At 44.6% G+C, this 57,671-nt stretch carries 63 protein-coding genes and 1 tRNA gene (1 of these 64 running past the window's edge); 26 read left to right on the top strand and 38 right to left on the bottom strand.

The window, feature by feature from the left end; genetic code table 11:
• The 3 genes from K0A89_01225 to K0A89_01215 form a co-directional block, all read right to left on the bottom strand.
• Positions 1–107: the 5' portion of a type II toxin-antitoxin system RelE/ParE family toxin gene (locus K0A89_01225; GenBank protein ID MBW6517112.1), read on the bottom strand. Its footprint begins 160 nt before the window's first position; 107 of the gene's 267 nt are visible here — the first part of the coding sequence; its start codon is at positions 105–107; its stop codon lies off the left edge, out of view.
• The gene (locus K0A89_01220; GenBank protein MBW6517111.1) at positions 104–340 is read right to left on the bottom strand and encodes a hypothetical protein; all 237 of its coding nucleotides are present in this window, start codon (positions 338–340) and stop codon (positions 104–106) included. The genes K0A89_01225 and K0A89_01220 overlap by 4 nt, the downstream gene beginning before the upstream one ends.
• Positions 341–438: 98 nt before the next feature.
• Positions 439–618, bottom strand: coding sequence for a hypothetical protein (locus tag K0A89_01215; protein MBW6517110.1), 180 nt, complete (start codon positions 616–618; stop codon positions 439–441).
• A 474-nt stretch (positions 619–1,092) separates the two neighbouring features.
• Here K0A89_01215 and K0A89_01210 point away from each other — a divergent pair, with 474 nt between their 5' ends.
• Positions 1,093–1,803 carry a hypothetical protein gene (locus K0A89_01210; protein MBW6517109.1) on the top strand — a complete coding sequence of 237 codons (711 nt, stop codon included), beginning with the start codon at positions 1,093–1,095 and terminating at the stop codon, positions 1,801–1,803.
• A gap of 103 nt (positions 1,804–1,906) precedes the next feature.
• On the opposite strand, the gene K0A89_01205 is transcribed toward K0A89_01210, so the two are convergent.
• Positions 1,907–3,490, bottom strand: a complete 1,584-nt coding sequence (locus K0A89_01205) for a cytochrome c family protein (GenBank protein ID MBW6517108.1) — start codon at positions 3,488–3,490, stop codon at positions 1,907–1,909.
• A gap of 349 nt (positions 3,491–3,839) precedes the next feature.
• On the opposite strand from K0A89_01205, the gene K0A89_01200 reads away from it, so the two are divergent.
• Positions 3,840–4,972, top strand: a protein-coding gene (locus K0A89_01200; GenBank protein ID MBW6517107.1) for an IS630 family transposase whose coding sequence is annotated in 2 segments (ribosomal slippage) — positions 3,840–4,269 and positions 4,269–4,972 — 1,134 coding nt in all. Because the reading frame shifts where the segments join, the coding sequence is not laid out codon by codon here.
• Between the two features lie 254 nt (positions 4,973–5,226).
• Positions 5,227–6,345: a DUF362 domain-containing protein gene (locus K0A89_01195; GenBank protein MBW6517106.1), complete on the top strand. Its 1,119-nt coding sequence runs from the start codon at positions 5,227–5,229 to the stop codon at positions 6,343–6,345.
• A gap of 40 nt (positions 6,346–6,385) precedes the next feature.
• Here the strand turns inward: K0A89_01195 and K0A89_01190 are convergent, their stop codons facing one another.
• The 8 genes from K0A89_01190 to K0A89_01155 form a co-directional block, all read right to left on the bottom strand.
• Positions 6,386–7,729 (bottom strand): ATP-binding cassette domain-containing protein, encoded by a 1,344-nt coding sequence (locus tag K0A89_01190; GenBank protein MBW6517105.1) that lies wholly within the window; start codon positions 7,727–7,729, stop codon positions 6,386–6,388.
• 9 nt (positions 7,730–7,738) lie between these two features.
• Complete coding sequence (gene cbiQ, locus K0A89_01185; protein ID MBW6517104.1) at positions 7,739–8,521, bottom strand: cobalt ECF transporter T component CbiQ; 783 nt, start codon at positions 8,519–8,521, stop codon at positions 7,739–7,741.
• A gap of 2 nt (positions 8,522–8,523) precedes the next feature.
• Positions 8,524–8,859: an energy-coupling factor ABC transporter substrate-binding protein gene (locus tag K0A89_01180; protein ID MBW6517103.1), complete on the bottom strand. Its 336-nt coding sequence runs from the start codon at positions 8,857–8,859 to the stop codon at positions 8,524–8,526.
• Positions 8,856–9,551: an energy-coupling factor ABC transporter permease gene (locus tag K0A89_01175; protein MBW6517102.1), complete on the bottom strand. Its 696-nt coding sequence runs from the start codon at positions 9,549–9,551 to the stop codon at positions 8,856–8,858. Before K0A89_01175 ends, K0A89_01180 begins: the two co-directional genes overlap by 4 nt.
• Before the next feature lie 187 nt (positions 9,552–9,738).
• Positions 9,739–10,371 carry a MarC family protein gene (locus K0A89_01170; GenBank protein ID MBW6517101.1) on the bottom strand — a complete coding sequence of 211 codons (633 nt, stop codon included), beginning with the start codon at positions 10,369–10,371 and terminating at the stop codon, positions 9,739–9,741.
• 32 nt (positions 10,372–10,403) lie between these two features.
• On the bottom strand, positions 10,404–12,143 hold the full coding sequence (gene mutL / locus K0A89_01165) for a DNA mismatch repair endonuclease MutL (GenBank protein MBW6517100.1): 1,740 nt from the start codon (positions 12,141–12,143) through the stop codon (positions 10,404–10,406).
• The gene (gene mutS, locus K0A89_01160) at positions 12,130–14,775 is read right to left on the bottom strand and encodes a DNA mismatch repair protein MutS (GenBank protein ID MBW6517099.1); all 2,646 of its coding nucleotides are present in this window, start codon (positions 14,773–14,775) and stop codon (positions 12,130–12,132) included. The genes mutL and mutS overlap by 14 nt, the downstream gene beginning before the upstream one ends.
• 111 nt (positions 14,776–14,886) lie before the next feature.
• On the bottom strand, positions 14,887–15,522 hold the full coding sequence (locus K0A89_01155) for a helix-turn-helix domain-containing protein (protein MBW6517098.1): 636 nt from the start codon (positions 15,520–15,522) through the stop codon (positions 14,887–14,889).
• Positions 15,523–15,605: 83 nt separating this feature from the next.
• On the opposite strand from K0A89_01155, the gene K0A89_01150 reads away from it, so the two are divergent.
• A complete protein-coding gene (locus K0A89_01150) occupies positions 15,606–16,304 on the top strand; it encodes a methyltransferase domain-containing protein (GenBank protein ID MBW6517097.1) in 699 nt (232 codons plus the stop codon).
• Between the two features lie 153 nt (positions 16,305–16,457).
• Here K0A89_01150 and K0A89_01145 read toward each other — a convergent pair whose 3' ends face one another.
• A complete protein-coding gene (locus K0A89_01145) occupies positions 16,458–17,237 on the bottom strand; it encodes an SIMPL domain-containing protein (protein MBW6517096.1) in 780 nt (259 codons plus the stop codon).
• A gap of 175 nt (positions 17,238–17,412) precedes the next feature.
• Between K0A89_01145 and K0A89_01140 the strand changes: the two genes are divergently transcribed.
• A tRNA-Gly gene (locus K0A89_01140) sits at positions 17,413–17,484 on the top strand.
• A gap of 253 nt (positions 17,485–17,737) precedes the next feature.
• On the opposite strand, the gene K0A89_01135 is transcribed toward K0A89_01140, so the two are convergent.
• The gene (locus tag K0A89_01135) at positions 17,738–18,367 is read right to left on the bottom strand and encodes a DNA integrity scanning protein DisA nucleotide-binding domain protein (protein MBW6517095.1); all 630 of its coding nucleotides are present in this window, start codon (positions 18,365–18,367) and stop codon (positions 17,738–17,740) included.
• A gap of 416 nt (positions 18,368–18,783) precedes the next feature.
• Between K0A89_01135 and K0A89_01130 the strand changes: the two genes are divergently transcribed.
• Genes K0A89_01130 through K0A89_01110 form a run of 5 tightly spaced genes read left to right on the top strand, consistent with a single transcriptional unit; the run spans position 18,784 to position 21,726 of the window.
• Positions 18,784–19,230, top strand: a complete 447-nt coding sequence (locus tag K0A89_01130; protein MBW6517094.1) for a hypothetical protein — start codon at positions 18,784–18,786, stop codon at positions 19,228–19,230.
• Positions 19,227–19,985 (top strand): DUF1673 domain-containing protein, encoded by a 759-nt coding sequence (locus K0A89_01125; GenBank protein MBW6517093.1) that lies wholly within the window; start codon positions 19,227–19,229, stop codon positions 19,983–19,985. The genes K0A89_01130 and K0A89_01125 overlap by 4 nt, the downstream gene beginning before the upstream one ends.
• Positions 19,982–20,686 (top strand): DUF1673 domain-containing protein, encoded by a 705-nt coding sequence (locus tag K0A89_01120; GenBank protein MBW6517092.1) that lies wholly within the window; start codon positions 19,982–19,984, stop codon positions 20,684–20,686. The genes K0A89_01125 and K0A89_01120 overlap by 4 nt, the downstream gene beginning before the upstream one ends.
• A gap of 1 nt (position 20,687) precedes the next feature.
• Positions 20,688–21,341 carry a hypothetical protein gene (locus K0A89_01115; GenBank protein MBW6517091.1) on the top strand — a complete coding sequence of 218 codons (654 nt, stop codon included), beginning with the start codon at positions 20,688–20,690 and terminating at the stop codon, positions 21,339–21,341.
• Between the two features lie 13 nt (positions 21,342–21,354).
• On the top strand, positions 21,355–21,726 hold the full coding sequence (locus K0A89_01110; protein ID MBW6517090.1) for a hypothetical protein: 372 nt from the start codon (positions 21,355–21,357) through the stop codon (positions 21,724–21,726).
• Between the two features lie 75 nt (positions 21,727–21,801).
• Here K0A89_01110 and K0A89_01105 read toward each other — a convergent pair whose 3' ends face one another.
• The 14 genes from K0A89_01105 to K0A89_01040 form a co-directional block, all read right to left on the bottom strand.
• The gene (locus K0A89_01105; protein MBW6517089.1) at positions 21,802–22,998 is read right to left on the bottom strand and encodes a hypothetical protein; all 1,197 of its coding nucleotides are present in this window, start codon (positions 22,996–22,998) and stop codon (positions 21,802–21,804) included.
• A gap of 55 nt (positions 22,999–23,053) precedes the next feature.
• Positions 23,054–23,308, bottom strand: a complete 255-nt coding sequence (locus K0A89_01100; protein MBW6517088.1) for a PLDc N-terminal domain-containing protein — start codon at positions 23,306–23,308, stop codon at positions 23,054–23,056.
• Positions 23,305–23,667 carry a hypothetical protein gene (locus tag K0A89_01095; protein ID MBW6517087.1) on the bottom strand — a complete coding sequence of 121 codons (363 nt, stop codon included), beginning with the start codon at positions 23,665–23,667 and terminating at the stop codon, positions 23,305–23,307. The genes K0A89_01100 and K0A89_01095 overlap by 4 nt, the downstream gene beginning before the upstream one ends.
• Positions 23,668–23,826: 159 nt before the next feature.
• Positions 23,827–24,411, bottom strand: coding sequence for a hypothetical protein (locus K0A89_01090; protein ID MBW6517086.1), 585 nt, complete (start codon positions 24,409–24,411; stop codon positions 23,827–23,829).
• Positions 24,412–24,462: 51 nt separating this feature from the next.
• Complete coding sequence (locus K0A89_01085; protein ID MBW6517085.1) at positions 24,463–25,530, bottom strand: hypothetical protein; 1,068 nt, start codon at positions 25,528–25,530, stop codon at positions 24,463–24,465.
• Between the two features lie 42 nt (positions 25,531–25,572).
• Positions 25,573–25,755 (bottom strand): hypothetical protein, encoded by a 183-nt coding sequence (locus K0A89_01080; GenBank protein ID MBW6517084.1) that lies wholly within the window; start codon positions 25,753–25,755, stop codon positions 25,573–25,575.
• 96 nt (positions 25,756–25,851) lie between these two features.
• On the bottom strand, positions 25,852–26,913 hold the full coding sequence (locus K0A89_01075; GenBank protein MBW6517083.1) for a DUF4367 domain-containing protein: 1,062 nt from the start codon (positions 26,911–26,913) through the stop codon (positions 25,852–25,854).
• Between the two features lie 394 nt (positions 26,914–27,307).
• Positions 27,308–28,357: a YbhN family protein gene (locus K0A89_01070; GenBank protein MBW6517082.1), complete on the bottom strand. Its 1,050-nt coding sequence runs from the start codon at positions 28,355–28,357 to the stop codon at positions 27,308–27,310.
• Positions 28,358–28,761: 404 nt separating this feature from the next.
• Positions 28,762–29,523 (bottom strand): formylmethanofuran dehydrogenase subunit C, encoded by a 762-nt coding sequence (locus K0A89_01065; protein ID MBW6517081.1) that lies wholly within the window; start codon positions 29,521–29,523, stop codon positions 28,762–28,764.
• A 14-nt stretch (positions 29,524–29,537) separates the two neighbouring features.
• Positions 29,538–31,241, bottom strand: coding sequence for a formylmethanofuran dehydrogenase subunit A (locus K0A89_01060; GenBank protein MBW6517080.1), 1,704 nt, complete (start codon positions 31,239–31,241; stop codon positions 29,538–29,540).
• Entirely contained in the window at positions 31,238–32,539 is a 1,302-nt protein-coding gene (locus K0A89_01055) for a formylmethanofuran dehydrogenase subunit B (protein MBW6517079.1), read from the bottom strand. The genes K0A89_01060 and K0A89_01055 overlap by 4 nt, the downstream gene beginning before the upstream one ends.
• Positions 32,540–32,552: 13 nt before the next feature.
• A complete protein-coding gene (locus tag K0A89_01050; protein ID MBW6517078.1) occupies positions 32,553–32,930 on the bottom strand; it encodes a tRNA CCA-pyrophosphorylase in 378 nt (125 codons plus the stop codon).
• 151 nt (positions 32,931–33,081) lie between these two features.
• The gene (gene ala / locus K0A89_01045; protein ID MBW6517077.1) at positions 33,082–34,068 is read right to left on the bottom strand and encodes an alanine dehydrogenase; all 987 of its coding nucleotides are present in this window, start codon (positions 34,066–34,068) and stop codon (positions 33,082–33,084) included.
• Between the two features lie 61 nt (positions 34,069–34,129).
• Positions 34,130–34,477, bottom strand: a complete 348-nt coding sequence (locus tag K0A89_01040) for a DUF192 domain-containing protein (GenBank protein MBW6517076.1) — start codon at positions 34,475–34,477, stop codon at positions 34,130–34,132.
• A gap of 76 nt (positions 34,478–34,553) precedes the next feature.
• Between K0A89_01040 and yciH the strand changes: the two genes are divergently transcribed.
• From yciH to K0A89_01020, 4 genes are all read left to right on the top strand, one after another.
• Positions 34,554–34,862 (top strand): stress response translation initiation inhibitor YciH, encoded by a 309-nt coding sequence (gene yciH, locus K0A89_01035; GenBank protein MBW6517075.1) that lies wholly within the window; start codon positions 34,554–34,556, stop codon positions 34,860–34,862.
• 121 nt (positions 34,863–34,983) lie between these two features.
• Entirely contained in the window at positions 34,984–36,132 is a 1,149-nt protein-coding gene (nifS, locus tag K0A89_01030) for a cysteine desulfurase NifS (protein MBW6517074.1), read from the top strand.
• A 42-nt stretch (positions 36,133–36,174) separates the two neighbouring features.
• Positions 36,175–36,549, top strand: coding sequence for a Fe-S cluster assembly scaffold protein NifU (gene nifU / locus K0A89_01025; GenBank protein ID MBW6517073.1), 375 nt, complete (start codon positions 36,175–36,177; stop codon positions 36,547–36,549).
• A gap of 80 nt (positions 36,550–36,629) precedes the next feature.
• Positions 36,630–37,007, top strand: a complete 378-nt coding sequence (locus tag K0A89_01020) for a transcriptional regulator (protein ID MBW6517072.1) — start codon at positions 36,630–36,632, stop codon at positions 37,005–37,007.
• Between the two features lie 42 nt (positions 37,008–37,049).
• Here the strand turns inward: K0A89_01020 and K0A89_01015 are convergent, their stop codons facing one another.
• The 3 genes from K0A89_01015 to K0A89_01005 form a co-directional block, all read right to left on the bottom strand.
• Positions 37,050–37,571 carry a CDP-alcohol phosphatidyltransferase family protein gene (locus K0A89_01015; GenBank protein ID MBW6517071.1) on the bottom strand — a complete coding sequence of 174 codons (522 nt, stop codon included), beginning with the start codon at positions 37,569–37,571 and terminating at the stop codon, positions 37,050–37,052.
• Positions 37,572–37,667: 96 nt separating this feature from the next.
• A complete protein-coding gene (locus tag K0A89_01010) occupies positions 37,668–39,116 on the bottom strand; it encodes a hypothetical protein (protein ID MBW6517070.1) in 1,449 nt (482 codons plus the stop codon).
• 10 nt (positions 39,117–39,126) lie between these two features.
• Positions 39,127–39,882, bottom strand: a complete 756-nt coding sequence (locus K0A89_01005; protein ID MBW6517069.1) for an ABC transporter ATP-binding protein — start codon at positions 39,880–39,882, stop codon at positions 39,127–39,129.
• Positions 39,883–40,679: 797 nt separating this feature from the next.
• On the opposite strand from K0A89_01005, the gene K0A89_01000 reads away from it, so the two are divergent.
• The 3 genes from K0A89_01000 (at position 40,680) to K0A89_00990 (ending at position 43,878) form a co-directional block, all read left to right on the top strand.
• Entirely contained in the window at positions 40,680–40,904 is a 225-nt protein-coding gene (locus K0A89_01000; protein MBW6517068.1) for a hypothetical protein, read from the top strand.
• Positions 40,905–41,078: 174 nt separating this feature from the next.
• Positions 41,079–43,052, top strand: a complete 1,974-nt coding sequence (locus tag K0A89_00995; protein MBW6517067.1) for a DUF460 domain-containing protein — start codon at positions 41,079–41,081, stop codon at positions 43,050–43,052.
• Positions 43,053–43,131: 79 nt separating this feature from the next.
• Positions 43,132–43,878, top strand: coding sequence for an ArsR family transcriptional regulator (locus tag K0A89_00990; GenBank protein MBW6517066.1), 747 nt, complete (start codon positions 43,132–43,134; stop codon positions 43,876–43,878).
• A gap of 21 nt (positions 43,879–43,899) precedes the next feature.
• Here K0A89_00990 and K0A89_00985 read toward each other — a convergent pair whose 3' ends face one another.
• From K0A89_00985 to K0A89_00965, 5 genes are all read right to left on the bottom strand, one after another.
• Positions 43,900–44,805, bottom strand: a complete 906-nt coding sequence (locus tag K0A89_00985) for a pyruvate ferredoxin oxidoreductase (protein ID MBW6517065.1) — start codon at positions 44,803–44,805, stop codon at positions 43,900–43,902.
• Complete coding sequence (porA, locus tag K0A89_00980) at positions 44,805–45,992, bottom strand: pyruvate ferredoxin oxidoreductase (GenBank protein ID MBW6517064.1); 1,188 nt, start codon at positions 45,990–45,992, stop codon at positions 44,805–44,807. The genes K0A89_00985 and porA overlap by 1 nt, the downstream gene beginning before the upstream one ends.
• Positions 45,989–46,273: a 4Fe-4S binding protein gene (locus tag K0A89_00975; protein MBW6517063.1), complete on the bottom strand. Its 285-nt coding sequence runs from the start codon at positions 46,271–46,273 to the stop codon at positions 45,989–45,991. Before K0A89_00975 ends, porA begins: the two co-directional genes overlap by 4 nt.
• Positions 46,270–46,806, bottom strand: coding sequence for a 2-oxoacid:acceptor oxidoreductase family protein (locus K0A89_00970; protein ID MBW6517062.1), 537 nt, complete (start codon positions 46,804–46,806; stop codon positions 46,270–46,272). The genes K0A89_00975 and K0A89_00970 overlap by 4 nt, the downstream gene beginning before the upstream one ends.
• A 234-nt stretch (positions 46,807–47,040) precedes the next feature.
• Entirely contained in the window at positions 47,041–48,696 is a 1,656-nt protein-coding gene (locus tag K0A89_00965) for a TCP-1/cpn60 chaperonin family protein (protein ID MBW6517061.1), read from the bottom strand.
• A 221-nt stretch (positions 48,697–48,917) separates the two neighbouring features.
• Here K0A89_00965 and K0A89_00960 point away from each other — a divergent pair, with 221 nt between their 5' ends.
• The 3 genes from K0A89_00960 to K0A89_00950 are packed head-to-tail and all read left to right on the top strand — an operon-like array spanning position 48,918 to position 51,982.
• Positions 48,918–50,075 carry a hypothetical protein gene (locus K0A89_00960; protein MBW6517060.1) on the top strand — a complete coding sequence of 386 codons (1,158 nt, stop codon included), beginning with the start codon at positions 48,918–48,920 and terminating at the stop codon, positions 50,073–50,075.
• Between the two features lie 44 nt (positions 50,076–50,119).
• Entirely contained in the window at positions 50,120–50,995 is an 876-nt protein-coding gene (locus K0A89_00955) for an AAA family ATPase (protein MBW6517059.1), read from the top strand.
• A 6-nt stretch (positions 50,996–51,001) separates the two neighbouring features.
• Complete coding sequence (locus K0A89_00950; GenBank protein MBW6517058.1) at positions 51,002–51,982, top strand: hypothetical protein; 981 nt, start codon at positions 51,002–51,004, stop codon at positions 51,980–51,982.
• Here K0A89_00950 and K0A89_00945 read toward each other — a convergent pair.
• Both K0A89_00945 and K0A89_00940 read right to left on the bottom strand, forming a co-directional pair.
• Positions 51,966–52,025, bottom strand: a complete 60-nt coding sequence (locus tag K0A89_00945) for a photosystem II reaction center protein Ycf12 (protein ID MBW6517057.1) — start codon at positions 52,023–52,025, stop codon at positions 51,966–51,968. The two genes, K0A89_00950 and K0A89_00945, sit on opposite strands and share 17 nt — an antisense overlap.
• Positions 52,022–52,351 (bottom strand): divalent-cation tolerance protein CutA, encoded by a 330-nt coding sequence (locus K0A89_00940; protein ID MBW6517056.1) that lies wholly within the window; start codon positions 52,349–52,351, stop codon positions 52,022–52,024. The genes K0A89_00945 and K0A89_00940 overlap by 4 nt, the downstream gene beginning before the upstream one ends.
• 249 nt (positions 52,352–52,600) lie before the next feature.
• On the opposite strand from K0A89_00940, the gene K0A89_00935 reads away from it, so the two are divergent.
• The 6 genes from K0A89_00935 to K0A89_00910 all read left to right on the top strand — a co-directional run.
• The gene (locus K0A89_00935; protein MBW6517055.1) at positions 52,601–54,160 is read left to right on the top strand and encodes a site-2 protease family protein; all 1,560 of its coding nucleotides are present in this window, start codon (positions 52,601–52,603) and stop codon (positions 54,158–54,160) included.
• A gap of 72 nt (positions 54,161–54,232) precedes the next feature.
• On the top strand, positions 54,233–54,997 hold the full coding sequence (locus K0A89_00930) for an RAD55 family ATPase (protein ID MBW6517054.1): 765 nt from the start codon (positions 54,233–54,235) through the stop codon (positions 54,995–54,997).
• 41 nt (positions 54,998–55,038) lie between these two features.
• The gene (locus tag K0A89_00925; GenBank protein MBW6517053.1) at positions 55,039–55,569 is read left to right on the top strand and encodes a hypothetical protein; all 531 of its coding nucleotides are present in this window, start codon (positions 55,039–55,041) and stop codon (positions 55,567–55,569) included.
• 149 nt (positions 55,570–55,718) lie between these two features.
• Positions 55,719–56,243: a hypothetical protein gene (locus K0A89_00920; protein MBW6517052.1), complete on the top strand. Its 525-nt coding sequence runs from the start codon at positions 55,719–55,721 to the stop codon at positions 56,241–56,243.
• A complete protein-coding gene (locus tag K0A89_00915; protein MBW6517051.1) occupies positions 56,240–57,172 on the top strand; it encodes a hypothetical protein in 933 nt (310 codons plus the stop codon). Before K0A89_00920 ends, K0A89_00915 begins: the two co-directional genes overlap by 4 nt.
• A 267-nt stretch (positions 57,173–57,439) precedes the next feature.
• On the top strand, positions 57,440–57,671 hold a 232-nt coding region (locus K0A89_00910; protein MBW6517050.1), incomplete at its 3' end, for an AAA family ATPase.

Below are 57,671 nucleotides of genomic sequence, written 5' to 3'. Positions count from 1 at the left end.
TCATTCTTAATATCATGAATCGATAGAATTATGCTCTGTGCAATATCCAGGGGGAGCTTTTGAAGATCCCTTTTCGCTTTGGATGTATACTTGACCTTATAGCTCATGACAGGTCAAACTCTTTTAGAATTTCTTCTTCGGAGTGCAATCGCCCCTGTTTGATATCTTCTAATGCTTCTTCTATACCATTTATTGCTTCGTCGCTGAGTGATTCTTTATCAATCGCCATATTTGCCAATCTCTTCACAACGGAGCTATATGATTCACGAGGATAATGTTTTAGAGATGTTAACATATCCTTAACTTTAGGGTCCAGACAGATTGTTGTTGAAGAATTCATATAGTCACCTATAGGTTATTATATATTAAATATATTTTGATATATGCAGTCCTTTTCCCCTCCATTCTTCCGCTTTCCTGCCACCATTTTTGGTACACTTATGCAGGGTGCACCTGTTGGTATGCTCTGGCTGCCATTATGGTATGGGGGGTTGGCAAGTACTTTTCGAGTCTTCCTGAAAGGAGAATAAATATGAATACATTTCCATCAATAAATAGGAAATTGTTTTTCATATTGGTAACAGCAAGCATTTTGAGCGTTATCGCAGCCCTATGCATTTACCCTTCAGGGTGACATTCTGAAAAGCATTCCTCTACCATTGCCGCGATTAGTGCTTCTATCAATCATTCAAAGCGGGATCGTATTCGCAATTAGTATTTTTTTTGGTTTATCCCTATCACAAAAAAGTGAATTTGAGCCCCCGGTCATGGATAATTGTGAAATGACAAAAATACGCATTTAATCTATTTTAGGAATCCCAGTATCATTTGGCGTGCTTTCCGGAATTATCATTCTCGGATTGGAGTTCTTTTTTTCTTAACTGGGGTCCTCTCTTTCTCCAGGTCAAATACAACTCCGGTTTGGATGAATTTATTAGCATCATTTTATGGAGGAATTGGCGAAGAAGTCCAATTAAGATTATTCCTGATGACTTGCACTCCATGTTTCTATAAAACAACGAACCGCAGATTAACACATGCTTTACAATGCGTTAAATTTATATTTACTGAAAATAAGAGAAATCATTACTGATGATCAATAAGAGCCGTAATGCACCCAGATATGATATGCTGTTCGATGGCGGTACACTTAATGCCACCCTTCTGATAGGGCCTGACCCGTGGGGTGCTTATTACGACTATAGTGTATTTCTGGGAGCCCGGCTCAGGCTCAGGAACATCGGATTCGGGATGACTGAACACCGTAGCGGGTATGACGAATTAAAGACCACGTTCACCTATGAGGATAATGATATCACTGCGCGCATACGCCTTGTCCATGGCAGGGATTATGATAATGACCTTCAGGAACTCTGGCAGGAATCTCTCATAAACGAGGATGTCATATACCTGAAATCCCATGCTGGATATGGTAAACATATCAGCCTGAGCGACGATGTGACTATCTTTACTGAAGCAATGAAAGCAGGATTTGAACATCCAGATAAAAAACCGTATCAATTATATTACCTTGACTGCTGCAAGAGCGAAATGTATTACAAAGATGCGTTCAGGGACTTTGTGGGATATGAAGGGGTAGACCTTATCCTGCACCAGTGGTTCTGCGATTACAAGAAGGTCGGGCAAATGGCTGTGCTTTTCCGGGAATTGATGGCAGGGTCGGATTTTGAAAGGATTGTTGCTGAAATGAACGATGAATACGGAATCCCTCATTTTGATGTGGAGGATGACCCTGCTGATATGAGACTTGAACGCAAGATGGTAACATTTTCTTTAGGCTAACGACTGCATTATAGACTAACCATCATGATGCAATAGATATGGGGAAAAATTAGGAGATTTAACCTGATGCAGGAGAAAATCAGGTCATGATCAACGTGATGCCTTAACATTTAAGTGAAATATTTACCGTATTCGAATTTCCATCATCAATATCCACCCTTATCTGCCAGGTTGCACTTGACATATTTTTAGTTGCGAGATTATACTTATACATATTGCTCGTGTTGCTAAATATGAAAACATCCCCTGTTGTTTCATTTTCTATCAAAAAAGGTTCTAAATATGTCCCTGTAGCGGTTGAGATTATCTTAGTGAAATTTAATCTTACATCTGCACTTTTGATATCGTTACCATTAGCGTCGCGTAATTGAAACTTTATTGGGACTATACTTCCCAGCTTGAAGATACTTCTTCCATCAGTTTTTATGGGCGACAGGAAACCACTGAAATAGTACATTACTTTCCATGTCCAGGTGCACATTACACTTCCGTTGGCATTTGTCGCTATTGCACTCACGTTCCACGTTCCCACAGCTGAACTGTTATTAGTATATCGTGCTTCTGAAATACTTCCATTGGATTGGACCAGGATTCCGTTGATATACCAGGATACGTCAGCAGGCTGATCTATCGTGATGTTAAAGGTCCTTGAAGCTCCCACAATATCATTTACTAACGGATTGGGTGCAAAATTACTGATGACCGGGGGAACAGGGAGAGGTGCCACGTTCCAGGTCCAAGTATGCGATGCACGTCCGTTGGCATTTGTCGCTATTGCACTCACGTTCCAGATTCCAATGGTCGTACTCGAATTATTATAACTCGCACCCATGACACTGACATTAGACTGGACAGGATTACCATTAATATACCAGACAATGTTAGCAATCTGGTCAATTGTTATCCCGAATTTCCTTGAAGTTCCAACAATATCGTTTATTGATGAGGTTGGAAAAGAGATGGTTATGACTGGTGGAGGAGGTATTGATGACACGTTCCATGTCCAGATGTACATAATATTTCCATCGACATTAGAAGCCTTTACACTAATGTTCCATACTCCCAAGGCTGCGCCTGTATTGGTATAACCTGCATAAAGAACACTTTCATTTGACTGAACCGGATTATTGTCAAGATACCAGGTAAAATCTACTATCTGATCAACTGTAATAGTGAATTCCCTTGAAGCCCCAATAATATCTTTTGCAGGAGATGTCGGAGAAAGGTTGGAAATTGTTGGTGGGTTTACTGGAGTTGGCGTAGGTGTAGGAACGGGGGTACCTGGAATCAATACGGTCGAATGGCATATAGTACAATCCCATATTATTTCAGGATAATAAGTTTGATTTTGCGTATCATATTTCATTGCATGGCAATCAGTACATACAAATAAACCTTGCTGTACAAGGAGATGATGTGCATCCGTATGTTCTTTTCCAACATGGCAGGTCAGACAATTCCTAATTACTTCAGGATAATAGATCTGATTTTGTGTGTCATATTTCATTGCATGGCAATCTGTACATTGATACGTTCCATTTGGTATCAGAAGATGATGCCGGTCTACTGTAATACCATGACAGCTTCTGCAATCTTCCTCTGTATTATATGAAGGATATGATGAGGCACCATAGCTAATAACAATCATTAATAAGACCGCATAGATCAAAACCCACCTTATTTTCATAAGTTCTTTGCCTCCTTTAATAGTTCGTTCTTCTTGACAATTCCGGGTCAGATCGTCTTAATGATGAGGTTCGATTTTCGTTTCATTTCATTATTTTGTTCCCCTTTCTATTGAGCAGAACTATGACAATCCAGACAATTGTCACCTCCAACAGGTCTGATTGCCTTATCATGGAAGTCTACATTAGCCAGGGTCAAAATTGTTCCATCATTATGACATCTATCACATTCAGCATTCGATGTAGCAACCGGATGATTCGGGTTAAGAATTATACTAATGTCAAGTCAACCATATAATGTCGTAAAGTATATAATATATGTTCTTCATAATCAACTTGAGGGAATTGAAAATGAAGAAATACATCGTGACGCTTACTAAAGATGAACGCGAAACTCTTAGAGCACTTATTTCCAAGGGTACACATAAATCACAGAAAATTCTCAACGCTCTGATTCTACTTGGATGCGATGAAGGTGAGTATCAGATAAAACGTTCGACCAACGAAGAAATTGCCCACATCCTGAACATAAGTATGAGAAAGATCGACCGAGTGAAGGAGCGTTTTGTCTCGGAAGGTATCGAAGTTGCCCTCAACGGAAGAAAGAGAGACCGCATCTACGATAAAAAAGCTGACGGGGACTTTGAAGCTCATTTGGTTGCAGTGAGTTGCGGTGAGCCACCCGAAGGTTTTGCGAGATGGTCTCTTAGGTTGTTAGCCGACAAGGTTGTCGAACTCGAATATATTGATAGCATCTCCCATGAAACGGTACGTCGTATCCTAAAAAAAACGAGATCAAGCCTTGGAAGCAAAAAGGTTGGGTAATTCCTCCAGAGCAAAACGGTAACTTTGTTGCAAATATGGAAATAGTGTTGGATGTTTACAAACGTCCGTTTGATCCACGATATCCTGTTGTATGCATGGACGAATCCCCAAAGCAGCTAATTGCAGAGACAAGAACTCCAATCTCTGCTTCGCCAGGGCATCCGACCATGTATGATTATGAATACAGGCGTTGCGGTATGTGCAATGTTTTTATCGTCTGTGAACCATTGGCAGGAAAGCGCATGGTGAAGGTCACTGAAAGAAGAACCAAGCAGGATTGGGCTTATTTTTTGGAGGAGATTGAGGATCAATACGAAACAGCAGAAAAAATAATATTGGTGATGGACAATCTGAACACACACGTTCCAGGATCGCTCTATGAAACGTTTCAGCCTGAGAAGGCAAAGGCAATATTGGACAGATTCGAGTTTGTGTATACTCCAAAGCATGGGAGTTGGTTGAATATGGCTGAGATAAAATTAAACGTGCTCACAGGGCAGTGTTTAAACAGAAGAATCGATGACATTGCGGTTGTCAGTGATGAAGTACTGGCATGGCAAAAATACAGAAACAATAAAAATGCGAAAGTTAATTGGCAATTTACAACTGAGGATGCAAGGATTAAGTTATCTCGGCTTTATCCGACACTTGAGGATTGACTTGACAGTAGTATTGTATCTGTTCGAGAACAAAAAGCTGAGAAAGATAATTTTCATGAACATTATGACAATTATAATTGTTGTCAAGTTAGTGCCGCTGTATTTTCCTCAATTTATTCCAGGACTTGCATCGTATATGTTCCCATAATCAATATTCAGAATAATATACATGCATTCCAGATACACATGAATATTCTCTTCTCAATCAATCTAAGACAAGGAGTAGAGCTAGTATGCGAAAACCAGAAAACCAGATGACTTCCGTTTCCATTGTGCATTGTAGTGATTACGCCAGTGTGAAAAAAGCCGTCACCCATTCATTGGAACTTATCGGGGGCCTTGATAACATCATACATCCGGGCGACAGAGTGTTGTTGAAGGTAAACCTGCTGTCTGCCAGGCCACCTGAGGATGCTGTGACAACCCATCCCTCAGTGGTATCGGCAGTAATCGAACTGGTACAGGATGCTGGGGGCATTCCCATTGTCGGGGATGGTGCCGGTATGGTACACCCCGGTGCAACCGCAGAGGCCCTGGAAGTCTCAGGAATAAAAACGGCAGCTGAAGAACTGGGGGTTGAAATCGCTAATTTTGATGTGTGTGGATATGAGAAGGTCGATGTCCCGAATGGAAAGCAGTTAGATACGATATATGTGGCAAAACCCGTGCTTGATGCCGATGTGATAATAACACTGCCAAAACTCAAGACCCACGAACTTACCCTGTTCACAGGAGCCATCAAGAACATGTTCGGGACCGTACCTGCTAAGATAAGGAAAAAAGCGCATGCACTGGGCAAGAATGATATTTTCAGCCAGGCAGTGGTGGATATATTCTCCGTACGCCCGCCTGCTCTTGCAATCATGGACGGGGTGGTAGGGATGGAAGGGGCCGGACCATCCCGGGGCGACCCGGTGAATGTGGGAGTGATAATGGCATCTAAAAACTGCGTGGCACTTGATATGATCGCCTCCAGGCTAATTGGTTTTGACCCCGATGACATCGTGACAACTACAGATGCCGCAGCGAGAGGTCTGGGGCCAGCTACTCCTGAAGAGGTCATGCTCCTTGGCGACCCGGCTGATGAGGTGTGTATCCAATTTAAACGGCCGGGTCAGGCACCCTATGCTGCTATACCTGCATTCCTCATCAGGTATCTTGGCAGGTTCTATTCAATGAAACCCAGGATTGACCAGGATACATGCCAGGAATGCGGTGCATGTATTCAGAACTGCCCTACAGCTGCTATTGAACTGCCGTACCCGGTCAAAATCGATGATGAGAAGTGTGTACAGTGCTATACCTGTTTTGAACTCTGTCCCCATAATTCCATATCCATACAAAAATCACTGCTTGCAAGGATTGTTAAGTGAAAGGTAAGAGTATCGATATTATAAGAAATAAATTTTATTGTTATATCTTTTCAAAGGTACACTGGATATGTCGATGTCCTTTGTTGTTGCGCCCATCTACCCGCTTTTTTACCAGGTCGGCCATCCCGCCGCTGGCAAGAACGAAACAATCCAGGCCCCGCAGCGCAAAGAGCATGGCCGACTGGATGACATCGACCTCAAAATCCGGATGTATCCCTGCTTTTTCTGCAGTCACCCTGGCGGAAGTGCCCATGACACCCACCCTGTCAAACGTATTCCTCTCCAGCAATGCCCTGACCCCTTCAATATCCACATTCTTTGAACCGCCTTCGATCACCCTTGGTATCCTGACCACATGAATGCAACCGGTCTTAGACGAAAGTGAACCCCTGACATCTTCGACCATTACTTCATCACCGGAGGCAGCATCAGATAGAGCCCTGCCAGTTGCTTCCTGCTCTAAATGTGGAACTGCTATTATGGTGCCTTCCCGCATGAACAGTCCAACCTGCGCCCCCTTCTGGATATCATGGTCTGCCACCGCACACCTGACCCCGATATAGGAACGCTCCATTGAATCCATAAGGTCAAGGAGTGTCATGGGAACATGCCCTTCGGCAATGCCCCTTGCTTCAAATTCCCTGAAGGTTTCAACAATGGCCGGAAGTTTTAGTTTCGCGTGTTCCATAAGGGCCAGGTCTGAAAAAATGCTGCTTGGGTGACCAGAACGGTATATTTTCCCCTCTTTCATGACATACACCACATCAGCCCATCTGGATGCCAGGTCCACGTCATGAGTTGAAACGATTAAGGTCTTACCAAGAGTTTTCAGTTCATTGAGCAGTTCCATAATTTCGCCGGCCCCGGCCGGGTCAAGGTTGGACAGAGGTTCATCAAGGATAATAACATCCGGCTCCATGGCGACCACACCCGCGATCGCAACCATTTTCTTCTGTCCGCTGCTCAGGTGATGGGGCGGCTTGTCCCTGAGTTGCGTGAGACCTAAGGTTTCAAGCGTGCTATTGACACAGCTTTCGACCTTATCTTGGGCATATCCCAGGTTGACAGGACCAAAAGCCACATCATGGTATACGCTCGGAGCAAATAACTGGTCGTTCGAGTTCTGGAACACAATCCCTATCTGTTTCCTTACCTCATTCAGGGATCTTGAATTATATTTCAACGGTCTGTCATGAAATAATATCTGACCATGTTGGGGTTTCAGGGTACCGTTCAATAGCAGGAACAGTGTTGATTTTCCAGAACCGTTCGGGCCAACAAAGGCTATCTTCTCCCCTTTTTCAATCTTGATATCAATCCCGTTTATTGCAGGTGTCCCGTCAGGATATATATATTTCAGGTCTCGTGTTTCAATTATGACCATGATTCTTCCTCATACCGCAGGTATATGATCCGTTGTAATGAAAATGGCGATGATGGATAGTATGTACAGGGAAGTGATGAACAATTCGGGAGTACTGATGGGATATTTAGGGCAGAACATGGCCAGTTTCCCGTCATAACACCTGGAGTTCATGGCAAGGTACAGCTTTTCTCCCTGTTCCCATGACCTGATGAACAGGGTACCTGCCAGCATGGCAGTGGAACGTAGCGAACTCAGTATATCTTTGTACCCCAGTCGAACCGTCTGGGCGAATTTTATGCTCGCAGCTACTTCAAGGAGTACAAAGATGTAGCGGTATACAAGCATGGATAATTCGATAATGACTGCTGGCACCCTGGATGATTTGAGCACGGAAAACAGTTCGACCATTGGTGTTGTAAGTGCCAGGAAGAACAGGCAGAACATTCCGCTAAGGGTCCGCGCCATCACCAGAACCGCCATGTCCAGCCCCTGGCTTCCAATTGCAAGGTGGTGGCCGGCAATGTCCATTGCTGCCATTTCAATACCCGTACCAAAAAAGAACAGGATAATAATGGACCCCGTAGCTGCAAATCCCAGTGGCAAGGTTATGAGTTGTACGTAGAACGTAACCGGTACTTTTGCGAAAACAATTATTGCAAAGCTCATGCACAAAGCTATGAACAGGGGTGTCACTGGTGAAGTGGCCGATACACCAAAAAGCAATCCTGCAGTCACAACGGTGAGCTTGAGATAGTTATTGCTGTGCCGCAGCGGGCTTATCAGTGCATAGTCGTCCAGCATGTTGTTCATGTTCAAGTCCCGGGCTTCAATGTGTCTGAGTGAGGGGACTGAATAGATTGACCTGATCGAGCGGGCTGGTTCTTACCCCTGTAATATCCGAAAAAGTAACCTATGACCAGGGCACCGAGCGCAGCCTGGAGAGCAAAGAGGAGACTTTCTATCTCACCGCTGGGAGGTTCCCAGAATGGTTTTGTAGTGGGTTCGTACGTGCCACCTGACAATTCTTCTATCACGCCCCCGCTCCGGGCGTCTGTACCACCAAACTCGGCATTCGTAGTAGATGAGATGTAGAGGAACTGGGCCGTAAAGAGCAGGACTATGGCAGCCACGATGATTTCTAATTTCATGTTGTTAATTCCTTTATCTTTTTCAATCCCGCCTCACCAATCACATCAAGTTTTACCAGTACATCACCCTTGACCTGTATAACGTACTTGAAGATGAGTGCGGTTATGGCACCTTCCATGACAGCCAGGGGAAGCTGGGTAAGGGCGAAGATAGCTGCAAACGCTTTAAAGGATGCCATTATGCCGCCGGTCTGTGCCGGAAATGCCAGGGCAAGTTCCATTGAAGTGACCATGTAGGTGGCCATGTCTGCCATTGCTGTTGCCAGGAACACAGTAAGATAGAAATTCAGGCCTGCTTTCATACCGGTCCTGTAAACCACAAATGCGATGACAGGGCCTGCTATACCCATGGAAAACACATTGGCGCCCAGTGTGGTCAGGCCGCCATGGGCTAAGAACAGGGCCTGGTAGAGCAGCACTATCATGCTGAGAACGGCTGAGATCGCTGGCCCGAAAAGGATTGCTGCCATGCCGGTGCCAGTTGGATGGGAGCAGCTTCCGGTCACGGACGGGAGTTTCAGGGAGGACAGGACGAATATATAGGCTCCGGCTACGGCGAGCAGTGGTAAAAGGTCGCGTTTTTCGTCCATTATCCGGTTCAGTTTGCGAATACCGTATAGAATGACAGGTAGGGAAAAGACAAACCATAACTGCCACCAGGGGCCGGGTAAAAAACCTTCCATAATATGCATACGTGTCACCGGTTTGATATGTAGGATAAATCAAATAAATTGATGTTATAACAAGTTTACTTGAATTAATCAGGGTATATATAAGAGTAACGAAAAGATTTCGGGACAGCACAATGCTGAAAGTATTGAAATACCCTTCCCGTTCTGCACCCTGGTATAGGAGAATGACCTGCCTCACAAATTTTCATCACAGGAAGGTCTGGTAGATGTTCCAGATGCCGGTAGTGACGAAACCCACGGCGAGGGCAGCCAGGAATAACCCCATGATACGGGTAAATACCAGCATTCCCGTGTAACCTATCCATTTATTGATCCGGCGGGAGAACATGAACACGATAAGGGATAATAAAAAGGTCAGCAGGATAGCCAGAATTACTATTAATTTATGTTCCACCACATCGTTTGAGCCTATCAGCACGATGATCGTTGTAATAGTACCGGGTCCGGTCAGGATAGGCATGGCAATAGGAAATATCCAGACATTATCACGGTTCTGTGACTCCTGGATCTCTTTTGTGGTCACACTTTCCTGTGAAATCCTGGCATGCATCATATCAAATGCAATGGTGAATAACAGGATTCCTCCTGCTACCCTTAACAGGTCAACATTGATACCGAAAACCTTCAATAACAGATCCCCGGTAATGGCAAAAAAGAGTGCAATGATACAGGCAAGGACCACAGACCGCTTTGCCATTGCATTCTTGTCCTCAAAATCCATCTGTGCAGTCAGGGAAATGAAGGTAAGTACTCCACTTACCGGGTTAACGATAACGAATATTGATACGAACGAAAAAATAAAGAATGCTATTGCGTCCATGATAGCCTCATGATATTCCTTAAGAAGTAACGTTATATCCTCTTAAATAACTTGTCCAGGTCCTGCCTGCTAAAAGTAACCACAGTAGGTCTGCCATGGGGACATGTATACGGCTTTCTGGTGCGGTACAGCTGGAATACAAGATTCTTCATCTGCTCTGGTGTCAATTTTGCCCCTGCCTTGATAGCCCCTCTGCAGGCGGTGCTATTCCGCACACGCTCAGAAATCCCTGTCCTGTCCTTTACCCTGCCGCCTGATAGAATGTCACTTATGATGTCATGTACCACTGAAGGGTCTTCAAGTCTGCCCAGTATGTTGGGTACTGCACGCACAGCAAAGGAATCCGGACCGAATTCGATTATTCCGAGTCCCGATTCTTCCAGATGAGGCATATACTCCTTTATCAACACACGTTCCTTTGAACTCAATTGAAGATTTATCGGGGTTATGAGTTCCTGCGACCCCTTGATACCCGATTTGCTCACCTGTTCGTAGAGAACACGCTCATGAGCCGCATGCTGGTCGATCAATATTAGTCCGTTCAGAGTCCGGGCTACGATATACGTGTTGTCCACCTGACCCAGTATCTCAATGTCAAACGGTAGTTCAGATTCCCCGGATACCAGTGCCAGATATCTGTCTGTGCGAGTAAGCCTGCGCTGTGTATCCTTGACTGGTACTTGAAATTCGGTTTGTGTCTCGCGGATGACGGGGACATCAATTCTGTCAGTTGACAATCTCGTCTGTGTACCTTTATACTCCTTTTCCTGCAATAGTTCCTGTTGTGCCAGTGCAAAACCTATGGCTTCAGCAACTGCATCCATCAGTGCCAGTTCATGGCTGAACCTGACATGCTGCTTGGTTGGATGTACATTCACGTCCACCTCTGACGTATCCAGGGTAAAATTGAGTATAGCCACAGGATACCGACCCTTCGGGAGCATGGTGTAATATCCCAGTTTGATGGCATCGCTTATGGACTTTGACCTTACACTCCGACCGTTTATGAAAAATGCCTGGTAGTCCTTATCACCTCTGGTGAATCCCGGTCTTGATATGAACCCGGATATCCGTATCAGGTTGTTTGAAAAATCAACAGCTATCAATTCCCTGGCAATCTCAGGCCCGTAGATGTGTACGATAGTGTCGAACAGGTCTCCCGATGAAGGGGAGCGGAATAGTTCCCTGTCATCATGAGATAAATAGAATGAGATGTCGTCGTGCCCCAGTGCGTTCCTGGTAACAACTTCTACGATATTTGCCAGTTCGGTCCTGCCTTTTTTGAGGAATTTCCTGCGGGCAGGTGTATTGTAGAACAGGTCTTCAACTATAACGGACGTACCTTTTGGGGTACCCGCATCACCGATACTTACAACCTCTCCTCCATGCACCACCAGCCGGGTCCCTTCCAGGTCACCTTCCCGTTTTGTCACTATCTCGACCTTTGCCACCGCCGTAATAGATGACAGCGCCTCTCCCCTGAATCCCAGGGTCATAACACTCTCAATGTCAGTAACGTCTGTTATCTTGCTTGTGGCATGTTTTAAAAAAGCGAGGGATACATCATCCCTGTTCATACCGCTGCCGTTGTCAGTGACCCTGATACTCCGGGTGCCTCCACCTATGACCTCGATCCTGATATCAGTAGCTCCTGCATCTATGGAATTCTCTAGAAGTTCCTTGATGACCGATGCCGGTCGCTCAATAACCTCGCCGGCTGCTATCTTGTTGATGGTAGCCTCGTCCAGAAGATGTATCTTATTCATTGTCATGATGTTCAGTAACCTGTTTTTTCAGCCCGGATAGTGTGTTAAGTGCATCCAGTGGGGTCATAGTGTCCACATCCAGCTTTTTGAGGGTCTCGATCACCGGATGGTGTGGTCGCAGCGACGGAGTTTCTCTGCTGCCAGGGTCGTACAGCATTAACTGGGTATAGGTTGCGCTGCGTTTTCCTTTGCGTCCCAGGCTCTCACTCTCTACTTCCGTTAATACCTCTTTTGCCCTCTGGGTCACTTTCAGCGGTACACCGGCCAGCCTTGCAACATGGATGCCGTAACTCTTGTCAGTAGCTCCCGGGACGATCTTGCGCAGGAACACCAGGTCATGCCCTTCTTCCTTTACCGCAATGTGGTAATTACGGACCCGCTTGAGACTGCCCTCAAGGTTGGTCAGCTGATGGTAGTGGGTGGCAAACAATGACCTCACCCCTACCCGGCCCCTGTTGTGGATGAACTCCACCACGGCACGGGCTATGCTGTAACCGTCAAAGGTGCTGGTTCCCCTGCCAATCTCATCGAGTAAAATGAGACTTTTTGGGGTGGCATTGTTCAGGATATTTGCCAGTTCCACCATCTCTATCATGAACGTGCTCTGCCCGCTTGCCAGGTCATCAAAAGCCCCAACCCTGGTGAACACCCGGTCCACAATGCCGATTGAGGCGTATGATGCCGGCACAAAGCATCCGATCTGAGCCATGATAACGATAAGTGCAGTCTGGCGCATGTAGGTGGATTTTCCCGCCATGTTCGGGCCGGTGAGGAGCAGGAACTGTTCATTGTTGCAGTCCATGTGGGTATCGTTTGGTACGAACCCGCCCGGAACCGAATATTCTACTACCGGGTGGCGGCCGTCCCGTATTAAGATGTCGCAGCCATCGTGTATTTCAGGCCTGACATAATTGTTGTTCACTGCCATTTCTGCCAGGTTTGTGAGAACATCCAGTTTACCGATGAGCCCTGCTGTTTCCTGGAGTGCAGATGCCTGTCCTGTGATGAGCCCGGTTATCTCGATGAACAGGTCGTATTCCAGTGCTACCCGCCTGTCATTGGCAGAGAGTATCATTGCCTCCTTTTCCTTTAATTCGGGAGTGTAGAAGCGCTCGGCATTCGCTGTGGTCTGCTTTCGGATATATTCGTCCGGAACCTGGGACAGGTTGGATCTTGTTACTTCAATGAAGTATCCGAACACTCTATTATATGCAATTTTCAGGGATTTGATACCGGTTCGCTCCCGCTCCTGCTGCTGCAGTTTTGCCACCCATTCCTTACCGTGGGCAGCCATGTCGTTCAACTCGTCAAGCTGGGTATTGTATCCGGGTTTTATTATCCTGCCTTCCCGAAGCGATACCGGCGGTTCGTCTACGATGGAATTATCAAGCAGGCTTGAAAGGTCAGCAAAATCGTTGAGGTCCTGCTGGATGGATGTGAGCAGGTCTGACCTGACATTGTCTCCCTGCAGTGCTGATTTAAGTTGGGGCAGGGCAAAAAGTGATGTCCTCAAAGCCACCAGGTCGCGGGCATTGGCGTTGCCATAGACGATGCGCCCGGTAAGACGTTCCATGTCCCTGATACCTTTGAGAAGCGAGCGGAGGTCATAGCGCAGCAGGGTGTTGTGTGAAAGTTCTTCCACGCTGTCCAGACGCAGGTTGATGTCACGTACGGAGATTAGGGGCTGGAGCAGCCATTTTACCAGCAACCGGGAGCCCATGGGTGTGCTGGTATGGTTTAACACCCTGAGCAATGAGGAATCGGCAGAGCCATCACGCACGTTCTTGACCAGTTCCAGGTTGCGAAGGGTGATGGAGTCCAGTACCATGAACTGGTTCTCGAAATACGTTTGGGGAGTCTGGATGTGGTCCAGTCCCCTCATCTGGGTCTCTTCCACATAGGCCAGTGCGGCACCTGCGGCTGAAGTGGCGGCGGGCAGGTCTTCCAGTCCCATGCCCTCCAGGGTGGTGGTACCGAAATGGTCAAGCAGTCGGTGCCTGGCGATACCTGGTCCAAATGCGTCTGCTTCATACTGGTGGATAATGATCTTCATGTTCTCTTTCAGTCTGCCGGTCAGGATATTATTATTGTACAGGTCTGGCGGCATGATGCATTCGGCGGGGCGCATCCTGGCTGCTTCACTCACAATAGCATCAAAGGTTTCCACGTCATTTACCTGGGTGGTGATGAACTCGCCAGTAGAGATGTCAATGAACGAGATGCCGAATTGTTTGTCCAGACGGGCCACAGCCATCAGGTAATTGCTGCCAGAATCCGGGAACATGGACGAGTCCATGGCAGTACCGGGAGTGACCACCCTGACCACGCCCCGTTTGACAATGCCTTTTGCCATCTTCGGGTCTTCAAGTTGCTCGCAGATGGCCACTTTGTAGCCTTTTTTTATCAGGCGGGGCAGGTATGAATCAAGAGCGTGGTAGGGTATGCCTGCCAGGGGCATCTTCTCGCCTTCTTTGTCCTTACCCCTGGTTGTGAGAGTGATATCCAGTTCCCGGGCCATGGTGGCTGCATCCTCGCCAAAGGATTCGTAGAAGTCCCCCATCCTGAACATGATGAGGGCATCGGGGTGCTGTTGTTTGGCGTCGTAATACTGGCGCATGGCAGGGGTGAGTTTTTCCATTGAGGGGGCTCCGGTTGGATGTATTTATGTGAGGGGTATGTATTGGTGGGGGGAGTATTTTTGTTTTGGGGTTTTATGACAAAACGATTATTGGCTTTCAGACATCGCAAATTAACCAGACTGTTCGATCACATTCCCAATAACACGCTTCTGCGCCTTGTGCAGGTGCTCAAGCAGGGTCGACTTGTGCAGCCCCACCTTCCTTGCAAGTTTTTCTGCAGTAATTTTCCTGGGGCGGTCGAAATATCCGGACCTGTAGGCTAACTGAAGGATCGCGGACTGCTTTTCAGTGAGCATATTCAGTGCACTGCTGATATGCGGGTCGTATTGTTCAACAGACAATATCTTTAATGTCCAACCATTTTCCTTCGCAGCCATGATGATATTTTGCATTTCGTCCGGGGTCCCTACAAGACTGAGCTTACACTTATCCCCATCAAAAATAATGGGGAACTCCAGTTTAAGGTCAAACTGCCCCACGAACCGGGAAACTTCATCTGATATGTTCCCCTGTATCAGGCAGGTATAGTCCTGTCCGTCATTTCGCAACACCATCAATCCATCCGGGACATCCTTTTGTACATCTTCTATACATTTTCCTTCGACCAACCTGAGTTTACAGACCTCGGAATGGAACGCGGGTGTGAAGTGGAAGATAGAAATGACCTCCAGGTATTCCAGGGTATCAATGAACGGAAAACAACTACCGAATAAGTTGCCCAAAACACAGACGGTCATTTTCTTCATAACTATAATTTGCACCATTAAACCATAAATACCCCTCTATGTATGGGTGCAAATCTATCAGTTCGAAAAACATTTTCTTAACCATGGAGCAGACCGATATTTCACCACAAACTGGAAAAACTGGCACTATCAGCAGGGTCACAAGGTCGAAGGCAGAGTCTAAAGCAGCCTATGACAGGATGAGCACATGGTATGACCTGTTGACCGGGAGCAGTGAGAAGAAGTTCAGGGAAGCCGGACTTGAAAAGCTGGATACCCGTGAGGGGGAAGTGATACTTGAACTGGGGTTTGGTACGGGACACTGCATTTCAGCAATCGCAAAAGCAGTGGGTGATACAGGAAAGGTATACGGAATAGACTTATCTGAAGGCATGTTGGAAATAACTTCCGGGAGGCTCGCCAAAGCAGGCCTTTTGGAGCGGGCCGAGTTGACCTGTGGAGATGCAACAACCCTGCCGTACCCTGATAATTTCTTTGATGCAGTATTCATGAGTTTCACCCTCGAGCTATTCGATACTCCGGTCATCCCGGTTGTCCTGCAGCAGTGCAAAAGGGTGCTGAAACCTGGCGGGCGTATCTGCGTGGTTGCTATGGCAGGGAGTACGAACCCGGGTACCATGATGAGGGTCTATGAATGGGCACACAGGAACTTTGAAAAATATGTGGACTGCCGGCCGATCTTTGTCGAACAGACGCTGGATGATGCCAGTTTCACAAACCTTGATACAACCATGTTATCTCTGTGGGGTCTACCTGTTCAGATTGTACTGGCAGTAAAGTGAGATTATGTGCCGCATAGGTCGCGAAGAATCCGGTAATCAGACATTACAGCAATTCAGTGTTGAAAAGTAACGCTGGGTTGTTGTGAGAAAAAAGTGAAACAGGATAGCTTTTATTTAAGCCACATCCCTGTTCCACACATTATCTGCTTAGACCTATGTGAACTGGTATATCACCTGCACATATGCGGTCACGCTCACATCCCCGGGCTGGATGGGTGTAGGCGTTCTGACTGCACTACCCGCATATCCCATCTCTTCAGCGACTGCATAAGACATAGGATATGGTGTTGCTATACTGCCACCGCTGGTGGTGATCTCGAGGGGGGCCACTATAGCCACATCAAGAGCACGTGCAAGAGTATCAGCATCTGCCCTGGCAGCTTTAACCGCATTTTCAAGTGCCTGTTCCCTTGCATCCTGCTGCGCTTTGTCAGATAAGGTAAAACTTACGCCCTGGACTTCATTTGCTCCTGCATCAACAGCGACATCTATCACGTCGCCCACGTCATCGATATCCTTCACGGTCACTTTAAGCTGGTTCGAGACTGTATAGCCGGTTATGGTCGGTTCTGGCGTTTCATAATTCCTCATGGGGTATATACTATAACCCGAGGTTTCCATATCATCCTCTGAAATACCTGCACTTTTCAGGGCTTTGATTATCTTCTCCATCTTCACGGCATTTTCCTGCTGGGCACCCTGTGCATCTTTTGCCTGGGTCTGCACGCCCAGATATACGATGGCTTTGTCAGGGCTCATGCTGACCGTGCCTGTGCCGCCCACAATAATGGTATTTACCTGGACCTCATTCCCGCTGGCAGTAGTTACCGTTCCAGCTGAGGAGGACTGTACAAAATATGCTGATGCGGTTCCTGCAATAACGACCAGCGCTATGAGAACCATCAGGCTGCTGTATATATTCCGAATGTTCATCGAGCTCATCTCCTGTGATGTATATTGATCCAATTATTTGTATGGGGAATCATCCCTATAGGATACAATGAGCGCTCGACATAAAACATTTATTTAAACTGCAAACCGGTTCGCAGTTATTTATGACGAAAGCATTAAATTGGATTAAGCTATACAGGAAGTACCATTCCAAGGCGCACCGATGGTCTAGCGGCTATGACTTAGGCCTTCCAAGCCTACTACCCGGGTTCGAATCCCGGTCGGTGCACTTAACATTTACTTATACTGCTTTTTTCTGATGCTGTTTTTTGTGAAAATCTGTAAAATCGCATATACTTTTTAATGTACTTTTTTGTATTCGTCAAGTTTGCTTCTTTTCAGCTCGTTTTTCAGATCCGGGTATGAGTGTCAGGTTATTATTTAAGTAATTAATTACCTGCTACGGTGCAATACCAATATATGTCTGAAGTAAATATCCGGATAAGAATGTGCAGAGGGTTAAACGTGAAATACGTTGCTTACTACTTGTATTTCTCTTTTTTGATCACCGACGAAATCATTGAACCTGCTGTTTTCACGATCATGTACGCTCCGCCCACGATCAGCAATGTTACGGCCGGTATGCCAGCTGCGACAGATATTCCAGCACTGGCAAGCAGCGCCATATCGTGATTTATAAGAAAACGCGAAACTTTATCAAGAATTGAAGGTTCAATATCCACGGCGTCGGTCTCAAGTACGATCTTCCCCTGCTGGAACACTTTTATCCAGTTTGACTCTTCCGACACCAGAATGGCAGTTGATGAACGGTCATATTTAGTGAATCCTTTTGCGGCGGCATGTTTTGTCCCGAAGCCTAAAAGTGTTTCTGATTTCAATATCCTGCAGCCGTATGCAACCATTACTCCTTCAGGAGTAAAGATCACGGCCCCGTCAAGAGTTGCAAGTTTTTCTACCACCGAATCCATGCCTTCGCTCAGGAGGTTCCCTGAGAATTGTATCTGAGGATAATGAATATGGTAATTTCCCTCCACTCTTTCCGGCTCTGCTATAATGAGAAGAGCACCATACTTCTTTTTAGCCAGGTTTTTAGAAATATTAAGGAGTATTCCCATAACCTCTGGTTTTCTATCTGAGGTGTTGTCATTCATGGTATCCACGTATGGGAAAACACATTATACTGCAATATGTTATATGTTTTGGTTTTGGGACTATGCGTTGTAGTATGCCACTCAAGACCAGGCATTTCTCATTCATTTATTCATTCCCAGCTGCTACTCTTCCGGCACCTGACCAGCCGCCCATTCTCTGCGTTACTCTGCGCACTATGCGATTTGTAATTCATTGCACCCCAACTTTGACACTTAAAACTCCATTTTATCAATACTGACGAGAGTTGTGAAAGACGCTACTATCGGGTCAGGATGGCGAGATCCTGTGTGAATTCCTTTTACAGGTAATCGTTTAGCAGCATGCTTTTTGTTGGCAATAGTTATAATTAGGGTGAGTGGCCAAATAAATTAAGTGAGTCGACATACTTAAATAGTCAACACACATATATTGACGCATGTTCCTGCCAATAGATGAAAAGCAATTCAAGTTCTGGAAGCTGCGCCGGGACGGCCTTCCCAATATCAATATTGCACGCTCGTTCAATATTTCACGACAGGCAGTATCCAGGGCACTCATAAGCATGGATAAGCGAATTGAGGATACGTTGCTTGAGATGGCCCAGTCAAACCAGATAGAGATGGAAAGTATCAATGCTGAGCGGGGCATCCTGTTCGGGCATTCGATGCCGTTTGATGCCAATGCCATTATCTTTGTATCGGCAAAACATGGGGTGCAGGTGTGGTATGAACATGAAGGGGATTGTAATGCATGCACAAGGTATACGCAATGTATCGAATTGCTGTGGGATATTGCAGATGAAATGAAGGTCGAACTTGAGAAAACAGATGACCCCACACAACTTGCGGATGAACTGTTCGGGAAGTTGAGGGGATTGGCTTGACACTGGATTTTGGGCAGACGATACGGAAAATGATGGGATGGTGCCCACAAAAGGGTTTTGATCTTGCAGATACCAGAAGAGAAAAACATGGACTGTATGGTGAGAAATTTCATGAAATGGCTCCTCATGCCGTAAAAGGGATAACTCCTGGAGAGAAACTTATTATTGATTATCTGGAATTCAATGTTGTGAGTATTGGTATAATTCTGTTTTCAATTGTTATGGCAATAATCATTTTGTTCATTTCCGCTTTTTTTGTGCCAATACTCAGAAATTTCGTTCGTATTATTTTTTCTATCGGATTTTTATTTGTAATTTTTTTACTGATGTATGCCAAACGAAAAAATGCAGAACTTACCGCAGATTCGATAATTGTCAATAGACCATTTCACAAGCCTGTGGTAATTCCAAAAGACAATATCCTGAAAACTGAAGTGGTAAGGAACTACAACCATTTGGTTCGGTGGATAATTCCTCTCTTGGTACTATTTTGGCTGGCATTTTCAATGACACATATTACAGAGGTGTCATCTCAATACTTTGCTGGCAATTATTCGTTGTTGGATGCCAGTTCTACTGTTTTGCTAAATATTGGAGTTATATCAGCATATATCTCGATATATTTCATGGGTAAAAAGAAATCAACGTATCGTAATGCACTTAAAATCACTGCAAAACTGAAAAATGAAGTATCCCTTCACGTTTATGTTGATAACCCGCAGAAGTTGAAAAATAAACTGGAGGTGAACCATTGACATTCAACCTCGAAACTATACGGAAAATGATGGGATGGTGCCCGAATGTAACTCAATCGAGATATAGATTGAGGGAGCATGTCGATTTTGAAAATATTCCGCAGATTTCATCTGGTCGAACGAATGTTGAAAAATGTAAATCTGATAATATTTTGTTCTCTGCTAACTCAGCCATCTTCACTTTTTGCTTAATTATGAGCTTGAACATTGTTTTGATGTTGGGCCGGAGTCTGGAATATGCAGTATTGATCCCAATTCTCGTGTTAATGTATTCTTTACTGTATTTCCTTCAAGTAAAAATGTTACAGGCAGGTATTTCTATTGATGAAAACGGTATAAATTTAAAATCATTCGAACTGAGAAATATCTTACTAAACTACAATGACATAAAATCAGTTCAAACATTCAAATTCAAAAAACCTTCAAATTTACTAATAGCAATCATGTTTTTAATTCTTGCTGCATTTCTTGTTTTTTCAGTTATTACCGGGGAATGGAAAGTGATTGTATCAATTGCCCCTATGTTGCCGTGGTATTTGCTCATAAAACAACACGAGAAACCTGATCTTGATACACAATTGTATATCGAATCCAGTAAAAAAAAGTGGTATCGATTCTCACCGTATTATTCGGTCATAACAGACCAGGTGACTGCGGCTGGGATAGAGGATGCAATTGAAAAGTACCGGGGGGAAGAGTAAAATGGTGTCTTTTGAAAGTATCAAAAGAATGATGGGCTGGTGCCCGCAGGAAAGGATCGTTTATAAATCGGATAATGTGTTCTCTTCAGGGAATGCCTATCACACAAGAATTACGACCCATGGTGAAAATGCTCAGTATATGTACATACCGGTCCAGATGTTTGACTGGCGTATCTTTGCTGTACTGTTCGGCTCTATCAGCCTATTGGTAATTGGCATTCAGTGGTCGGATATGTATGTTATTCTCGTATCGCTTTTGCTCTATGCATTACTTTTCATATTCGACCGCACCAAAATATCTGTATCCGGGGATATGTTGATGATACGAACACCGATATTAGGTACGAAATTGATTCCTGTAAGTGATATTGATACTGTTAGATCAGGTGAAAATTATGCATTCAAACATAGAATGCGAAGTTTGATTCTACTGGTACTGTTTATTTTAATTTCGCTGACAGATGTCTCAATTATGAATGTGATGTATAGGATAGCAACATTATTGTTGGTCTATGTGATATATGGCGCTTTGAGAATATCCCGTTATCCAGAGGTCATATTGATACGTTCCGGGGGCAGGAATATAGGTTTCTATCCACGCAATGAACATGATTTTTTGATGTTGAAAAGCATTGCTCCTGAGAAGCTGGAGTAAATTGGTGGGAATAATGATTGCTTTGATCGAAAATATACGCAAGGTCATGGGCTGGTGCCCGCGAAAGGATTTCGGGTTTATGCAAGCTAGTGATACAAAGTACAAAACAGATATGCATGATTTTTATACCGGATTTGGCGATACGCAAAAAAAGCGGCGGGAAAAGGTGCTTGTGGACGTCCCGGTTCTGGATTCAGGTATGATACGAATATTCCTCCCGGTCGTGATTGCAGGATTCATATTAATGATCATTGACAATCATTATTCAATCCTTGATCTTTTTATTATCTTCGCATACTACCTGGCCCTCTTACTGGTGGTGCTTCAAAATCGCACGACGGTAGAATGTCAACGGCGGTTAAAAAGTACCCATTATAACTATTAACATTCCAAGAAATATGGCGAACAATATTGATTTATTTTTGTTCATTGAAGCAAACCCATTTTTTTAATATCATCATTATAGATGCTTTCTGTAATGTACAAATAAAACCGTACCAATCAAAATCATTAAAGTGCCAGTGGCTCCCATAAACGGAATTCCTGGTTCACGTTTCAATGTCGCATCCATTGTCCAGTGCACAATCTCATCCGTTGTATTACCATACACTACAAACCTCTCATCAAAAGTCTCCCCCTTGAACTCTAAAGCCCATAGTTCATCACTATAGCCTGTTATGATCTCAGTATGATTTACTTCACCCACGGTAACGCCGATTTCGGCCGCCTTCTGTCGTGCCAGTCCAATGGCATCTGCCTTCAAGCGAACCGGACCTGAGAGAAGCAACACGGGCTGCTCAAATTCGGTGTAATCATACCCGCTTGTCGTGCAGTCCAGCACATTACCAAAATCCCATTTTTCAGTGTTCATAAGGATGCTGACTTCATATGGTCCGTTTATCTGGTTATCGCGAATTCTCCCACCTTCAAAATTAATCGCAACCACCTGTACGGTTTCATTCAGGTAAACTATCATAGATGTAAACTCTATTGTCTGGAAACGGGCCACAGTCTCCCCATTTTCCTCATACGTGCCCAGCGGTACGTACAAATCACCTGTGAACCGATACCAGCCGGGTGCAGTGGTGCGTGCATTCAATTCCAGGATCAGGTAATCGTATAGACCGTCCCCATCCATGTCAAGCCCATGGTCAAATGTTGGCACAATGAACTCAACAGGGCTTGGAGGGTAGTCCACAATCTTATCCTCAGAATTGCCCTCGATTAGTGCTCGCTCTCTGGCAGCCAGTTCTTGTAACACAGCATCCCTGTCAGATAGCGGGTGTTTTCCAGGTTGACCGAACACAACTGCGAACCTGTTCTCATTGATATTTACATCTTTTAGCATCAAGATCATAGACTCATTTACCGTGAAGGAGGCTTCATCGCTTTCAATCCCGGTATCTATCGTTCCAACATCTGTTTGAACGGTAATCAAATTCTTAGGCGTTGGATTCTTTAACCATTCAACAACTTCGATTGTTACAATAGTGTGATAGGAAAAGGACTGGACATCCGTTACTGTTCCGACAATGATCCTGTCGGATTCGTTTATTTGGAATGGTATTTCGTATGCCTCTTTGATTAATACGGCTGCTGCGGTGTTTGCTGATGCTAACATAAGTACAAGAGCAAACATTATGTGTATTTGTTTCATATTGCTAATTTTTTTAATCACAGTCTTCCACCTCATATATTTCGAAATCCACCACTCATTGGCACGTTCTGCCCTTCAAATCCTTCTTATACACAAGGAAGTAATACAGCACAGCTCCAATAAAATGCACGAAGAATATGGCAAGGCACCATATCAGTTTATCATATTCACCACCGGTCGGGAACCGTTCCCTCGGTCTCTGCAGACAATCTATCAGCATTAATATCCAGAAGCCAAAAGCTACTACAATAAGAATTATGTAGATAACGAAAAATACTACGGATAATCCCATCAATATCGGTTCAATCATTTTTCAGTGTTAAATACCATACCTGAACTCAGGTTCTCAATCCGCCTGGCCATTACAATATTGCCTTCTATACCAATTTTTTTTCCATTATACCATTTTCCCAGGATTTTGAGGTTGTCATTTTTTGAAACAAGACATATCCCGGGACATATCACCATAATATTAGCTCCTTCATGTTTTACTGAAAAAATGCTCTCATATTTTCCCCACACACCACCAAACACGAGAAAGAACGGTACTCCAATAAACGAAGTCGTTTTTTCACAAATCCTGGAATCAGTGGTTGCTTCTGTGTCAACTCCTGTTTCTTCAGTACTATTACTTGAATCTTTTTTTAAAGGATTTGCCGGCCATAACAAAATAATAATAAACGCAATGACCAGGACCAACGTTATCAGTGCACCAGAGCCCAATGAAATCATATCAACAGTGAAATTTAATCCCAATATTACTAATGTTGCAGAAAATCCAATTACCAATAAGACCCATAACTTTGCATCCATTTCATCCTCTCCTCTTCAATTCCCACTCCAAACCTCGACAACTTCCCGCTTATCCATATCCACCAGCGCAGACACCGAACTATCCTTCCATGTCACGCTGAGCAGGGTCTTGGGAGTATAGAACTTCTCTGCAGTTTCCGGCAGTATCCGTTTCACAGACGGTGTGCTGTATACATTCGTACCTGCCGCAAAAGTGGCTGCAATATTTTCATTTTGCATAGCTATACCGATAGCCTCATTCCGCACAGGTTCAGGTATCGCTTCAAGCAGGTAACCCACACGTATCAAAGCCCCATCACGATAGGTAAAATCATACAGGTCGGGATAGGGGGAACTCGATGACACTGCTAAAACATGGATACGAACCCTGTCATTATCCCGGGATGCGCTGAGTGTAACATTGCTGTAGTGCACACCTGAATAGGGAATTACTTCCTGCACGATTCTCGCCTCGATTGCTTTACTTTCACCCGGCACAGTGCCGGCCCAGGCGATATCATATTCAGGAGACAGGGTATCGGTACCTGTGATACATCCTGCCCCGGCAGTCAACAGTAGTACAATAAAAACAATAGTCGGTATTTTCAATAAAATGTTCATATAAACCATCCAAAAAAATAGGGACAGGCGCATAGCGCCTGTAGTAACGGTCTATTCAGATGACCCTATCGTAATCGTATAACTGAACATCTCCACATTCATCGGGAGTACCTTGAGTGTCCAGTCACCTACCGCACCGGGTGTCGTAACTAATTCAGAATAACCGGTCTGAACTTCCTGGTATATTCCCTCGCCATCCATCTCCCATGGCGGGAATTTAGACATGCCAAGGTTCACTGAACCGCTGTAGGTTGTCTTGATCAGGGTCATTTCAACCTCATCACCAGATGGATTGATAAGTGTCATATCAAAGGAAATGTCCTTATCTTCCAGGGTGTTTGAATCGGTACCCATCCATATATCATAGCTATACTTTTGCGAGTTCAATTCAATGGTAATAGGAGCATCAATGCGTGCAGTAAAACTCTTCTCATATGGAGTTGAGGGTTGTGTCCACACCATGAAGTTCATCTGGACCTGTCCTTCCCATTCATGGATGGAGGGGTCATCGATATTGAGGTCAATAGCTCCGTTGTAACTGCCTTTAGCATCATCCGGAACTTCCAGATGGATATTGACAATCGCAGTTTCACCTGCTTTTATTACGGACGGCGCAGTAATGGTAATTGCATCATCTTCAAAAGCCGGGGTCATCCTACCATATGGACCATAGCTATACATCATATACCTATCGTTGTCGGCTATCTTCGGGTCGATTGAAATATCACCGTCAGCAATGTTCTTGAGTTTGATCTCAAAATCGTAATCCTGTCCGGTTTCAACTCGGCTACTTATGTAGGTGGTCTGTATCTGGATTTTTGGCGGTGTCCATACATTGAGGGATAATTGCATAGTATTGAAGTATTGCGGATATGGCGTGGGATAGAGTGTTGGCATCATATCATCTGTGAATGCGATCTGTGTGCCATAATATCCTATATCAGCATCTGCAGGGATATTTACTTTAATCGTAAATTCCTGTTTTGAATCCGGTGCAATATCTGCACTGGCAGGAGTTATAGTAACCCAGCTTTCTTCGAATAGATTTTCACTATATGGTTGCATTGCAACAAATGGCGCGACAGTAACAGTTTTGTTGTCCTTGTTCGTCACAGTCACGGTGACCTTATCACTCTCTCCTAATTTTATCTGTATGTCAGATTAACTCGGTTTTATCTGGAGTTTTGAAAACTCAATATCCGAATTGTAAATATCAAAATCAACCATCTTTTCTTCGATCACCATTGGCATAGGGACTGGAATTGCAGCAGCTGCATTGGAAACTCCCAGCATGCTTATAAAAAGCAGTCCAAGTACCAGTATGGTATTTATTTGTTTATTCATCATTTCTTCCTCCCTTTAAGGTATAATCTCATCACACGTATTAAATATTTATGTAAACTGCGGATTCATTCGTAGTTATCCATGTCTAAAATCTCACTACATGGACTCTGCGATCATTATCAATTCCTCTTTATCAAGTGAAGCTGATAGTGTTATTTGAATATCATTAATATTCCATTGAAGCATTTTGCTCTCACCAAATATCGTGATAAGTTTACCCTCAACACCATGTATCATTACACTTTCACTATTGCCCATTATTGATGACTCCTGCATTCCACCTTCATAGACAACCTCAGAAATCCCCAGGAATTCATCACCATTTCTATAGGTCAGGGAAACCACTTCTGACATTCCATCCATTATGATCGCATTGTCAAATTCATAACCATCAGGGAGATAGGAAGGCACCAATATCTCAAATGTAGCCTGTTCCTGTGCTTCTTCAAGTGTCATCCTCTGTGGCAGCACCATTTCGTCCATGGTCTGTATCTTTGCCCCTTCAGGTATTTCAAACCGGAATTCTTCGTCTGGTATGCCGGTGTTGATCTGGAAATTTCTATATTCTGCAGATAATGCAGGATTCCCATCAGCATCTTTCATTTCCATTTTGAGTGGCATCCATGTTTCTTTATCTATCCACATTTCCATGTTCCCAAACAAGTCCATGTCGTTTCCATCTTTTGATGCCATCTTAATTACATAAGCAGTCCTGCCATCGAATTTTTCAACACCCTTGAGTGAGAAATCACTTTCATTTAACATCATCTCAACAAGCTGCTGGTAATCCAGCTCGTTTTGCCCGGAAATTTCTGGTAGTTCCATTGTCATGACAGTATTTTGTTGTGGAGAATATATCCACATGGTACTGCCGTCAGAAACCATTACAGTTCCTGCTGTTTCAGCCGGTTGTTTCTGAATTGATTTGTATTTGTTCGGTTTTTTAAACATCGTATATGCTTCCATCACCTGTTCCTGTCCATTAAATGACATTGTCATGTACATCGTGTACGAGTAGTCTTCAATACTGTCCTGTTTTTCCTGCATTTTATCAGCTATCTGCTCAGCAGTAAGATTATCATCCACACATCCTGTTACAAGTATGGACAAACATATCAGTAGCAACAAAAGTATTTTGTATATTTTCGATAGTGTCATTTTGAATCTCCTATTTTTATTAAATATCTCAAATATTTTACTTATTATTCTATTAGTAATTCATACATATTCCATAAATAATAAGATTGTATTGTAATTCATATACTAATTAAATCTTTCAAATTAGTAAGTTAGGAAAACAAAAAATATAATCGCATTAGAACTAATATTCAGCCATAATTATATTGCCGTTATTAATTATTTCATTGAATTGAAAAAAATTGTTAATATCTGATTGATATTTTCGTAAAACTAATGCTATACGTAGCAAATTATAATACCACGAGATAATGTAGTAAATGAAATAAGATTTTACCCGAGGTCGTATTTCCCAGACTAAACAAAGTTACTCTGCATATTGTGATATGCTTTGGAGTAGAAATATTCAATAATTTCAGGTTTCATTGTTTCCGGGTCTTTGAAGGTAAGCTGCTGCAGGAAAGCCAAGCAGGGATGGAAGCCAGAATGAGAACAGGCGGTAGATAAGGATTACCACTACTACTACAGGATCAGGTATTCCAACTCCTGTATACATTGCAGCCATAGTACCTTCGACAACTCCAACTCCGCCAGGGATTAAAAAAGCCATTTTTCCCAGCAACATAGGCATTCCGTAGCCAGCTAACAACACACCAGGTCCTACACGATAACCGGCTGCAATAAAGAGGAAATATAAGGTAAGAATATCAAAACCTACGTTCATACCTGCCCCCAGAAGCGGACGCTGCCAGCCTCTGTCGGATAACGTATCCCAGGCTTTGAACAGTCGATCCATTGTATTTTCAGTTTCAGTTGATTTATTTGGTTTCTTATTTATCCGGGCCCACCATCCTGTTATCCGTATCGCCAGTGATGTAAGATGCGAGCGGTGTTGAAGACCCCATACTATTAAACCGATGAACATAAGCAACAGCAGCATGATAAGGATAAAAATGATGGTTTGTGAGGTTGGAAGCTGACGTATGATAAGTAAATAGACCAGACCTGAAAATGTCACGAATAGTAAAATTATATTGTTCAATATCACTGGTAACGTGCCTGCCAACCCCGCACCTTCTACACTGACACCCTTTTTGCGTACCCATCGATAAGTGGCCGCAGTATTGCCTAATACGCCTCCGGCCACCAGGCCAATGCTGGATGCAGCAAGAGTAATAATTATTCCAAAAAAGATGGACATGCGCTGGTGAACGATTGCCACTATCGAATGCAACAGGTAACCACTGCCCAGGTAACTGAACATCTGTGCTATAATGGCCAAACCTACCGCCCATAGAGCCATTGATTCAATTACTTTAAGTGAATATTCCAGGGACGTGAGCTGGGGGAGGATAAGATGCACAGCCAGGCCCAGTATGATCAACCGTGGTAGGTAGCGACCTATCCGTACCGTCAATGGAGGAATGAAATTAGGTTGCGAAGATTTCCTGGTGGTTCCGTTCATCAATAGTAAATCCTGTATTTTATCTGATTGTCCTGTGTTTCGTTATTCTTGTAATACATAAAATATAAGATTATGTACCAAACCACATTGGTGAGGCAGTCTCATTTTCAAATATCCACGAGCAAATCAGCAAGGTACAATCCCTGTTCATTCCATTGCAGTACTTCAGATAAGTCCCTTTAATACGAGATTGCACTGTCCCTGACAAATGAATGCATAATTTTACTTGAGCTTTGTATCTCGTATTCTGGCAGTAGTTTAGGGAGTTCGTCTCTCAAATAAAAATGATTGTCAAAATGTCCATGTTCACAGCTAAAAAATATACCTTAATGAGATCCAAAATGAGTGGGTATCCCCCTGCCTGAACAAGAGGTTACCCCACACGAAAAACCGCTAACCTTTGCTCACTTTACGAACAGCTCACCCTTTCCGCCGACGACCACATCGCCCACGTACTTGGTGAACTCCACACCGTCAACAGCCTCGATACCTTCACGCTGGTACACGGGCATCATATTCTCTACCGTGCCTTTCACGATAATAGTGCCCTTGATCATCTCGCTGCCAGGCATAGTGGTATTGCCCTCAATGACGATCTTGCCGCCCTTGTTGGACAAACCCGGCATGATACCGGCATTGCCCTTAATGACAATCTCGCCGCCGCACATATGCTCGCCTACAAAATCATTGGCATTGCCGAACACTGTTATCTTACCGCCGCGCATGCCGCAGGGTTCACCCCTGTATCCGGCACCCACGTAGAAGGCCGCATTGCCCTGGACATTTATCTCGCCGCCGGTCATCTCCTGGCCTACCCAGGAATCTGCATTGCCTTTGATGGTTATGATGCCACCGCGCATCTTTGCGCCGCATCTCATATCCACATCACCAGTGATCAGGATCCGGCCACCGGTCATACTTTCACCGATGCGCTTGACGCGGGGCACATTGCCGTTTATCTCTATCTTTACATCATCTGCTGTCTCGGCACTGCCATCAACCTTGATGTCAAATAACTCTGAAAGAGGTCTTGGTGTGTTGCCTTCGTATGCCACCAGTGCGCCAATTTCATCAGCGCTCTTGCCTGCAAAATTATCAGGGGATATTTTTTCACCCTCAACAGAGATCTTGAACTGCTCTTTTGGTACTAAAGTAACTGTTTGCATCCTTAACACCTCCTTTACTTGTACTCCGTATCAACAACGACCGGATGCTCAACATACTCATCCTGGACCATGTAATTGGCCATGTTCACGGAATAATAGTTCCTGAACTTCAACTTCAGGTCTTCCATCATCCTGTCGTACCCGCCATTGTCTACCTTTGTCCTTACCCAATAGGTCCTGCCCATAGGTGTGGCAGTTATCTCACCATCCTTAGCAACGACCACACCGCCTTTGATGGTATAAGCAGAGCGTCTGAAAGCCGCTTCCACCCTATTATATTCGGTAGTTGCGTCGGTCTGGTCCGGCTTGATATCATAAATAGCAATATCTGCATCAGCACCAACACCCAGATGACCTTTGCCGTTCTCTACGATACCAAGCACCTTGGCATGTGCGGCCCTGGTCTTGATAGCGATGTCGTACCAATCCAGTTCCCTGTCAATACCTGCAATACTGGTTCGCTCAAAAGTCTTTTCCGCAATCTTGGACATAGCCTCCTCACGCTTCTTCTTACTCATCAGCAGGGTCATGACCTGCGGATAGTTAACATAAGGTCCACCGTTGGGGTGGTCGGTGGTCATCAGCACCTGCCACGGGTCCTTAGTCAACAGGGCCAGTTCAAGTCCTATGGCCCACATGATGCCATTCACATAATTTTGTGCGTGATATTCCAGTGGTGTGACACCCGATGAGTCTTCCAGTTCCACATCACCATTTGACCATCTGGATTTCAGCAGCCTGGCATTGGCGTACTGTACCGGACCGTCTGCGGTCATAGTAGTGGCACTACCGAATATCAACTGCCCCATATCAATGGTCAGGAAATCATTCTTGTTCAGGTAATCTGCAATGGCATCCGACTTGGATTCCATATCGCCCCAGTGGTTGCCGCCCCATGCATTGAACTGTACATGGGTCACGTGCAAAGCCTGCCTGTCCCTGCTCGCTTTAATATCCTTGCAGATGTCGAAACTGGCCAGAGTGGTCTCGTAATTGCCTGGCTTGCCCAGATTGTTGCAATGCAGGTGGATACTATGAGGCAGGTTCATCTTCTCGTTGACCTCTGCCAGGTTCCTGATAATCTGCCGGGGCGTTACTTCGAAATTTGGCACCGTATCGTCCAAACCAGACACGTTCTTGCCGAAACCCCATGCTTCACCGCCGCCAGGATTCACTATCTTCACACCCCACCCACGGGATGCCAGCAGTCCCCAGGCCACGTATGCAGCCAGCCTGTCCTGGTCGTTCTCGCGAATGGCATCCATAACCATCCAGTTGCTTCCGAACAGTGTCAGGCCACCTTTATCGATGATGGGTATCTCTTCCAGTTCCTCATGGGTATGTCGTGCCTTCAGGATGGGGATGGCAGCCTCAAAAGCTGTGGTATATCCCATCTCAGCATACCGGTATCCCATTGCATACACGTTTGGTACAGTATATCCTGTATAGGGACGGGTAAGTTTTGTCCGCGCTTTGATGCCCAGTCGTGAATCCTCAGGTCTCATGACACGACCTATGTTCACTTTACTACCCGCAATATGAGTATGTGCATCCACACCACCCGGGTAGACCAGACGTCCACCCGCATCAATGATCTGGGCGCTGTTGCCGACGCTGTCCACAATTTTGCCGTTTCTCACGGCGACATCCATCAGATCCCCATTGACGCTATTGATAGGATCATATACAGTTGCATTCTTTATCAGCATTTCACTCATGATGAAGCCCCCTTTATTTCCCTTACTTTTGCAATTATTTTGTCAAGCACCTCTTCATCAGATGGGAAGTCCACATCCACCAGTTTGCGCATCCTCAGGCTTACACCGTCCATCCTGTAGGCAGTGCCTTCCAGTTCAACGCCGGATACCTTTGTTGGTATCACAATGTTTGCCATTTCCGTGGTCGGGTTGTGGAATGGGTCAACCTGTATCACCGGTACCTTACCCATCCGTGCAATGGACTGGGCAGGGAAATGTGCTCCTGCGTCCCCGGCAATGATGAATGCAGCATCGATCTCTTCCCGCATCAGCAGGTCATTGGAACAGGTCTCGCCCGGATTATAGTAGGGATAACCTCTTGACATATCTACGGCATTGATAAAACCGGTCTCCCATGCACATACATTGCCAAAACCCGTCACATTATAATGGCCTCGCATGGGAATGATGCTGTGCTTACCATGAGCATTTAACTCGGTGATGAGGGATACAGCATTATCGATGTTCTTGTACTTACCCCGGCTCTGGGTCAGACCCATGCCGAAATAGACAATACCGAACTTTGCAGCCTTCATGGTCTCGGCCACTTCTGCCAGCTTCTCCTTTGGTACTCCACCAACAGTATCCGGGACCACATCGCCCTTACCAGCCACAATGGCCCGAAGGGCAGATAGCACCATATAGTCCTCGCCCGGCTTCACCTGTACATACTCATCAGCCAGGTTGGCAGTATCGGTCTTTCTTACATCAAAGACCACTACCTTCCGTGACCTGCGTCCTTTGTTTGCGAAAAAACCTTTATTGAACACCGAATATCGTCCCATGTGCCTGGGATGTGCCTGTACCGGGTTGCAGCCCCAGAATACCACTACATCGGCCCTGTTGGCGAACTGGCCCAGGGTACCGGTTGGCAATCCTTTCTCATGGACACCCAGGGCAGATGGCCCGTGACACACGCTGGCTGTATTATCAATGATGCCGCCTACTTCCTCGGTGAGCAGGATGCCTTTTTTCATCATCTCGCACAGGCCATTGGCCCAGCCGTATAATAACGGGCGTTTGGATTTAGCAAGAATCCTGGCAGACTCGTTAATGGCCTCTTCATAGGATACTTCCCTGAACTCGCCATTTTTATCATCCCGCATCATGGGTGCCTTTATCCTGTCATGGCCCCGGATTTTGCTCGCACCTATCTTGCAGGCGTGTTTTACGTCAACTACTTTATTATTCTCCACTTCCACTGCCAGGTCATCACACAAACAACCGCAAAAAGGACAGAGCACGTCTTTGATTATCATATTTTATCCTCCCTCATTTCAACCGGGCCATGAGTTGTTGCATGGTCGGTGCCGTATCGCTCGATGGATTAACAACTGCAGGAATTCCTTTATATCCGGGCATACCGCACCCGCAAGTATTCGGGTCGACCACTGCATTGGCCCAGGGTCCCATTGGTATGAAAATAAGTCCGTCAGGATTACCTTCACATATCTTAAGCGGTACGACCACACTGCCAAAATCAGTGGTGACCTTGACATTATTACCTGGTTTGACACCGAGCTTTCCCGCATCTGCGGAGTTCATCTCACAATACCCTGCGGCATCAAAATATGCCTTTGAAGTCTTATTTTCCAGGTTACACCCCTGGTCAACTGTTCTTCCTGAAATAAAAGTTGCCTTCAAATCCATTTACTTCCCTCGTCTGAATGTATTATTACCTAAACTTTGATTACCCTGATATCCAGGCCCTACAAGGAGGCCACTATCCCTATATCTGGTCATCTACTTACTTATTTAAAAAGGATGTGTTTTGTTCCGGTCGTTCCGTTTTGGATGTGGGTCAGAACATCTCCAGTTCGGTCCCTGCTTTCCTCTCGATCGCTCTTCGATAGATCAGGTCGGCAGTTACCACATCCTGGATAGCAAGACCGGTAGAATCGAAAACTGTTATCTCGGCGTCACTTTCCCGTCCTGGTTTCTTACCGCTGACAACCTGGCCCAGTTCAGCATATATCTCTTCAACAGAAAAGATGCCTTTGGAGATGGGTACATTCACTTCTCCCGAATGAGAAGCCTGGGCCACGGCATCCACTACCACTTTTGCTTTTTTCAGGATCATAGGGTCCAGTTCTTCCTTACCGGCTGCGTCCGCACCAATAGCATTGATATGAGTTCCGGCTTTGATCCATTCAGCCTTGATTAGCGGACTTGTTACAGGAGTGGTTGTTACCAGGATATCGCAGTTGCAGGCTTGTGAGGTATCGGCACATGTTATTATATCTATCCCGGTTTTTAACTCCATATCGGTTTTAAAAGCTTCCATCGAATTCCTGGATGTATCAAATATCCGTACAAGCTCAATGTCCCGTACTGCCGTGAGGGCCTGAAGCTGTGTCCTGGCCTGCCGCCCCAGTCCTATCATACCCACAATTTTGGAATCTTTTCTTGAAAGATATTTGGCTGCAACACCTCCTGCTGCTCCTGTGCGCAGGTCGGTAAGCGTAGTGCCATCCATCACTGCCAGTGGAGCCCCTGTTTCAGTTGAGTTCAGTACCATTAATGCCATGACCGTGGGCAGTCCGCGTGCAGGATTATCAGGATGCACGTTCACCAGTTTAACCCCGGCTATGTCAGGTCCTTCAAGATACCCCGGCATGGCACGCAGGTCACCGTTATGTGCCTTAAAATCCAGGTACATTTTCGGGGGCATCTGCACCCTGTCCAGACCATGCTCCCTGAAAGCGACTTCAACTGCCGGGATTACATCATAAATGTTCACCAGTTCTTCAACTTCTCTTTTCGTCAGCCAGAGTATGTTTACTTTCATATAATGCAACCTCAGAATTTATTATGCTACGAACTTCCATAAAAGTTATTATAGTTTCCTTTTACTCATCAAATTCAAGGGTATCCCCAATAGTGATGTCATGTGCTTCTATTGCGCCCTGGTGCATTTCAATCAGATATTTCACACCTTTCACCTGTTTATGGCCCAACCATGGCTTCAACGTACCGGTACCGATTACCTTTTTTCCTTCATCGAGGAATATGACGTCGATGGCAAAAAAGACAAATAACATATGTACGCCAACAGTCATCGGTTTTCGCAGTTTGAATACCATTGCAAAATCCGGTGTTATATCCTTATGGAACATCAGGCCAAGTGCACGGCTGAAAATGTTATTAGCATACCTGACCTCCCTGGCAAGGATTGTACCATTATCCTTTAATATCATCAGTAGTAACAATACGTAGAGATAAATATAATAATGTACGAGTAGTAATCGTGATATCGGAGGAACCAACCAAGAAATGAGTTCAGAAATGTGTGTCGTTTGCGGACTTCCCGAAGAGCTTTGCATCTGTGAAGAGGTCGCAAAAGAACAACAAAGAATTACTGTTAAAATAAATCGAAGACGATATGGTAAAGAAGTAACGGTCATAGACGGACTTGATCCTCATGAAATCGACCTGCACGAACTTACCACACACCTGAAATCCAAATTCGCCTGTGGCGGCACTGTAAAAGATAATGCGATCGAATTGCAGGGCAACCATAAAAACCGGATGAAGGACGTTCTTGTTAAAAAGGGATTTTCTCCAGACCAGATAAAAGTGTGAATAATCTCACACTACTGCCTCTGTTTTTCTATCTCTGTGTATTTGCTTATTTGGCAAATTATATGGGTCTTGAGATATATGACTGACTATGCGAGGTGAATGGTAATTGGTTAATATATACATGGACAATAGTGCTACGACCAGACCTGACCCTGAGGTCGTAAGTGCCATGCTACCTTATTTTAACGAGTATTTTGGAAATGCGTCCAGCCTTCATTCATTCGGGCAGGAAGCCGCAGGGGCATTGAACCGGTCCAGGCAGCACGTAGCTGACCTGATAGGGGCTCAACCGGACGAGGTTATTTTCACATCAGGAGGTACCGAATCCGATAACCTGGCACTGAAAGGCATAGCCTACCTGAACAAAAATAAAGGCAAGCATATTATTACGTCTGTTATTGAACATCCTGCAATACTCAATACCTGCAAGAACCTGCAGGAGAACGGATTTACAGTAACCTACCTGCCTGTGGACGACCAGGGACTTGTCGACCCAGGTGATGTCGAGGATGCCATTAAAAGCGATACTATAATAATATCTGTGATGCATGCCAACAACGAGATAGGCAGCATCCAGCCGATCGAAGATATTTCCAGGCTTGCGCATGAGAAGGGTGTGCTGGTGCATACTGATGCCGTGCAGTCCGTGGGAAAGATACCGGTGAATGTTGATGACCTTGGGGTGGATATGCTGTCATTGTCCGCACACAAGATACATGGCCCAAAAGGTGTGGGCGCATTATATGTACGCAAGGGTACCCGGTTGGAAAGTCTGATACATGGAGGGGGGCACGAGCGGGGTAAACGTTCCGGTACAGAGAACATTCCCGGCATTGTCGGTCTTGCAAAGGCGGCAGAACTGGCAGCCCGGAGGCTGGAAAAAGATTCGGCTCACATGGCTAACCTCAGGAATGCTGCTATTACAAAGATCCTTGACTCTATCCCGGATTCATACCTCAACGGACATCCCACGATGCGTCTGCCAAACAACGTGCATCTCAGGTTCAGTTATGTAGAAGGTGAATCCATGCTGATGCTGCTAAACATGAAAGGTGTGGCCGTTTCAACGGGTTCGGCTTGTTCGTCCAAATCACTGGAACCATCCCATGTCCTTACTGCACTTGGCATCCCGCCCGAACAGATACATGGCAGCCTGAGGATTACTCTGGGGCGCGAGAACACCATGGATGAAGTGGATTATGTAGTTGAGAACCTGGTTGAGATCGTGAAAAAACTCAGGGCCATGTCACCTATTACCCCAAAAAACTGAATCACATGGATTATATATATCTTTAAAAATAAGTTGGTATAAATGTATAGCGAAAAAGTAATGGAACACTTTTCAAACCCAAGGAACGTTGGTGAGATAGAAGATGCTGACGGAATTGGTGAAGTGGGAAATCCTGTATGCGGGGATATGATGACCATATACATCAAGGTGAATGATGGGAAACTTACTGATGTGAAGTTCAAGACCTTTGGTTGCGGTGCGGCAATAGCCACCAGCAGTATGATAACTGAACTGGCAAAAGGAAAGACCATAGAAGAAGCTCTGGAAATAAGCCGTGAAGATGTGGCTGAATCCCTGGATGGGCTGCCTCCTGTTAAAATGCACTGTTCCAACCTGGCTGCCGATGGATTGCACGCAGCTATTGAAGATTACCTGAATAAAAGTAGATCAACCTGAATTATTAAAGTAAAGACAATTGCATATACGATTGCAAAACCGAAGGACAAACCAAAGCCAAAGCAAGAGGATTATAAAATATGAGACCTCCCTGTGAAATAATGGTGCAGAAGGTATTACCTGCAATAAGAGCTGAACTGGCACGTATCATGATGCAGGAACTGGATATGCCCCAGCAGGAAATAGCCAGGCGGTTGGCTGTATCCAAGGCTGCCGTATCCCAATATGCCAGTGCTAAACGAGGTGCAGATACAGATTTTTCTGATGATATCAAGAAAGACATCAGGGTATTTGCCGATGCTGTTGCTACAGGTGATGATACTGCCAGGCTGATAGAGGAGTTCTGTGATATCTGTAAGAATATCCAGACGTCAGGATGGCTTTACCGGGAAAACCATGGCTCGCCAGAGTTCGTTCATGAAGACTGTACACACTGCATGAAAGCAAGAACAGACTAATAGGATTACCGCTCGTTTTTATGGCTTGTTTTGAGCCAATTTTTATTGCTCTTTTAGTATCTTCCAGCTGGCAACCATACGATGAATTACGGTCAGGTGGGAAAGTATTGCTACAATAAGGACTGTCCAGTTCAGGAGCCCTGAAAACGCGCCAAAAATAATCAACAACATCCTCTCTGCACGCTCGGCCACCCCGACTTTCAATTCTCCGGTACCGGCTGCCTCCGCCCTTGCCCGTGAATAACTGACCAGCAATGACCCGACAAGGGCAACAGCTCCCAGTATCCATTCATTCTCTACATAGGGCGGTATTGCCGATTGTCCTCCCCACATTATACCCAAAAATACCACTGCGTCAGCATACCGGTCAGAAACAGAATCCAGCATGCCACCGAATTTTGTTACCCTGCCGTTCTCCCTTGCCACGGCTCCGTCCAGCACATCAAAGAACCCGCCCACCAAGAGCATTATTCCTGCCAGTATTACCTTACCTGTGGCAAAATACCAACCGGCAGCCACACAGAATAGTAAAGCAAGGATAGTAACGGTATTGGGATTGACCATAATGAACAATCGTGCAATGGGTTTCACCCAGCCGGTCAGTGTGTCTTTTCTCTTATTGAGCAATGCCTGTTTCACTCCATACTGACATGTTTACTCTTATGCTATCCTGAACATCGTATTTATCCATCGTTTATCCAGTTGGTGCAGCAACCTCATAGAGCCGGCCAGGAGCAAAATGCCCAGTCCTGCAATGCAAAAAGCTGCGACAGTGCTATCAATTGGGTAATAGAATGATAAAAGTGTTTGTATTACCAGTATGGGCACCACTGCCAGTGAGAATTGTACCAGTATCCTGGCGTCCAGCAGGTAACTGTTCGTGAACAGGCCGGTCAGGTATGCCACTACTGAACCAATATATACTGACACTGTGAGCATGATGAAAAGTCCCAAAACCAGGAGGTCAAGTTCGTGTTTCAGGTAGCCGACTACGATAAGATACGGGACTGCCACAATGACCGTTAACGTAAAGAAAAGTATCAGTTTGGTACGGATAACGTGGGGCATGGACAATGGCAGGGAATTGTAGCATTCTGATATATCGATGTTGGACAGCCAGCTGTACAGCAGGGTACAGAAAAAGCCTACCATGCCTGCATAAAAGAGCAGGGAAAAGCCCAGGTCGATCAGTATGACCGATTCAATGAACCAGGTGACTGCATACAGGAATACCAGTGGCATAAGGAAGGTGAACACCACAGGGAATATCATGCCACTGCGGAGCAGGTCGATGATATCTTTTGCGAGCACGGGAGCGTAACCGGATACCAGTGTAATGACCATTCTGACGGTCTTGCGGTACATTTCGGGGGATGAGCGCTGGTGGGGCGATGGCGCTTCCTTTACTAATATGAAGGATATGGCTGCAAACAGTATTACTGTTGCCAGTATTCCCATCATGAGGATTGGAGAACGGGTGTGGTAGAATACCAGAGAGGGAAGAGCCCTGGAGATGCTACTGGCAGTGAACCCGGCCGTGACCATATATGTGCCTCCTGCTGCCGATATTATGAGGATTGGAAGTGTGCCCCAGCGGACCGATATCGTGAACAGCAGTACACTGGTGCTGATGCCCAGCAGGAATGATATTGTGAGAGAGATGAATATGAATAGCAGGGACGTCAATGAAATGGATACAAAGACCGACGCCAGTGCCAGACCCACTATCATGGGCAGTATCGTGAGAAGGATATAGTACAGGACATCCTTGATATAGAACAAAAAGAACAACCTGCGATGGCGTATTGGAAGGGTATAGCCGCTCCCAAGCAGCAAGCTTATGCTGCCGAAACGGCGCTCAAGGATACGGTCTCCGAAGAGTGCGAATCCGCCCACGCCCAGTCCGTAGAACAGCATAATCCAATGGACCGCCAGTAACATATCATTCATTTCCACGGCCCTGCGCAGCATGGGCAGGCTGAGGCCCATGATAAATGTGAACAGTATCAATACCACGGATGATGTCAGGAAATATGAGCGGTTAAAGAAGGATGCCTGGAGCCTGAACTCTTCCCTGAACATCAAAGTGAGAATCTTCGCATCAAGCATTGTTTTACCTCTATCCCGATACCAGGCGTACGAATATCTGTTCCAGGTCCTCAATGTTACCGCTGTCACCAGGGTCACCTTTTTCAATGTTGTCACCGCTGGGTTTGCTTTGCAGTTCATTCAGACTGCCTACGGCCACCAGTTTTCCCTTGTCTATGATACCAACCCTGGTGCAGAGTTTTTCTGCCAGCTCCAGTATGTGGGTGCTGAGGAATACCGTGCCGCCTCCTTTGACGAAATCAATCAGCCAGTCCTTCAATTTCCTCTGGATAAGGGGATCAAGGTCCAGGAATGGTTCGTCCATGAATAACATTCTTGGTTCATGGAGCAAAGCCGCCGAGATGGTGGTCTTTTTCTTCATGCCCTTGGACAAACTCATGCATAGAGTAGTACGCCTCTCTTCCAGGCCGAAGAACTTTATCCATGTATCAACCCTACCATCATCAGGCAATCCCCTGACCGCGGCCACAAAATGCAGGTACTCTTCAACTGACAGGAAGCTGGGCGGGTATTCGAGCTCTGGTACGATACCGATGGCCGCTTTGACGGCAATGGGGTCGGTATTGGTATCTATACCCAATACCTGCGCAGTACCCGACGAGGGGGGTAGTTGTCCGCTTAGCATCTGAAGGGTTGTGGTCTTGCCGGCGCCATTGGGGCCAATGAAACCGAAGAATTCACCTGCTTTTACCTCAAGGTCAAGGTTATCAACGGCTGTCAGTTCTCCAAATCGTTTTGTGAGGTTATGCACCTCGATAGGTATCAAATTACCACCTGAGTATTTCAGTTGTAATATGATTATGACAATAAGTATCCTTAAATCTTTTCAGGGCACGTGTACATTTTTTGGTAATTATTTCGAATTGCAATGAACATAATTTATTTAGGGTCTTCACCTAACTATAGTTCTGCGAGGCTGTTCCTAATCCTGATATGTTATCGAAATCTGTGAAAGTCTTCACCTAACTATAGTCCTGCGAGGCATTGTAACGTCTTTTTACCCGGAATACCAGCTGAAATGGTTATCCCTATTAAAAGTACAGTCAAAGAGTAGTACTTTTTGACATATCTCATCGCATATTGATGCAACTTGGCATAGAGTACGAATTCTAAGCCAATTTGAATACTTCTTCAATCATTGATCTTATTGGTTTGCGTTCTATCCAATTTTTAATGAGCGATTTTAATTTTGAAATCAGTTTTTCGATTATTCTTTTTTCCATCTCAATGTCTTTCCTGGTATCAAATACCTGATGATGATAGCTAAGCAGATCGAAAAGTCTGTTATAGTTACTATTTTTCTGAGGGAATATTACTGGTATTATCTTGAATTTTGCAAGTGAACATTCAAGTAGCAACTGTTCGGGAAAAGACCCAAATTCACCGAACCGAAGAATCTGTTTCCAACCTAAACAGAATCGGTGTGTGGGAAACCACACACTCTCTTTTTTATTTTCGGCATCATTAGTGATGATTGGGATGAAATTAACCGATAATCAAAACCCTTTTATAACTTTACATCTTGTGAATAGTTAGTAATTAAATATCTAAGGAGCATAACAAATGAGAACAAAAACCATTCTCTTAGTACTTATTATTGCATTATTGGCAGTTTCGATAGGAGTTTCTGCAGCCAACAGCAGCCAGGCAGCAACAACTTCATCTCAGACAACAACAGGAGTAAATGATATAACCTGTCCGAATTTAGTAAATGGTGTTTGCAATCCTGCTGCCGATAACACGTATGATTGTTCCCAATCATCTGGAGCATGCTGCAATAGTAAGTAAGAATTTAATACTGCCTACTGAATACTCTAGTCTGACTAACAAGCCAGTAATGTATTTAGTAAATGTACCATTTTTTTTAAATTATCGTTATTGTACCAGCCCTGCATATCAGAGAAAAAACACTCCCATTCAAATCTTTTATTGTACCACGTGTATAATATACTAATTAAGCAAATGCCTGCAGACAAAGTCATATTCGGGATAGATATCGCAAAAGGCTCGCCAGGAGCTAAGCTGCATCCCAGGTATGCAGTGGCGATACTTGCCGGTTCTGGTATTGAACATCACCGGATGGTAAGCCTGCATAAGATAATAAGAATGGCCTGGCAGCAACGGCCGCATATCCTGGCAGTGGATAACATCCACGAGCTCACACCAGGCAGGCGAGACCTCATAGCCTTAATGAGAAAACTCCCACCTGGGACCAGGTTAGTACAGGTAACAGGGGGTGAACACCCTGTATCCCTTATCAGCCTTGCCCGCGACCACAACATATCCTTTGACAGGCTGGACCCCAACCAGGAAGCCAAAGCATGTGCCGTACTGGCATTAATGGATGTGGGTGCTGAAGTGCTGTTGTTTGAAGATAAGACTTTTATCAAAGTGAGCCGGAGCCGTTCACTGGGACGGGGCGGGTGGAGCCAGAACCGGTACCGCAGAAAAGTGCATGGTCACGTGCGCCAGAAGACCCGCGAAATAGAAGATACCCTGCGCACCCTGAACAGGGAGCAAGGCCTGAATTATTCATCCAGGTTCGTTGAGGGTTTCGGAGGATATGTAAGGGGTGAATTCCTGGTGGACGCACCCAGCAGCCGTATTCCTGTAAAGCAGACAAAATTGGGGGATGTGCAGGTCAGGGTGCAGGAAGTGGAACGGGATGCCATACTATTTCGCGCTCTCAAGGAAAAGAAACGAAAAGTCCTCATCGTGGGTATCGACCCGGGCACAACCACAGGACTCGGCATGCTCGACCTTGAAGGCAACCTGGTCAAATCACACAGTGGCAGGGGCATGTCAGTTTCTGATATCGTTGAAATGATTGCCAGTTATGGCAAACCCATGATCATCGCTACAGATGTCAGGCCCATACCGGGTACTGTGGAAAAGATACGGCGTTCATTCAATGCCATACCCGGAGAACCTGACGAGTCCCTTTCTTCTGAATACAAGATCAATCTGGCAAGACCATACGGTTACAGCAATGACCATGAACGTGACGCTATTGCGGCATCAGTCCATGTATTCAGGCGGCACAAGAATAGATTTGAAGAGATACGTAAAAAGACCCCACCAGGCATCGATGCTGATGATGTTATTGTCCGGGTCATGAAAGGCGACACCATCGATAGTGCTCTTGCCGGATTATCTGGCAGGGATACGGTACTGAAGCCAGAGGTGGAAGATACCGCCATCGAAGGACCTGATAAGGTAACCGCAGACCTTAAGATTACCATAAAACGCCAGCATGAAACCATAAAAAGTCTCAGGACATATCTGGATGAACTAAAATCCGAAATGTCCAGGAAAAGACACAGGATATCAGTTCTTGATAAAAAGATAAAAAAGTTCAGGTCAGATACCTATGCTACGCTGCGCAAGTCAAAAGAGATGCGCATCCGTGATGAAAAGATACACTATCTTGAACATGAACTATGCAGCAAGGACCGGCAAATTGAAGAACTCACCGAATTGGTGGAAGAATTAAAACGACTGAGGAACCTGGAGATAAGCGGTCGTGCTATTCCGGTCAAAGTTGCAAATGCATTCACAAAGGAAGCAATAGCTAAAGTAAAAGAACAGTACGGCATCAATACAGGGGATGTACTGTTCTTCAAGGATGCCAGCGGTGGGGGGCCTGCAACAGTTGATATGTTATCACAGGCCGGTGTCAGGGCGGTAATATTCAGGGGTGACATGGCACACAACGCACAGGAAGCGTTTCTGGAAAAAGACCTGCCATTTTTTAATGTACGGTCGGTACCTGTCAATTACCTGGATGAACTGGGTGTCGTGGACCCTGATGATTTCAATCCTGCTTTCGAGAGATTCATTGAGGAATCCCGGGCCAGAAAGCGAAAGGAAAAGGAACAATTGCTTACTAACCTGGTAGAAGAATATAAAAGTGAAAGGCGGCGTGGTATCGAATAATTATTTACTATATTGTCATACATTTAATTCGTGTTCCAGCGAACAGCATATATAGTAGTTATTTCAAAATATATTGAAAATGAATTCAAATTACAATCGAACGATTATTTTTTCCACTGAAGATGGGATGGTGGCAGTGGACAGTCCGGTCAAACTCAAGATACTTCAATTTATTGGCAACCAGTCTCGTTCATTTGAAGAAATTGTATCTGATTGCCTGAAGGCAAAATCCACGATTTCTGTGCACCTGAAAGACCTGATCGAACAGAACCTTATCCAGGAACACAAGGATGACAACGATAAAAGGAAAAAGACATTTTCCCTGAACTCCCAGTTCATCGCTTATTCCCAGACACCCATTCAAAAAACCTATGACCTGATCCTGGACAGGTTGATAAAATCTGTTGATGACGAACTGGAATTTTTTAAAGCCCTGTGTCATACCATCAGGTACGGACTGGAATCATACGGCGTGAATCCAGGACCAGTCATGAAAATGATAGGATATGATATCGGGAAACAACTATCAATACTGTTCGTCAGTAACTCCCTGGACGACTTGTTGTCAGAAGTGGCTATTTTCTGGAAATTACATGGTCTTGGCATTGTTGGAGTCTCAGGACATGACTCGTTGACTATTACCGTGCATGAATGCTATGACTGCTCTGACATGCCTGATGTAGGTCGAACCCTCTGTGCACTGGATGAAGGGTTGCTGGAAGGTATTTTTGTTGCCTGCATAAACATGACCACCAGGGTAAAAGAGATAGAATGTTTCGGAACCGGTTATGACCACTGCAAATTTATTGTAGAGATCATTGACTGAAAAACAATTTCATAAATCGTATCAGACGTACCTTTTCCCATTATATTCTTTCAATTCTGCCCAGTGCTCATTGATGAGTGACTGAAGCTTGGCCACATCATCCTGCGGCAGTGCACGGTAGCGTCCCTGTAGTTTTAAGAATTCATCTATCGGTTTGAGTTCATTGAAATCTTTGTTCAGCGTCAGCATCCCGTTCTCTATCTCATAGAGCGGCCACATGCCGCATTGAACAGCAAGTTTGGATATCCTGACCGTCATTCTGGGGTCATAATTCCACCCGGCAGTACATGATCCCAATAGTTCAATATAGGAAAATCCATCCCTCTCTTTAGCCCGGTTCAATTTATTCAGGAAATCGACAGGATAGGCCAGGGAAGCAGTAGCTGCATACACCCTGTGGGCACCCATGATCTTTACCATGTCCTTGTTAACAACAGTAGTACCGGTGGGATTATCCTTGCCCCTCGGCGTGGTCTTGGTCTCGCTGCCATAGGGTGTTGCCGTTGACCACTGGAAACCCGTGTTGCCAAATGACTGGTTGTTGTAGCAGATATAAATGATGCGCTCGTTCTTTGCCGCCGCTGCTGACAGTGATGCAAGACCAATGTCATAGGTGGCACCATCCCCGGCATAGACCACCACGTTCATATCCCCGTTTCCCAGCATATCCAGGCCGTGCCTGACACCGGCAGCGGTTGATGACGCATTCTCAATCGCATTGTGTATCCAGCTAACCTTCAGTGGTGTATTGGGATACAGGGGCAGCAGCGTCATGCAACCGGAGGCATTAACAATGATCGTATCAGGTCCGAGTACCTTGAGTGCCAGTTTCAGCCCCATGGAGGGGCCGCATCCTGCACACGTTGATGAGCCGCCTGTGAAATAATCCTGTTCAGGCAGGTCCTTGAGACTTTTGAACTCCTGCATTACAATCCCTCATTATCGTTATTGTTCATATCGTTCCATTCCACTCTGGGCCGCCCGGTTTCAAGGTCAACTATGAGTTTTCGGGTGATCTCCTTGACCTTATGTTCTGTCTGGGAATTGCCCCCCAGCCCCACAATAAAACTGGATACCAGGGGCCTCCTGTCCAGATGGTACAGCGTTTCAACTATTTCGGGTAACATGATACCGCCTTTTCCTGGCGCTACGTTACGGTCTATCACTGCCACAGCTTTTGCATTTTTCAATGCCGCAGCAATGGCACTGGCAGGCCATGGCCTGATAACCCTGAGCCTGAGCAGTCCTACTTTAATGTCTTCTTCTTCCCGCATTTCCATGATGGCAGCCTTTGCCGTGGTGCTCATTGAACCCTGGGTCACAAGTACCAGTTCGGCATCCTCGAGCATGAACTCGTCCACCAGGTGGTACCTCCTGCCAAATATCCGGTCAAAATCGACCATGACCTCTTCCATTACTTCAAGGGCATTGCGGGCTGCTACATGGTTTTGTGCCCGGAAAAGGGTATATTCATCAAGCACCGGTGGACCCACAGTAATTGGCCTGTCCTTTGCAATGGTATGTTTTGGAGTATATTCTGGCAAAAATTCCTTCACCATTCCGGCAGTAGGGATGGTGATAGGTTCGTCGGTGAATGAAAGCACATACCCATCCATATTTACCATTATTGGCAGAAGTACCCGCGGGTCTTCAGCAATGCGGTACGCCTGAAGTACCATATCCAGCACTTCCTGGTTGTTCTCGGCATGAAGCATGAGCCATCCGCTATCTCTCTGGTCCAGGAAATCGTTATGGTCCGACCACAGGGTCACAGGAGAGGACAATCCCCGGGAAATGGTTGCCATCACTATGGGCAGGCGCATCCCGGAGGCAATGTACAATACTTCGTGCATTAACAGCAGCCCCTGGGACGAGGTCGCGGTGAATACCCGCGCACCCACTGCAGCCGCACCCACCGCAGCGCTCATGACCGAATGCTCGGATTCCATCCTGTCAAAATATGTACCAGACATCTCCCCGTCCGATATCCACTGGGCCAGGGTTTCGATACACTCGGTCTGGGGCGTAATAGGGAATGTAGGGATATAATTGGGCTGGACCAGCCTTGCACCCCATGCTGCAGCTTCGTTACCGGTAACAAGTGTTTGTTTCATGTTGCCTCCTTCTCTTCGGCCATGGCATGCGTCGGGCATTCTTCCACACAGATCATGCACCCCTTGCACGATGTCAGGTTGATCTCGGGTCCATCAGAGGTCCAGTTAATAGCAGCGTCAGGGCAGTACGTGTAACATATCTTGCATTTAGTGCATTTCTCCCGGTGATGCACAGGCCGGACCAATCTCCACGAGCCCCTGTTGATCTTTGATGCACTGCCCGGTTCTTTAATAATGGGGATACCTTCAATTCCTTTATAAGCCAACTCTTCTTCCCTCATTGTGCCACCTCGTAGCATTTTCGGACCGCATCCTTATTTGCCTGGACCAACTCTTTCGGATAATGGGCAAGCTCTTCTTCAATGGCCCAGTTCAGGGCATCAATTGAAATGATCCCGGTCAACTTTGCAAGTGCACCAAGCATGGTGGTATTGAATATCGGTTTTCCTATGGTTTCAAGGGCAATGCTTGTGGCATCCACGTGCTTTACCGTCGCAAGTGTGTCAATTGCGATTTCATGTCCCGAGTTCACAATCAGCATCCCGTTCTCTGTCAACCCGTCCGCCACATTGATCAGGTCCACCAGTGTCCTGTCAAGTACCAGCACTACATCCGGGTCATCAATATTTCCTCGCTCCAGTATAGGAGTATCATCTATCCTGACAAAACTCATTACCGGTGCTCCTCGTCGTTCTGCACCGTACAGAGCAAAATCCTGGACCTGCTTTCCCCTATTAAAAGCAGCCATTCCCACCATTTTGGCAGCCTTTTTTGCTCCCTGGCCTCCCCGGCCGTGTATGCGAATTTTATACATCGGTAAAACTAAGGTAATTGTTACATTATAAAATTACCGATAATGAATAATAATGCAAAAACCGGTATTATGCTTGAATAGTGAACTGGGTTACTGAATACTGATAATAATATCAGTTACCGGACAAGAATAATGAAAAGGATTACAGAACAGGGTGTAAAACAAAGGGACAGAAATGGTGTAAAAAAGAAATTGAACGCACCCCGCAGGGTACGTTCCATATTATATTTATTCTTACATCATTCCGCCCATGCCGGGTGGCATTCCGCCGCCGCCCATCATCTCAGGGGGCATATCACCTGGACTGCCGCCTTTGGATGCAATGACGTCATCAATTCTCAGGATCATAACTGCTGCCTCGGTAGCACTGTTAATAGCCTGGGTCTTGACCCTCAAAGGCTCTACAACACCGTTGGCCAGCATATCGATCACATTACCTGTATAGACATCAAGACCAGCGTTCTTATTGCCTTTCTCATGCTGCGACCTTAATTCTACCAGCATATCAATGGGGTCCAGTCCAGCATTCTCGGCAAGGGTCCTTGGGATCACTTCAAGCGCGTCAGCGAACTTGCTCACTGCAAGCTGTTCCCTTCCCTTCAATGTAGAAGCATATTCCCTGAGCCTCAATGAAAGTTCTATTTCAGGACTACCGCCGCCAGCCACCACTTTTCCGTCCTCGATGGTAACACCGACTACGCGCAGTGCATCTTCCATTGCACGCTCAATACTGTCAACCACATGCTCAGTACCACCGCGGATAATAATGCTTACCGCTTTTGGGTTCTTGCAGCCTGTAATATAGATCATGTTGTCTCCGCCGATCTTTTTCTCTTCAGCTAAGGCAGCATGTCCCAGGTCTGAATCGGAGATCTCATCCACATTGGTGACTACACTGGCACCGGATGCGCGGGATAATTTTTCCATATCGCTTTTCTTGACACGCCTGATTGCCAGGATACCGGCTTTTGCCAGATAATGCTGAGCCATATCGTCAATGCCTTTCTGGCACACGACAACATTAGCACCGCTATTGATTATCTTGTCAACCATTTCCTTGAGCATCTTCTCTTCCTGGTCCAGGAACTGCTGCAGCTGGTCAGGGGAAGTGATACTGATCTCGGCATCAACTTCAGTCTTCTTGAACTCCACAGGTTCACTTATTAATGCAATCTTAGCGTTCTTTACCTGTTTTGGCATGTTGGGATGGACACGTTCTTTGTCAATGACCATACCCTCGATGAGTTCAGATTCTTCAACGCTGGCACCGACCTTTTTCTCCATCTTGATATTGTCGATGTCCACCACTTTCTTGCCGCCCTCTACTTCAACAACAGATCGTACTGCTCTCACGATCAGTTTTGAAAGCTTGTTCTTTGTGCTTTCGGCACCTTTACCGGTAATTGCAGTGTTAGAGATCTTCAGCAACATTTCATCGTCGTTCTCATCTACATTTATCACGATTGTTTTGAGTATCTCTATTGTCTTATCAGCAGCCATCCGGTAACCGCTGGCAATAATAGTAGGATGCACATCCTGTTCCAGCAATTCTTCTGATACCTTCAGTAATTCTCCTGCAAGAACTGCTGCAGTTGTGGTACCGTCGCCCACCTCGTCATCCTGGGTTTTGGCCACTTCAACAACCATTTTGGCTGCCGGATGCTCGATATCCATTTCCCTGAGGATGGTAACACCGTCATTGGTGATCACTACATCTCCAAGGCCATCTACAAGCATCTTGTCCATTCCTTTCGGTCCCAGCGTAGTTCTCACGGCATTAGCTACTGCTTTAGCTGCCATGATATTGTTACTCTGGGCTTCTCTTCCCCTTGAGCGTTCGGTTCCTTCTCGCAATATGAATATTGGCTGTCCACCTAATTGTCCTGCCATAAAATTGATAGCCTCCTGTTAAATTTCGGTGCTATTGAGTGTTTGTGGTTCTATAAATATCTTTTGTTCGAATTCAACTACAACCTGAACGGGCCATCGAAATTTATTTAATGTAACGCAATAAAAGATATATAACAGAATTACCATTTAATAATATCAAAATGGTTGCAGAATGTAATTCTTATTTATCAAATTATATCAACATTTAATGAGGAATTATTTTGAATAACGTAGATCCAGTTCGTGAAAAACAGATTATCCATGGCTCAATTCCATCCACTGTTGTCGGGATTGTTGCGTTTTTAGGTCTTCTGGTGCCTTACATAGTTATTGCATCAAACCCGGTAGCATCATTTAAGTCAATTCTCTTTTTAGCATTATTGATCGCATCAGGTCTTAGTGTTTCCAATGTGCGGATTGTTAAAGATAATACCATAAAGAGTATTATCTACCTCATAATAGGTTTCACCGTTTTTTGGATCATAGGTGCTACATATACTGGTTCATACTTACACCTTAAGTTGCTGCAACCTGAAAACACCCAATATTTCAAGATATTCAACACCGATTTCGTACCCATAACATTGTTTGCAATTGCAAACACCATTACTGTGTTAGTGGCTCTTGTAGATGGAAGAAAGAACGGCATAATATTCGGTTCTATGGGACTGGCAGCCATGTTCTTTCCCGTAGTCCTTCTCGGGTTGGATTTCTTTGACTCAAGACCTGATATGTTCTTAATACTGGTCGTACTCTGGGCCTTCATACCAACAGCATGGGTACGGCTGCTGAGTCCCATTATCAATGATCTGTCTTTTTCCATCGAAAAACGCTTTATAAAAGTGTTGAAAAGTTCTATCTTGATTTCATTCATTTACATTTTAGCAGGATTGCTGATGTATTTTGTAATGACTGGAAGTAGTACCAACCTGGAAACATTCTCACTCCCACTGTTTATTAATGAATATAAACCACAATTTATGTATTTCGCCTTAACTACAGGGTATTTCTTTGTTCTGCCGAATGTGATACTGATTATGGGCATATTCCCGGTCTATGAATTTGCACTCCATGCCTTCAGTGTGAGAAGAGAAGTTGCACATGACGGCACCTTCGTCTACATCACTCAAAAGAAGAAGGAAGCTATACCGGCCGTCAAAAAAGAATATGATCCATTCGAGGATATAATCAAAGAAATGAAAGAGTTCAAAAAAGAATTCGGCAAAGGTAAGATCAACAGAATCATGGCTGCCCAGAAAATCGGTACGCTGAGAGAACAGGTGGATTTCCTGAATTCCAAATACGATATCGGCTCCAAAGCAAATGCGGCTGAATTATTAAAACAGATAGAACGGGAATCGGAATTTGCTTTTAAGTGAAGTACATTTCTTTTCTAATACATGCATGGTCAAGAGATGAGTATATGTTAACTACGGAAGATTATCTACGGATTCTTGAAGGTTGTAATGTTAAAGGACAGGATGAATCCATCCTGAGAGCACTCAGGTATATCGAACTGGGATATCCTATCATGTTCTATGGCCCTCCGGGAAATGGTAAAACCACGATAGGCGAACACATACTTACGATGATGGGAGGCGGGGAAGATAGTTTTCTCAAGGTCGAAGCATCTGAAGGAATGACCGAATATCACATGATAGGAGGATTCCATCCACTGGCAATGTCAGGAAATGCCGAACTTGCTGAAAAATTTACCTACAAAGAAGGAGCCGTGACCAGAGCATTAAAGTCAGGGCGCAATCTCCTGATCGATGAGTTCACCAGGGCACCCAGTTCAGCATACTCCGGTCTGTTCATGTTGCTGTCAACCGGTTCCCTGCCTCTGGAATTCCAGGAAAAGGTCCTGAAAAAATCCAATGACTGGATCATTGTTGCAACGGCAAATTTCGGGGATGAAGGTACATTCAAACTCAGTGCTGCCCTCAAGAGACGTTTCATGCCTATCTATGTAGGATATGCCAGTCGTGCCACAGAAAAGAACGTCATAAAGAAAATCACCCCATTACTTCCTGAAGTGATACTCGAAGCAATACTGGAATTTGCAGAGCAGACCAGGGAAGCATGGAAAAAAGATCGCAGCCTTCCGCAGGGACTTTCCACTGATGGTGTAATAAAGATGTCCAGGTATTGTGATCTATCAATTAAACAGGGGTCTGACGTTAAACACACATTCACCGATGCTGCACTTCACCAGGGAATTATCATAGCCGACGAAACTGACCAGTATTCCATTAAGCTGGTTCAGGAAATCGCATTGGGCATCGGAAATAAACTGTGATTGAACATGTTCAAAGGGAAGCGTAAAGATAAAAATATTAAGCACGAAGATGACTATAAGCCACTTATGAAGGGTGACCTGGCATCGCGCTGCGTGTCTTTCATGGACCACCCCCATGACCTTACCTACAATGCCCTGATACGGGAATGCGGTTCGATAGGCAACAGTTTTCTGAGGATGAATTTTTATATTCCACCATCGATCGGGCGGACAGCTTACCTGACATACGAAGGTAAAGGCAGTATTAGTATGGACCGTACCATTCAAGAAATATGTACACACGGGCGGCGACTTGATTCCATTATGACCAGAGCGCATGTTAAAGATAAGAAGCGTACAAACCTGGCTATCCTTATTGACAATTCGTTCCAGATGACCTCTGATTGGCAAAGCAATAAAATGGGTGTTGTGGTGAAACCTGAAAAGGCCCCGCATATACTTGCCAAGATAGCTGCTGTTTCAATACTGGAAAGCCTGGGAAGGGATGTGGATGAGATAGAAATCATAACTTTTAATGATGACGTCCAGGGGCCCTTTAACCATTGGCAGCTGACGCCCAGGGATATCCTTAAAATGAAGGGGGGCGGTCTCTCCAGGCTTGACCTTGGACTGGCGAAATTGCTGCAACTGGAGTGGGAAGCACGCCCAGGGGATAGGATATTGTTCATTCTGGGTGGTGGGCTGCCCTTTACAGGAACCAACATTGTATTAGACGATATAGAAGTACAGGTAAACGTACTCTACTACCTGAACAGGATGTTAAGGCAAGGTGTCAAGGCCACTTATATTCCTTTTTTTACGAACAATAAATTGATAGACGAACATGTAGGTGGTTTCAGTCCCAGGAGTTTAGCCAACAAGATTCGACAACTTGGTGTGGCAGTATCTGAGATAGACAGTGAATCATCTCTTCCTACAGGCCTCAGGAATAATTTCAGGGATATGATGATAGGGCCAAAAAGAAGCATGCCTATGTTTGAACAATGAAGGAAAGAATAACGATAACATATGGCCCTGCTGTAACTATCATTCTTTCATAAAAAGACCCGCAGGCATTACATTATCATCAATCCAGTCCAGGTATTCGGTTGAACCCCCATCGATGCTAAATGAGATTATGCAGGGTACGGTATAACTGTGCATCTCCTTTACGGTCTTTTCAATGTTCCCGATCTGCTCATAGGTAGTCTTAATGACCATTGCTACCTCATTTTCTTCCTGGATACCGTCCCACCTGTATATTGACACTATAGGCAAGAGATTGACACACGCGGCAAGTTTCATCTCGACAAGTGTCTTTGCAATCGTTCGTGCTTCTTCCATGCTACCCGTGGTAACATATACTATCGAGAACATGATAATCTGTCAATTACAGTGGATGAATAAGTTTAAAAATCTTGTGATACGTAATAGTATTATTAAAGTATAAAAAAACCAGTATACTGGAGACCCATATCATTGAGCGAACCGAATTTTATCATAACTTTCATTGAGTCATACTGGAAAATCTTGCTGATATTTGCCGTATACTGGCAGACCGTACTTATATTGAAGAAATATGGTATACTTGAGCGGTACAATATCACCAATCACGGTCCTTTGTTGATGATCCGCACTACGAAAGGGCAGTTATTTCTGGACCGTATTGCAAGTGTAAAGGGTTTCTGGCGAGTATTTGCTGATGTGGGAATTCCCCTCATGCTTTTGGGTATGTTCCTGATGTTCGCCCTGATAATATTTTCCGATATTGCAATGTTCACGTCACTGGAACAGGAAACAATGCCCCCTCCCGGTGAACTACATCAACTCAGGAACATTTTCCTGTTACCCGGTATCAACGAGTTCATACCTCTGGTATGGGGTCTAATCGGACTTATTGTTACCCTGGTAGTGCACGAATTTTCTCATGCTATTTTGTGCAAGGTGGAAGATGTAAAGGTCAAATCGATGGGAATCATAATGGTCCTGATTCCCATAGGCGGATTCGCTGAACCCGACGAGGAACAGCTTTTTGGCACATCCGGTGACAAAAGAGAAGATGAAAAAACGGATGAGAAACAAGGTATACAGCCAAGTGGTCGAAGACAGAGGGTACGGATACTCTCAGCCGGGGTAATGGCCAATTTCGTGACCGCTCTTATAGCTTTTATGCTTTTCTTTATTGTAATAGGGAACATCGGTGTTGTGACGAATGTTATGATAACGGATGTGGTGCCTGGGTCACCGGCTGCTGAATTGGGATTGACCGATTTTACCCTTATAACCCATGTGAATGGTAATCAGATTGAAAATGCATCTGCGTTCTATCATTTTATTGATCATCTTCCTTCAAATGAGCCTGTGAGCCTGAAAATAAAAAAAGACGGACATTTGCAGGATGTGGTATTGACACCAGATCCTGAATTGAACGGCATCATCAGCGGGGCAAGGTTCGAGAATATCGTCCCTGGAATGCCTGCGGAAAATGCAGGGCTCAGGGGAGGTATGTTGATAACCAGTATCGATAACATCTCAATAAATAATACACAGGACTTTTTTAATTACATGGCAAATACCACACAGGGACAGGAGATCACCCTTGGTATCCTCGATGAAAAGGGAAACGTAAATTATACCATTAACCTGACAGGCGACCCATCCGGTGGAGATAAGGGCTTTATTGGTATCAGCGAGTTTTCAACAGTAGTCATTTCAAGGTCTACAGGCTTGTCTGTGGGAGAATATCCTGCAAGGGAACTCCTTCATTTCCTGCAGATGATACCCGGATTGATGGGAGGTGTGGCAGGTTGGGTAATAATCCTGGTACTTCCATTCCCCAATCCATTTATTGGTAGTTTCCAGGGATTCAGTGGAACACTCTCCATGTTCTATGAACCAATCGGAGTGGCTGCACCCCTGGGTGTCGGTATATTCTGGCTGGCCAATTCCCTGCTCTGGATAGGCTGGCTGAACTTCTATGTGGGATTATTCAACTGCCTGCCCATGTTACCCCTGGATGGTGGACACGTTTTCAAAGATACCGTACATGCAATACTTGCACGTTTGTTCGGAAAAGGGGAACAGATGGGTGAATTAGCAGGGAAGATTGCCACTGCCTTTGCAATTCTTATGCTGGCCTCGCTGATATTCATGATAATTGCTCCATACATTGCTCACGGATTTTAGATATACACAACGAATAAAGTTATTATAGCATTATGGCGTAATATTTATAAAAATATAATAAGGTCTTTAAAAATGAATTTTGCATTCGAAAACCCTGAAAAATCACTGATGACAACCGGAGTGTTAGGCTTGGACCTGCAAATGGGAGGTGGTATCCCACCCGGTACTACACTTCTTCTTATTGCCGAATCCGGAGCCGGTGCTGAGATATTCACAAAACAGTTCATGTACGGGGGGCTTTTAAAGGATGAGAATGCCTTTTATTTTTCCTCTGACCACTCTATTTCCGAGATAAGGGGGGATATGAAACAATTCGAATGGGATATTGAAAAATATGAAAAAAGAGGAAATGCTGAATTCATCGATGTCTATACCCCGAGGTTTATCAGTATTCTCCCTGCAGAATTGCAAAGTAAAATGTCTCCCAAAGAGTTCCTGAAGCAGAGGACCGATCCCATCAGCCAGTTAAAGAACACCATTACCCAGAACCACGGTCCAAAGTACAGGGGTATCCTTGATTCCATATCATATTTCCTCAGGACCTATGACATTAATTCAGTTATTGAGGTTATTGAACTTATGTCATCTATCGGTAAACTTACCGGCGGTATTCATCTCGTGCTGGTGGGGCAAGGTTTGCATGATGAAATTACAATAAATACGCTGAAATACATGGCAGATGGTGTAATCGAGTTCTATGTAAAAGAGCGAGGTTCCCAGATAGAGCGGGGGCTGGTCATAAGGAAAATGCGGGGACTTATTGTGCCGAACCGGTTCATCAGTTTCGAAATCACATCCAAAGGACTTGAACTTGAGACCACCACACGGGTACTTTGAGATTGATATTCTTAACCGGGAATATATGTGGGGAAAAAAATATGAAAAATTCACACAATATGCCAAAAAAATACTTCATTTTCTTTGGAATAGGTATCCTGGCTTTTTTGATAGGTGAATTCTCTCAAGGATTTATAAATAATTTTTCTGCTGTCGGAATACATGGCACTGGAGAAATGCTGTTGATTGTATTGATTTATGCAATTTTATTTGTGACCGGACTGTTCATTTCTAAGGAATGGTCCCTTACTTTTGCACTTAAGGCATTTTCAATTTCTTTTATCACACTAATGTTAGTCTTTAGTGGTTTTTTCATGTGGGGTGCATATTCCCACTATAATGCAAAATATATCGATGCCCATAAATTGCAGACCGCACCCGATGAATTCGTTGTTCTAACTGAAGAAGAAATGGAAGAATATCCGGAACTGAAAGATGCAATAATAAGCCAGAGAGTTATCAAGGTGAAACCTGATAAATGGAATGAAATCCGTGGATTTCTAGGTGAAAAGGCTTCATATAATGTCAAAGTGTATGGCGAATATTATAGAATTGGATTCATTCTGGCTTGATTGATATTCCTGCACTGATAGGATGTGGTTTCAAAAATATGATACCTTTTTGCCTGTCGTCATACTTTAATTATAACATTTGTTTCAATCAATAATCTTTTAGTATGCCAGATGAGATAATACGATTGATGAAGTGCCGTACAAGACTGATCCTGTCATTTGCAGTGTTTATCCTATTGAGTATAATTACAATCAATATGCTGCTTGTAAGCGCCCCTGTGGTGATACAGATCGAAGGTGACACCTTCAAGGTCATTGAGATTCCCTATTCTTACACCACAAAAGATGCTTATATACTGCTTGCGATAGGACTGATGGGTGGAGTGGCAGTATCCCAGATACTATTTTGCCTTAAAGTTCCTCAGATTGGGCATGTACTGATTAATACTCCCGAGAAAATAGCGCCTGACCCAGATTCAAAACCACAGAACCCTGAACAGATTAACGTAATCCTGCGTGCTCTTGAGGGAGATGAAAAAAAGGCTGTTTCAATCATAATGGAAAATGGTGGAGATATCCTCCAGAACGAACTTGTAAACTCTCTTGATTTTTCAAAGGCCAAGGTCTCGCGAATCCTGATGAACCTTGAGCGGCGCGGCATTGTAACCAAAAGCAAATATGGCCTCACCAATCAAATCTCGTTGGCAGACGATATCAGAGGTGAAAAGAAATGAGAAAAGAATATGTAATTTCCGTTGCCGTTGTAATACTGATTGCTGCCATCGGCCTACTTTACTATTACTCGATCGGTGATGATGTGAAAATCGTAAAATTAGACGCACCACATTCTCTCGGACTGAGAGAATCAGGTGAGTTGACCGTTACCCTTCGAAACAATGTTCTGACTCCGGTTGACGTAAGCATTGAGATTGAGAATGCTTTTATTAGTGAAAATGGGACCAGTGCTAAATATATCAATCCACAAAACCCGTATGGCAAACTTACCCTCCTTCCTGGTAATAACACTGAACATTTTTTCCTCGGTTACCTGGTGACAGGTACGCACAATGTAAAGGTGAGTGTATATCAGAATGGTCAGCTTATTGATACAGATTCGGTTAACGTCACTGTTCCGGTCCCACAACGACCAGAGCTATCGGTACAACTTTCGTACAGAAAAGAAACTACTGATGATTATGATATTTACAAAATATATGGCTACATCATCAATGATAAAGCACTTGGCTTTAATGATTACGATATTCCTGTACAAATAACAATAATTGATGATGAAACAGGAAATGTCATGTCAAACGATACTAAAATTTACCATTTTAGATCATCGGGAATAGCAACACTTTCAAGCTGGAGGGAAAGGCCCATGGCAGTCATCGAACTGTCAAACAATAAACCTTCTAATGAAAGTTACCTGCCCGTTCAAAATGTGGCAAAAGGAATGTCTGGTGATACATTCAGGGTGAATGTCACAGCCACATTGTACGACCCGTGGTATGATGAAAGGTATGACCAATGGACCGAATCAAATGGCTGGACATATAAGAAGTACGGTTATTGGTATAACAAGTCTGGTAAATGGTACGAACCACCACAGTTCGACCCGGTGATATTAGTACATGATGAACTGGTCATACCCCCTGAATAAATGGATATAAAGACAATAAGAATTGGGTGTTGGGTAATAGAAAATACAAGGAAATAGTATAGAAAATACCATTTATTTTAATCATCGGTATTTTCTTATCTTTTATTGGTGAATTCTTGCGGGGATTATCTATTACCTTTTCTACACTTCAATCCAGGGATATTATGTATAGAGGTAGAGTATATTTTTTTATTTAATATGTTTTTATAAGTACTTATTAAATGGTAACGAAAACTATATAAGTAAATATACGACTTATTCATTATAATGGAAAAAAATAAACTTCGTCAGATTATCATTGATCAGCAAGTCCTGTTCAATAAAAAGGAGGATCTTATTGACAGAGACCTGAGTCTGGAATATTATTTAAAAGGCAATGAGATTATCGTAATATCAGGAATAAGAAGGTGTGGAAAAAGTTCTCTTTTGAAATTGATATCACAAAAAGTTGAAGGTACCAAAGTATTCATCGATTTTGATGATATCAGGTTTATTAATT

It is taken from the genome of ANME-2 cluster archaeon (assembly GCA_019429385.1).
GTDB lineage: Archaea > Halobacteriota > Methanosarcinia > Methanosarcinales > Methanocomedenaceae > Methanocomedens_B.
This window is presented reverse-complemented; position numbering and strand designations above follow the sequence as displayed.

Bases quoted from the DNA above. Each gene is read 5' to 3' on its own strand.
- K0A89_01220 (MBW6517111.1), bottom strand. From the start codon at position 340: ATGAATTCTTCAACAACAATCTGTCTGGACCCTAAAGTTAAGGATATG.
- K0A89_01215 (MBW6517110.1), bottom strand. From the start codon at position 618: ATGCATAGGGCTGCGATAACGCTCAAAATGCTTGCTGTTACCAATATG.
- K0A89_01210 (MBW6517109.1), top strand. From the start codon at position 1,093: ATGATCAATAAGAGCCGTAATGCACCCAGATATGATATGCTGTTCGAT.
- K0A89_01205 (MBW6517108.1), bottom strand. From the start codon at position 3,490: ATGAAAATAAGGTGGGTTTTGATCTATGCGGTCTTATTAATGATTGTT.
- K0A89_01195 (MBW6517106.1), top strand. From the start codon at position 5,227: ATGACTTCCGTTTCCATTGTGCATTGTAGTGATTACGCCAGTGTGAAA.
- K0A89_01190 (MBW6517105.1), bottom strand. From the start codon at position 7,729: ATGGTCATAATTGAAACACGAGACCTGAAATATATATATCCTGACGGG.
- cbiQ (MBW6517104.1), bottom strand. From the start codon at position 8,521: ATGAACAACATGCTGGACGACTATGCACTGATAAGCCCGCTGCGGCAC.
- K0A89_01180 (MBW6517103.1), bottom strand. From the start codon at position 8,859: ATGAAATTAGAAATCATCGTGGCTGCCATAGTCCTGCTCTTTACGGCC.
- K0A89_01175 (MBW6517102.1), bottom strand. From the start codon at position 9,551: ATGCATATTATGGAAGGTTTTTTACCCGGCCCCTGGTGGCAGTTATGG.
- K0A89_01170 (MBW6517101.1), bottom strand. From the start codon at position 10,371: ATGGACGCAATAGCATTCTTTATTTTTTCGTTCGTATCAATATTCGTT.
- mutL (MBW6517100.1), bottom strand. From the start codon at position 12,143: ATGACAATGAATAAGATACATCTTCTGGACGAGGCTACCATCAACAAG.
- mutS (MBW6517099.1), bottom strand. From the start codon at position 14,775: ATGGAAAAACTCACCCCTGCCATGCGCCAGTATTACGACGCCAAACAA.
- K0A89_01155 (MBW6517098.1), bottom strand. From the start codon at position 15,522: ATGAAGAAAATGACCGTCTGTGTTTTGGGCAACTTATTCGGTAGTTGT.
- K0A89_01150 (MBW6517097.1), top strand. From the start codon at position 15,606: ATGGAGCAGACCGATATTTCACCACAAACTGGAAAAACTGGCACTATC.
- K0A89_01145 (MBW6517096.1), bottom strand. From the start codon at position 17,237: ATGAACATTCGGAATATATACAGCAGCCTGATGGTTCTCATAGCGCTG.
- K0A89_01135 (MBW6517095.1), bottom strand. From the start codon at position 18,367: ATGAATGACAACACCTCAGATAGAAAACCAGAGGTTATGGGAATACTC.
- K0A89_01130 (MBW6517094.1), top strand. From the start codon at position 18,784: ATGTTCCTGCCAATAGATGAAAAGCAATTCAAGTTCTGGAAGCTGCGC.
- K0A89_01115 (MBW6517091.1), top strand. From the start codon at position 20,688: ATGGTGTCTTTTGAAAGTATCAAAAGAATGATGGGCTGGTGCCCGCAG.
- K0A89_01110 (MBW6517090.1), top strand. From the start codon at position 21,355: ATGATTGCTTTGATCGAAAATATACGCAAGGTCATGGGCTGGTGCCCG.
- K0A89_01105 (MBW6517089.1), bottom strand. From the start codon at position 22,998: ATGAAACAAATACACATAATGTTTGCTCTTGTACTTATGTTAGCATCA.
- K0A89_01100 (MBW6517088.1), bottom strand. From the start codon at position 23,308: ATGATTGAACCGATATTGATGGGATTATCCGTAGTATTTTTCGTTATC.
- K0A89_01090 (MBW6517086.1), bottom strand. From the start codon at position 24,411: ATGAACATTTTATTGAAAATACCGACTATTGTTTTTATTGTACTACTG.
- K0A89_01080 (MBW6517084.1), bottom strand. From the start codon at position 25,755: ATGAATAAACAAATAAATACCATACTGGTACTTGGACTGCTTTTTATA.
- K0A89_01075 (MBW6517083.1), bottom strand. From the start codon at position 26,913: ATGACACTATCGAAAATATACAAAATACTTTTGTTGCTACTGATATGT.
- K0A89_01070 (MBW6517082.1), bottom strand. From the start codon at position 28,357: ATGAACGGAACCACCAGGAAATCTTCGCAACCTAATTTCATTCCTCCA.
- K0A89_01065 (MBW6517081.1), bottom strand. From the start codon at position 29,523: ATGCAAACAGTTACTTTAGTACCAAAAGAGCAGTTCAAGATCTCTGTT.
- K0A89_01060 (MBW6517080.1), bottom strand. From the start codon at position 31,241: ATGAGTGAAATGCTGATAAAGAATGCAACTGTATATGATCCTATCAAT.
- K0A89_01055 (MBW6517079.1), bottom strand. From the start codon at position 32,539: ATGATAATCAAAGACGTGCTCTGTCCTTTTTGCGGTTGTTTGTGTGAT.
- K0A89_01050 (MBW6517078.1), bottom strand. From the start codon at position 32,930: ATGGATTTGAAGGCAACTTTTATTTCAGGAAGAACAGTTGACCAGGGG.
- ala (MBW6517077.1), bottom strand. From the start codon at position 34,068: ATGAAAGTAAACATACTCTGGCTGACGAAAAGAGAAGTTGAAGAACTG.
- K0A89_01040 (MBW6517076.1), bottom strand. From the start codon at position 34,477: ATGATATTAAAGGATAATGGTACAATCCTTGCCAGGGAGGTCAGGTAT.
- yciH (MBW6517075.1), top strand. From the start codon at position 34,554: ATGAGTTCAGAAATGTGTGTCGTTTGCGGACTTCCCGAAGAGCTTTGC.
- nifS (MBW6517074.1), top strand. From the start codon at position 34,984: ATGGACAATAGTGCTACGACCAGACCTGACCCTGAGGTCGTAAGTGCC.
- nifU (MBW6517073.1), top strand. From the start codon at position 36,175: ATGTATAGCGAAAAAGTAATGGAACACTTTTCAAACCCAAGGAACGTT.
- K0A89_01020 (MBW6517072.1), top strand. From the start codon at position 36,630: ATGAGACCTCCCTGTGAAATAATGGTGCAGAAGGTATTACCTGCAATA.
- K0A89_01015 (MBW6517071.1), bottom strand. From the start codon at position 37,571: ATGGTCAATCCCAATACCGTTACTATCCTTGCTTTACTATTCTGTGTG.
- K0A89_01010 (MBW6517070.1), bottom strand. From the start codon at position 39,116: ATGCTTGATGCGAAGATTCTCACTTTGATGTTCAGGGAAGAGTTCAGG.
- K0A89_01000 (MBW6517068.1), top strand. From the start codon at position 40,680: ATGAGAACAAAAACCATTCTCTTAGTACTTATTATTGCATTATTGGCA.
- K0A89_00995 (MBW6517067.1), top strand. From the start codon at position 41,079: ATGCCTGCAGACAAAGTCATATTCGGGATAGATATCGCAAAAGGCTCG.
- K0A89_00990 (MBW6517066.1), top strand. From the start codon at position 43,132: ATGAATTCAAATTACAATCGAACGATTATTTTTTCCACTGAAGATGGG.
- K0A89_00985 (MBW6517065.1), bottom strand. From the start codon at position 44,805: ATGCAGGAGTTCAAAAGTCTCAAGGACCTGCCTGAACAGGATTATTTC.
- porA (MBW6517064.1), bottom strand. From the start codon at position 45,992: ATGAAACAAACACTTGTTACCGGTAACGAAGCTGCAGCATGGGGTGCA.
- K0A89_00975 (MBW6517063.1), bottom strand. From the start codon at position 46,273: ATGAGGGAAGAAGAGTTGGCTTATAAAGGAATTGAAGGTATCCCCATT.
- K0A89_00970 (MBW6517062.1), bottom strand. From the start codon at position 46,806: ATGTATAAAATTCGCATACACGGCCGGGGAGGCCAGGGAGCAAAAAAG.
- K0A89_00965 (MBW6517061.1), bottom strand. From the start codon at position 48,696: ATGGCAGGACAATTAGGTGGACAGCCAATATTCATATTGCGAGAAGGA.
- K0A89_00955 (MBW6517059.1), top strand. From the start codon at position 50,120: ATGTTAACTACGGAAGATTATCTACGGATTCTTGAAGGTTGTAATGTT.
- K0A89_00950 (MBW6517058.1), top strand. From the start codon at position 51,002: ATGTTCAAAGGGAAGCGTAAAGATAAAAATATTAAGCACGAAGATGAC.
- K0A89_00940 (MBW6517056.1), bottom strand. From the start codon at position 52,351: ATGTTCTCGATAGTATATGTTACCACGGGTAGCATGGAAGAAGCACGA.
- K0A89_00935 (MBW6517055.1), top strand. From the start codon at position 52,601: ATGATCCGCACTACGAAAGGGCAGTTATTTCTGGACCGTATTGCAAGT.
- K0A89_00930 (MBW6517054.1), top strand. From the start codon at position 54,233: ATGAATTTTGCATTCGAAAACCCTGAAAAATCACTGATGACAACCGGA.
- K0A89_00925 (MBW6517053.1), top strand. From the start codon at position 55,039: ATGAAAAATTCACACAATATGCCAAAAAAATACTTCATTTTCTTTGGA.
- K0A89_00915 (MBW6517051.1), top strand. From the start codon at position 56,240: ATGAGAAAAGAATATGTAATTTCCGTTGCCGTTGTAATACTGATTGCT.